The 57,671-nt window shown below is 68.1% G+C and carries 51 protein-coding genes (1 of these 51 running past the window's edge); 12 read left to right on the forward strand and 39 right to left on the reverse strand.

From position 1 onward, the window contains the following. Positions 1 to 518 precede the first annotated feature (518 nt). From AB4Z47_RS23735 to AB4Z47_RS23760, 6 genes are all read right to left on the reverse strand, one after another. On the reverse strand, positions 519 to 1,076 hold the full coding sequence (locus AB4Z47_RS23735; protein WP_441953651.1) for a hypothetical protein: 558 nt from the start codon (positions 1,074 to 1,076) through the stop codon (positions 519 to 521). Positions 1,077 to 1,124: 48 nt separating this feature from the next. Continuing rightward, the gene (locus tag AB4Z47_RS23740) at positions 1,125 to 3,026 is read right to left on the reverse strand and encodes an alkyl/aryl-sulfatase (protein WP_441953653.1); all 1,902 of its coding nucleotides are present in this window, start codon (positions 3,024 to 3,026) and stop codon (positions 1,125 to 1,127) included. 42 nt (positions 3,027 to 3,068) lie between these two features. Beyond that, the gene (locus AB4Z47_RS23745) at positions 3,069 to 3,377 is read right to left on the reverse strand and encodes a DUF202 domain-containing protein (protein WP_441953655.1); all 309 of its coding nucleotides are present in this window, start codon (positions 3,375 to 3,377) and stop codon (positions 3,069 to 3,071) included. Beyond that, positions 3,374 to 3,739, reverse strand: coding sequence for a YidH family protein (locus tag AB4Z47_RS23750; RefSeq protein ID WP_441953657.1), 366 nt, complete (start codon positions 3,737 to 3,739; stop codon positions 3,374 to 3,376). The genes AB4Z47_RS23745 and AB4Z47_RS23750 overlap by 4 nt, the downstream gene beginning before the upstream one ends. A 295-nt stretch (positions 3,740 to 4,034) precedes the next feature. Then, a complete protein-coding gene (locus AB4Z47_RS23755) occupies positions 4,035 to 4,766 on the reverse strand; it encodes an acetoacetate decarboxylase family protein (protein ID WP_441953659.1) in 732 nt (243 codons plus the stop codon). Positions 4,767 to 4,990: 224 nt separating this feature from the next. Beyond that, positions 4,991 to 5,704, reverse strand: coding sequence for a TetR/AcrR family transcriptional regulator (locus AB4Z47_RS23760; RefSeq protein ID WP_441953661.1), 714 nt, complete (start codon positions 5,702 to 5,704; stop codon positions 4,991 to 4,993). 54 nt (positions 5,705 to 5,758) lie between these two features. Between AB4Z47_RS23760 and AB4Z47_RS23765 the strand changes: the two genes are divergently transcribed. After that, positions 5,759 to 7,222: an MFS transporter gene (locus AB4Z47_RS23765; RefSeq protein ID WP_441953663.1), complete on the forward strand. Its 1,464-nt coding sequence runs from the start codon at positions 5,759 to 5,761 to the stop codon at positions 7,220 to 7,222. 218 nt (positions 7,223 to 7,440) lie between these two features. Here the strand turns inward: AB4Z47_RS23765 and AB4Z47_RS23770 are convergent, their stop codons facing one another. Beyond that, positions 7,441 to 7,974 (reverse strand): FHA domain-containing protein, encoded by a 534-nt coding sequence (locus AB4Z47_RS23770; protein WP_441953665.1) that lies wholly within the window; start codon positions 7,972 to 7,974, stop codon positions 7,441 to 7,443. Positions 7,975 to 8,358: 384 nt separating this feature from the next. Between AB4Z47_RS23770 and AB4Z47_RS23775 the strand changes: the two genes are divergently transcribed. Then, on the forward strand, positions 8,359 to 8,865 hold the full coding sequence (locus AB4Z47_RS23775; RefSeq protein ID WP_441953667.1) for a GNAT family N-acetyltransferase: 507 nt from the start codon (positions 8,359 to 8,361) through the stop codon (positions 8,863 to 8,865). 82 nt (positions 8,866 to 8,947) lie between these two features. On the opposite strand, the gene AB4Z47_RS23780 is transcribed toward AB4Z47_RS23775, so the two are convergent. The 12 genes from AB4Z47_RS23780 to AB4Z47_RS23835 form a co-directional block, all read right to left on the reverse strand. Then, positions 8,948 to 9,871 (reverse strand): tyrosine recombinase XerC, encoded by a 924-nt coding sequence (locus AB4Z47_RS23780; protein WP_441953741.1) that lies wholly within the window; start codon positions 9,869 to 9,871, stop codon positions 8,948 to 8,950. Between the two features lie 56 nt (positions 9,872 to 9,927). After that, positions 9,928 to 11,037 (reverse strand): DNA-processing protein DprA, encoded by a 1,110-nt coding sequence (gene dprA, locus AB4Z47_RS23785; RefSeq protein ID WP_441953669.1) that lies wholly within the window; start codon positions 11,035 to 11,037, stop codon positions 9,928 to 9,930. A gap of 119 nt (positions 11,038 to 11,156) precedes the next feature. Next, positions 11,157 to 12,665, reverse strand: coding sequence for a YifB family Mg chelatase-like AAA ATPase (locus tag AB4Z47_RS23790; RefSeq protein WP_441953671.1), 1,509 nt, complete (start codon positions 12,663 to 12,665; stop codon positions 11,157 to 11,159). Next, a complete protein-coding gene (locus tag AB4Z47_RS23795) occupies positions 12,666 to 13,022 on the reverse strand; it encodes a YraN family protein (protein ID WP_441953673.1) in 357 nt (118 codons plus the stop codon). It lies immediately after the preceding gene. Positions 13,023 to 13,121: 99 nt separating this feature from the next. Beyond that, entirely contained in the window at positions 13,122 to 13,427 is a 306-nt protein-coding gene (locus AB4Z47_RS23800; protein WP_011210678.1) for a DUF2469 domain-containing protein, read from the reverse strand. 46 nt (positions 13,428 to 13,473) lie between these two features. Further along, entirely contained in the window at positions 13,474 to 14,280 is an 807-nt protein-coding gene (locus tag AB4Z47_RS23805; protein ID WP_441953675.1) for a ribonuclease HII, read from the reverse strand. A gap of 29 nt (positions 14,281 to 14,309) precedes the next feature. Further along, positions 14,310 to 15,092 carry a signal peptidase I gene (gene lepB, locus AB4Z47_RS23810; RefSeq protein ID WP_441953677.1) on the reverse strand — a complete coding sequence of 261 codons (783 nt, stop codon included), beginning with the start codon at positions 15,090 to 15,092 and terminating at the stop codon, positions 14,310 to 14,312. A 77-nt stretch (positions 15,093 to 15,169) separates the two neighbouring features. Continuing rightward, complete coding sequence (rplS, locus tag AB4Z47_RS23815) at positions 15,170 to 15,511, reverse strand: 50S ribosomal protein L19 (protein WP_011210681.1); 342 nt, start codon at positions 15,509 to 15,511, stop codon at positions 15,170 to 15,172. 251 nt (positions 15,512 to 15,762) lie between these two features. Next, positions 15,763 to 16,686, reverse strand: coding sequence for a hypothetical protein (locus AB4Z47_RS23820; RefSeq protein WP_441953679.1), 924 nt, complete (start codon positions 16,684 to 16,686; stop codon positions 15,763 to 15,765). A 27-nt stretch (positions 16,687 to 16,713) separates the two neighbouring features. Then, entirely contained in the window at positions 16,714 to 19,083 is a 2,370-nt protein-coding gene (locus AB4Z47_RS23825) for a Tex family protein (RefSeq protein WP_441953743.1), read from the reverse strand. 229 nt (positions 19,084 to 19,312) lie between these two features. Continuing rightward, a complete protein-coding gene (locus tag AB4Z47_RS23830; RefSeq protein WP_441953681.1) occupies positions 19,313 to 20,962 on the reverse strand; it encodes an AMP-binding protein in 1,650 nt (549 codons plus the stop codon). Further along, positions 20,962 to 22,596, reverse strand: coding sequence for an AMP-binding protein (locus AB4Z47_RS23835; RefSeq protein WP_441953683.1), 1,635 nt, complete (start codon positions 22,594 to 22,596; stop codon positions 20,962 to 20,964). Before AB4Z47_RS23835 ends, AB4Z47_RS23830 begins: the two co-directional genes overlap by 1 nt. Positions 22,597 to 22,694: 98 nt before the next feature. Here AB4Z47_RS23835 and AB4Z47_RS23840 point away from each other — a divergent pair, with 98 nt between their 5' ends. After that, positions 22,695 to 23,546: a response regulator transcription factor gene (locus AB4Z47_RS23840; RefSeq protein ID WP_441953685.1), complete on the forward strand. Its 852-nt coding sequence runs from the start codon at positions 22,695 to 22,697 to the stop codon at positions 23,544 to 23,546. A gap of 141 nt (positions 23,547 to 23,687) precedes the next feature. On the opposite strand, the gene trmD is transcribed toward AB4Z47_RS23840, so the two are convergent. The 13 genes from trmD to ftsY form a co-directional block, all read right to left on the reverse strand. After that, entirely contained in the window at positions 23,688 to 24,389 is a 702-nt protein-coding gene (gene trmD, locus AB4Z47_RS23845; RefSeq protein ID WP_441953687.1) for a tRNA (guanosine(37)-N1)-methyltransferase TrmD, read from the reverse strand. Positions 24,390 to 24,459: 70 nt separating this feature from the next. Further along, on the reverse strand, positions 24,460 to 24,984 hold the full coding sequence (rimM, locus tag AB4Z47_RS23850; RefSeq protein WP_441953689.1) for a ribosome maturation factor RimM: 525 nt from the start codon (positions 24,982 to 24,984) through the stop codon (positions 24,460 to 24,462). Further along, on the reverse strand, positions 24,984 to 25,226 hold the full coding sequence (locus tag AB4Z47_RS23855; protein ID WP_067782143.1) for an RNA-binding protein: 243 nt from the start codon (positions 25,224 to 25,226) through the stop codon (positions 24,984 to 24,986). Before AB4Z47_RS23855 ends, rimM begins: the two co-directional genes overlap by 1 nt. A gap of 189 nt (positions 25,227 to 25,415) precedes the next feature. Then, positions 25,416 to 25,841 (reverse strand): 30S ribosomal protein S16, encoded by a 426-nt coding sequence (gene rpsP / locus AB4Z47_RS23860; RefSeq protein WP_441953691.1) that lies wholly within the window; start codon positions 25,839 to 25,841, stop codon positions 25,416 to 25,418. A gap of 531 nt (positions 25,842 to 26,372) precedes the next feature. Beyond that, a complete protein-coding gene (locus AB4Z47_RS23865; protein WP_441953693.1) occupies positions 26,373 to 27,356 on the reverse strand; it encodes an LLM class F420-dependent oxidoreductase in 984 nt (327 codons plus the stop codon). 58 nt (positions 27,357 to 27,414) lie between these two features. Further along, complete coding sequence (locus AB4Z47_RS23870) at positions 27,415 to 28,509, reverse strand: amidohydrolase family protein (protein ID WP_441953745.1); 1,095 nt, start codon at positions 28,507 to 28,509, stop codon at positions 27,415 to 27,417. Positions 28,510 to 28,611: 102 nt separating this feature from the next. After that, positions 28,612 to 30,174 (reverse strand): signal recognition particle protein, encoded by a 1,563-nt coding sequence (gene ffh, locus AB4Z47_RS23875; RefSeq protein WP_441953695.1) that lies wholly within the window; start codon positions 30,172 to 30,174, stop codon positions 28,612 to 28,614. 122 nt (positions 30,175 to 30,296) lie between these two features. Next, positions 30,297 to 30,752 (reverse strand): deaminase, encoded by a 456-nt coding sequence (locus AB4Z47_RS23880; RefSeq protein WP_441953697.1) that lies wholly within the window; start codon positions 30,750 to 30,752, stop codon positions 30,297 to 30,299. Positions 30,753 to 30,885: 133 nt separating this feature from the next. Then, entirely contained in the window at positions 30,886 to 31,203 is a 318-nt protein-coding gene (locus AB4Z47_RS23885; RefSeq protein WP_441953699.1) for a hypothetical protein, read from the reverse strand. A 121-nt stretch (positions 31,204 to 31,324) separates the two neighbouring features. Further along, entirely contained in the window at positions 31,325 to 33,763 is a 2,439-nt protein-coding gene (locus tag AB4Z47_RS23890) for a [protein-PII] uridylyltransferase (protein ID WP_441953701.1), read from the reverse strand. A gap of 118 nt (positions 33,764 to 33,881) precedes the next feature. Continuing rightward, positions 33,882 to 34,220 (reverse strand): P-II family nitrogen regulator, encoded by a 339-nt coding sequence (locus tag AB4Z47_RS23895; protein WP_040780799.1) that lies wholly within the window; start codon positions 34,218 to 34,220, stop codon positions 33,882 to 33,884. 5 nt (positions 34,221 to 34,225) lie between these two features. Continuing rightward, on the reverse strand, positions 34,226 to 35,605 hold the full coding sequence (locus AB4Z47_RS23900; RefSeq protein WP_441953703.1) for an ammonium transporter: 1,380 nt from the start codon (positions 35,603 to 35,605) through the stop codon (positions 34,226 to 34,228). Positions 35,606 to 35,962: 357 nt separating this feature from the next. Continuing rightward, the gene (gene ftsY, locus AB4Z47_RS23905; RefSeq protein WP_441953705.1) at positions 35,963 to 37,594 is read right to left on the reverse strand and encodes a signal recognition particle-docking protein FtsY; all 1,632 of its coding nucleotides are present in this window, start codon (positions 37,592 to 37,594) and stop codon (positions 35,963 to 35,965) included. 202 nt (positions 37,595 to 37,796) lie between these two features. Here ftsY and AB4Z47_RS23910 point away from each other — a divergent pair, with 202 nt between their 5' ends. Next, entirely contained in the window at positions 37,797 to 38,186 is a 390-nt protein-coding gene (locus AB4Z47_RS23910; RefSeq protein WP_019048221.1) for a DUF2237 family protein, read from the forward strand. 190 nt (positions 38,187 to 38,376) lie between these two features. Here the strand turns inward: AB4Z47_RS23910 and AB4Z47_RS23915 are convergent, their stop codons facing one another. Continuing rightward, positions 38,377 to 39,219 (reverse strand): TetR/AcrR family transcriptional regulator, encoded by an 843-nt coding sequence (locus AB4Z47_RS23915; protein WP_441953707.1) that lies wholly within the window; start codon positions 39,217 to 39,219, stop codon positions 38,377 to 38,379. Positions 39,220 to 39,324: 105 nt separating this feature from the next. On the opposite strand from AB4Z47_RS23915, the gene AB4Z47_RS23920 reads away from it, so the two are divergent. Both AB4Z47_RS23920 and AB4Z47_RS23925 read left to right on the forward strand, forming a co-directional pair. Next, complete coding sequence (locus AB4Z47_RS23920) at positions 39,325 to 40,242, forward strand: NmrA family NAD(P)-binding protein (protein WP_441953709.1); 918 nt, start codon at positions 39,325 to 39,327, stop codon at positions 40,240 to 40,242. Between the two features lie 120 nt (positions 40,243 to 40,362). Continuing rightward, positions 40,363 to 40,569 carry a transposase gene (locus AB4Z47_RS23925; protein WP_441953711.1) on the forward strand — a complete coding sequence of 69 codons (207 nt, stop codon included), beginning with the start codon at positions 40,363 to 40,365 and terminating at the stop codon, positions 40,567 to 40,569. 256 nt (positions 40,570 to 40,825) lie between these two features. On the opposite strand, the gene smc is transcribed toward AB4Z47_RS23925, so the two are convergent. Next, positions 40,826 to 44,446 (reverse strand): chromosome segregation protein SMC, encoded by a 3,621-nt coding sequence (gene smc, locus AB4Z47_RS23930; RefSeq protein WP_441953713.1) that lies wholly within the window; start codon positions 44,444 to 44,446, stop codon positions 40,826 to 40,828. A gap of 733 nt (positions 44,447 to 45,179) precedes the next feature. Between smc and AB4Z47_RS23935 the strand changes: the two genes are divergently transcribed. After that, on the forward strand, positions 45,180 to 46,703 hold the full coding sequence (locus AB4Z47_RS23935) for a hypothetical protein (RefSeq protein WP_441953715.1): 1,524 nt from the start codon (positions 45,180 to 45,182) through the stop codon (positions 46,701 to 46,703). Positions 46,704 to 46,766: 63 nt separating this feature from the next. Here the strand turns inward: AB4Z47_RS23935 and AB4Z47_RS23940 are convergent, their stop codons facing one another. After that, on the reverse strand, positions 46,767 to 47,186 hold the full coding sequence (locus tag AB4Z47_RS23940) for a DUF1707 SHOCT-like domain-containing protein (protein ID WP_441953717.1): 420 nt from the start codon (positions 47,184 to 47,186) through the stop codon (positions 46,767 to 46,769). A gap of 208 nt (positions 47,187 to 47,394) precedes the next feature. On the opposite strand from AB4Z47_RS23940, the gene AB4Z47_RS23945 reads away from it, so the two are divergent. Both AB4Z47_RS23945 and AB4Z47_RS23950 read left to right on the forward strand, forming a co-directional pair. After that, complete coding sequence (locus tag AB4Z47_RS23945) at positions 47,395 to 48,480, forward strand: S-(hydroxymethyl)mycothiol dehydrogenase (RefSeq protein ID WP_441953719.1); 1,086 nt, start codon at positions 47,395 to 47,397, stop codon at positions 48,478 to 48,480. Then, positions 48,474 to 49,103: an MBL fold metallo-hydrolase gene (locus tag AB4Z47_RS23950; RefSeq protein WP_441953748.1), complete on the forward strand. Its 630-nt coding sequence runs from the start codon at positions 48,474 to 48,476 to the stop codon at positions 49,101 to 49,103. Before AB4Z47_RS23945 ends, AB4Z47_RS23950 begins: the two co-directional genes overlap by 7 nt. Positions 49,104 to 49,157: 54 nt before the next feature. Here the strand turns inward: AB4Z47_RS23950 and AB4Z47_RS23955 are convergent, their stop codons facing one another. From AB4Z47_RS23955 to AB4Z47_RS23970, 4 genes are read right to left on the reverse strand one after another with little or no spacing between them, the layout of a single operon-like run. Further along, positions 49,158 to 50,042, reverse strand: coding sequence for a potassium-transporting ATPase subunit C (locus AB4Z47_RS23955; protein WP_441953721.1), 885 nt, complete (start codon positions 50,040 to 50,042; stop codon positions 49,158 to 49,160). 1 nt (position 50,043) lies between these two features. Next, positions 50,044 to 52,200, reverse strand: coding sequence for a potassium-transporting ATPase subunit KdpB (gene kdpB / locus AB4Z47_RS23960; RefSeq protein ID WP_441953723.1), 2,157 nt, complete (start codon positions 52,198 to 52,200; stop codon positions 50,044 to 50,046). Beyond that, on the reverse strand, positions 52,200 to 53,870 hold the full coding sequence (gene kdpA, locus AB4Z47_RS23965; protein ID WP_441953725.1) for a potassium-transporting ATPase subunit KdpA: 1,671 nt from the start codon (positions 53,868 to 53,870) through the stop codon (positions 52,200 to 52,202). The genes kdpB and kdpA overlap by 1 nt, the downstream gene beginning before the upstream one ends. Further along, the gene (locus AB4Z47_RS23970; RefSeq protein ID WP_441953727.1) at positions 53,871 to 54,065 is read right to left on the reverse strand and encodes a potassium-transporting ATPase subunit F; all 195 of its coding nucleotides are present in this window, start codon (positions 54,063 to 54,065) and stop codon (positions 53,871 to 53,873) included. It abuts the gene before it with no gap. Positions 54,066 to 54,579: 514 nt separating this feature from the next. On the opposite strand from AB4Z47_RS23970, the gene AB4Z47_RS23975 reads away from it, so the two are divergent. The 3 genes from AB4Z47_RS23975 to AB4Z47_RS23985 form a co-directional block, all read left to right on the forward strand. Continuing rightward, on the forward strand, positions 54,580 to 54,744 hold the full coding sequence (locus AB4Z47_RS23975) for a hypothetical protein (RefSeq protein ID WP_441953729.1): 165 nt from the start codon (positions 54,580 to 54,582) through the stop codon (positions 54,742 to 54,744). Between the two features lie 72 nt (positions 54,745 to 54,816). Then, positions 54,817 to 57,363 (forward strand): ATP-binding protein, encoded by a 2,547-nt coding sequence (locus tag AB4Z47_RS23980; RefSeq protein ID WP_441953731.1) that lies wholly within the window; start codon positions 54,817 to 54,819, stop codon positions 57,361 to 57,363. 1 nt (position 57,364) lies between these two features. Continuing rightward, positions 57,365 to 57,671, forward strand: partial view of a response regulator gene (locus AB4Z47_RS23985; RefSeq protein WP_441953750.1) — the 5' portion only. 425 nt of this gene lie beyond the right edge of the window; 307 of the gene's 732 nt are visible here — the first part of the coding sequence; its start codon is at positions 57,365 to 57,367; its stop codon lies beyond the right edge, outside the window.

A 57,671-nucleotide genomic window follows, 5' to 3' on the forward strand; every position in this document is an offset into this window, starting at 1 on the left:
GAGATGTGGGGCCAGGTTCAGGCTGGCCCCACACCAGCAATCGTAGGTGGTCACAGGAGCCGAGCTACTCAGACAACCAACCCGTCACCCACCAACACGGGCGACCGGCCCGCCATACACGCCAACCCCTTGGAATAACTCATCTAGGCGGACCTGCGGTCAAGCTCCTCCAGCGTTTCGTCGCGGGCCGGTACCTTGCGGCATTGCCGACGTCTGCCTGACCACAGAAGCCGGGGCGATCTCGCCTGGGATTCAAGAGTTTCCGGCCCGACGCGCCGAACGAAGTTCAGCGGTGCCGTGATGATGACACTGGATACTGATGGAACGGCTCGACACCGATGGGTTCTCGATCCGTCCGACGGGATGGCCGCCGGGGCTACTTGGCCCAGCAGCCTCGCTGCGGTCACGGCTGGGGCACCGCACACCGGGATGCCGAGACGGCACCGGAGCGCCCGGTGTCGACGACAGCGGCCAGAAAAGCAGGTCGCGCGACATAGCCCGACGCGATAACGCCCGACCTACAGCAGGTCGGTCAGTGCCTTCGCTTCGGCACGCAGGCTCGCGGCTCGGTCGGTCTGCTCGAGGGCGTGGTATTGCGCCGCGACCGACAGACGTTCGGCGATCTCGGCGCGGACGATCTGCTCGATGTCCTGTTCGGTCAGTTCACGTCGGGCGACCTCGGCGACGCCGAGTCCGGTCGCACTGTTCTCCAGCGCGCCCGCGCGATGCTCTGCGACGTCCACGGCCTCGGCATTGTCGACCGCGCCCAGTGCCGAGCGCAGCGCCGTAACAGCCACGCGGTCACGGGATTTCATTGCGGTGGACAACGCGGCGCGCATCCGCTCGCGCAGTGTGGGTCGGTCGGTCGAAGCCTCGGTGGACATGAGCACCACCGTAGGCAACGGCGCGTAACGGGTCGAGCGGATTTTCGCGATGGCACTACCCAGGTTGCCCGGCCCAGGTTGCCCGGCCGACGTGCCGTGATCCGGCTCGGCGATATCCGTCCCGGCACCGATCGCGATGGCTGGGCGCGCAAAGGTCTGACAGGCGATGACCGGCCCTGCACGGTCAGTCACCGACGTCGAGCAGGACGAGATTCGGCCCACCGACGACCGGCCTGGCTGTCACGGCGTGACGATGGCGAAATCGGGATCCGGCGCGTCGAAGATACCGACCAATTCGACCAGCTTGGTGACATCCCCCTCGATGGCAATGTCCCCCGCCGCGGCCGCGACACCGAAATCCTCTCCGGCCAAAAGGACTCGGATCAACGTGTCCTTGGTGAGCGTGAACGCGGCATCGGGTTTCGGAAGCCGCATTCTCTCGGCGACATCGAAGTGGGTCAGGCGTCCGTTGCGCAGCTCGAGCCGGTGTGTGCGGTCCTCGTCGGCGAGTATCCAGTCCGCCACCACCCGCTGGTCCCACGCCTTGGGACCGTCGACGCGCAACGCCATGGCGTCGAAGATCTGCTCGACGGTCAGCGCTGCGAGCATGGTCGGCGAGTCGCTCTTCGTCGGTGTGCCGAACAAGCCGTAGCGCAGCTCGTAGGCGCCGCTGAGGTAGAAATTGCGCCAGGTCGCGTTCTCGGCGCCGTAGCCGAGCTGCTCGAAAGTGCTGGCCTGCAATGCTTTCGCGGCATCATTGCCGGGTTCGGCGAAAATCAGGTAGTTGAGCACCTGCGCGACCCACCGGTAGTCCCCTGCGTCATAGGAGGTCTGCGCCTTGCGTAGCACCTCGTCCGCGCCGCCCATGAATTCCACGTGCCGTAGCGCGGATTCGACCGGCGGATGCTCCCACAGGTGCGCGGGATTTCCGTCGAACCAGCCCATGTAGCGCTGATAGACCGCCTTGACGTTGTGACTGACCGAGCCGTAGTACCCGCGCGCGTGCCAGGTGTCCGCGATCGCCGGTGGGAGCGTGAGCATTTCGGCGATCTCGGCGCCGACGTAGCCTTGGTTCAACAGCCGCAGCGTCTGATCGTTCAGGTACCCATATAGATCCCGTTGCAGCGCAAGGAATTCCACCAAGCGTGCGGTATCCCAGGTAGGCCAGTGGTGGGAGGCGAACACCACGTCGGATTCGCGAGCGAACAGGTTGATCGCCTCGGTCAAGTACTTCGCCCACACGTGCGGGTCGCGTACCAGCGCGCCGCGCAGCGTAAGCAGGTTGTGCAGGGTGTGGGTCGCGTTTTCCGCCATGCAGAGCGCGCGGTGGTCGGGGAAGTAGAAGTTCATCTCCGCAGGCGCTTCGGTACCGGGGGTGAGCTGAAAGACCATCCGTATACCGTCGATGGTCTCTTCCTGACCTGTCGTGGTGATGTCGACGGTCGGGGCGATCAGCGTGACCGTCCCGACCGACGTGGTCGGACCGAGTCCCGCGCCCACCGCGCCGAGCGGACCGCGCGGCAGCACCGCGCCGTACATGTAGCCGGCCCGTCGCGACATCGCGGTGCCCGCGTAGATGTTCTCGGCCACCGCGTGCTCGAGGAATCCGGCGGGCGCCAGCACCGGGCATCGGCCTGCCGTGACATCGTCGGTGGTGGTCACCCCGACCGCGCCACCGAAATGGTCGACGTGTGAATGGGTGTAGATGAGGCCGGTCACCGGACGGTCGCCGCGGTGCGCGCGGTAGAGCGCCAGACCCGCCGCCGCTGTCTCGGCGGAAATCAGCGGATCGATCACGACGACACCGGTTTCCCCCTCGATCAGCGTCATGTTGGACAGGTCCAGGCCACGGATCTGGTAGATCCCCTCGGTGACTTGAAACAGTCCCTGCCGGATTGCCAGCCCGGACTGCCGCCAGAGGCTCGGATGGACCGACGCCGGACAGGGTTCGTGCAGGAAAGCGTAGGAGTCGTTGTCCCACACGACGGTTCCGTCCTCGGAAGTCACCACGCCGGGCTCCAGGGCGGCGATGAACCCACGCTCGGCATCGGCCAGATCGTCGTCATCGGTGAACGGCAGCGCGGCGGCCGCACGCTGCTGCGCCGCGACGATGAACTCACTCGGCTCGCTTGCTGTGCTCATTGTCGTCCTCCTGTCGTGTCGACCAAAACCTTGCCGTGCCCGTCAGGGCAGTGGATCCGTGAAACCGATCGCGGCAGCCACGACCGCGATGGTGACCACCGCCGCAGTTGTCACTGCAACGATCCCGCCACCGTGGCTGTAGCGGCCCTCGCGCAGGCTGCGGTTGCGCAGGTAGGACACCCCCGCCAGCATCGCGCTCGCGATCGCAGCGCCGACGGGCGCGATCGCGGCCGGCCGCCAACCGCTGCTGACGGCGTGGTTGAGGAACAGCGCGCCGACCACCATCACCGCCACCGCGGTCCGCCGCCACGCCAGCGCGGTGCGTTCGGCGGACAGACCTGGGCTGTTCATCGCAGCAGCACCGCCAGACACGCCAGCAACGACACGATCGCGATACCCGCTGACAAGATCGGCACCAGAACCGTGTCCGGCAGGGGACTGCCACGGCGCATGGCCGCGCCGACCCGGCGCCAGTGCGCGTACGCGCCTATCGTGACGACCACTGCGAGCACCAGACAGCTCAACGCGATCGCACGCCGGAATCCGGCCATCCGGAAGGGCTGCACCAGAGTGTGCACCGCGACGCCACCGGCGAGCAGACCCAGCGAGGTCCGCATCCAGGCCAGGAAGGTGCGCTCGTTCGCGAGCGTGAAGCGATAGTCGAGTTCCTCTTCGCCCTCTTCCGATTCGGCCTCGGGATTCGGGAGCGTCACGCCGCCCCGGCTCGGGTCGCGGGGTGCTGAGTGCGCGCACGGACTCGGCGACGACGCATGGTCACGGGATTGCGCGGCTCGCACCGGATGGTGCAGCAGATCGAGTGCCGCGCCAGGCCACGGCACTGGTGCACGGCGCGGAGCCGGTCATCGAAGATCACGGGCACCTCTCCATCGCCGAGCTTGTTCCCGCTGGGCAAACGATCCGCTACGCCAGCCTAACCGGAGCAATGGGGGTCGTCCACGGCCCTCGCGCGACCGTGACCTGGTGGTGATGCGATGTCGAGCGCGGCGTTCAGACCACGGTCGCGTCCTCGAATGTCATTGCCAGCCGCGAGACGGCCGAGGCCGTCACCGCACGCCGCGGCAAGCCGATCGCGCGCAATTCCTCCGCGATGACGTGATCGCCGAGAGTGAGATCCGCACCGCCGAAGCGCGCTCGCAGGCCGGAGGGCTGCATCTGCCATCGGGTGCATCGGGTCACGCCGTCGATGTGTGAATAAGCGTCGAACGAGGACGCGGTGTTGCGCCTGCTCGGGGTCGGGAATCCGGGCCGAACGGTCAGGTCCGCGATGAGCTGCCCGTTCTGGTGCAGTGTTCCGCTGCGGGTTCCTTCGCCGTGGTCGACAACGAAGTCGGCGAGTTCCTTGGGGAATCCCCAAATGCCCCGGCCTGCGGCGAGAGTGAACTCGCCGTCGACCGGGAGCCGATGGATGAGCACACCTGCCTTCCTGTTCGCCAATGCCGCGAGGTCACCGAGTGCGGTGCCGTCGCCCGCCGTGTGGTGGCGGACCATGAACGAGACGCCGAACTCGTTGTAAGGGCCGAGGTCGCCGTCGACGTAGTCGACGAACACCAGCGTGCACATCGCCCGTCCGCCCGGCAGCCGCAGGAGGCGCAGGCCGGAGTAGTCGATGAGCTGTTGTGCCGCCGCGGCGGGCACCGAATAGGTGGCCATGAACGCGTGGGCGAGCCGGATACGCACCGGCATCCGCACTTCCCGGCCCAGGACGGTGTGCATGCTCACGTAGACGCCTTTCTGAGCACCGCGGTACTGGGGCGCCGAGTTGCCACGCGGAGCTGAGTCCGCCGAATAAAATCCATAGAACACGTATCAGATTATCTGTGCAATACCGTTCTCCGCTGGCTGATCAAATGTAGAGAACTCGTTACAGTTCATCCGCGTGATCAGCACTGCCCGACAACCCCTTCGCAGCACCCACCCCTGGACACAAAGGTTGCGGCGACCACCTATCCGAATCCCTGCGTGTTTCGCAGACGCGCCTCGAGACCGTCCATGACGCAGAGCAGGCCGAAATCGAAGGCCATGGCCCGGCCTACTTCGGGGTCGATCGGCGCCGTCACCCGATAGTCCTCGAGCATCTCGGGATAGTCACCCGCCAGCCCTTCCATGACCCGGATCATGCTGTCGCTGTCGATGCCGGAGCCGCCGTACGCCTTCTCCCATGCGGTCTCTGGAATCACCTGGCCGAGCACGAACGACATCACCGTTCCACTCGCGAGGTAGATGTCCACGCCCCGAAAACCCGCACGCACGAATGCCCGGCGCAGCCGGTCGCTGAGCCGCAATGAGTTCGGCCCGACGCTGGGCAGCTGCCCGACCAGCGACGCCATCCACGGGTGCGCCCGGATCGTCGCGCGGAGGCTGTAGGCGAAGGTGGTCAGCAGCTCCCGCCAGGACGCCTGCTCCGGCTCCGGCGTCTGCACCATGCCCCAGAACTCGTCGAGCACCAGTTCCAGCAGCTCGTCCTTGTTCGCGACGTACCAGTACAGGCTGGTCGCGCCCGCGCGGAGCTTCGCGCCGAGCTTGCGCATGCTCAGCGATTCCAGACCCTCGGCGTCGAGGATCTCGACCGCTGCGGCGATGATCTGCTCGCGGCGCAGCCCGGAGGCCTTGGGCTGACGAGGTTCCCTGGTCCATACCGAGGCGAACTGCTTGGTCACACTCCGATCATATATTCGCTCGCACACCGTTCGAGTTTCTCGTACGCTGTGCGAGTGGAATCGAACGTTGTACGAGACCCTCGCCGCTGGTGGATTCTAGGGGTCCTCTGTCTGTCTTTGCTGGTGCTGATGATCGACGGCACCGTGCTCAATCTCGCGATCCCCTCGCTGATTCGAGAGCTGGACGCCACTCCGTCGGACATCCAGTGGATTCTGGACGCCTACGTGTTGGTCTTCGCCGGGCTCCTGCTCACCGCGGGCAGCCTGTCCGACCGCTTCGGCAGGCGGCGGATGCTGATCACGGGCCTGGCCGTATTCGGTGTGGCATCCCTGGCCGCCGTGCTGGCGACCGAACCGTGGCAGATCGTCGCCGCCCGCGCCGCGATGGGTGTCGGCGGGTCGCTGCTGATGCCCTCGACCCTGTCGATCCTGATGACCACCTTCGCCGAGGACGAGCGGCGTACGGCGATGGCCGCGTGGTCCACCGTCTCGATAGTCGGCATCGTCGCCGGGCCCACGCTGGGTGGCTTTCTGCTACAGCACTACTGGTGGGGTTCGGTGTTTCTGCTCAACATCCCGGTCGCGGCGCTAGCCATCATCGCGGCCTCGGTGCTGATGCCGGAGACCACCGGAGAACAGCGACCAGTAGACCTCGTCGGAGCCGGACTGTCCATCGTGGCGCTCGGCTCGACGGTCTACGTGATCATCGAGCGCGAATGGAACATCGGCATGATCGTGGTGGCGGCCGCGGCGGCGATCGCCTTCATCGGGTGGGAGCGCCGGTCACAGCATCCGATGCTGCCGCTGGCGGTGTTCCGCAGCCGAGACTTCACCGGCACCTGCTTCACCCTGCTGTTGATGGTATTCGGCATGGGCGCGATCATGCTGATGCTCACCCAGTACCTTCAGTTCGTGCTCGGCTACGGCCCGATGAAGGCGGGTTTGGCGCTGCTGCCGTACGCCGTGGCCGCAGCCGTCTGCAATGGACTCGGCGCGACACTCGGCAAGGCGCTCAGCAACAAGACGCTCATCGTTTCCGGACTGCTCGTCATGAGCGCGGCCTTCGCCATCCTCGCCATGGGCAGCGGGTACCTGTGGGTGTTGATCAGCATGCTGGTCATGGGTGTAGGCGGCGGTCTGGCTGGTCCGGCCGCGTACGCCGCGATCATGAGCGCCATCCCGCTCGAACACGCCGGCGTCGGCTCGGCGATGAACGACACACTGCAACAAGTCGGCATGGCGATCAGCATCGCGATCCTCGGCAGTGTGCTCGCCGGTGTGTTCACCTCCAACATGCCCGGGGACGCCCCCGACGCGGCGCGCGAATCCATCGGCGCCGCCTTCCAACTCGGATATGTCGAACCAGCCAAGGACGCCTTCACCGCCGCCATGTCCACCGGTGCGTGGATCAGCGCGGGCTTCAGCGTCGCCGCGGCACTGCTCGGTGCGGCACTGCTGCGCACCCGTCGGCCTTCGTCGACCGAAAAACCGGTAACTACCGCGATCGTGAACGGGTGAATCGAGGCGGCGGCGGATCACGGTGAACGGATACGCGTGACGATCCGACCACGAACCGCCGCTGCCCTCGACGGAACCGGCACCACTCGAGGTCTGAGCAATTCCGCGCGGTGGCGTCGGAGCAGGCTTCCACCCCATCCAGCTGCCCGGCGAGGGGAGTCGCCCGACACCGCTGCGCTGGGCTGCGAATCGACCTCGCCGCACTCCAGACGGAGTCCCTACCGCTCGTGATCGGCAATGACGCCGCTTTGGAGGGCGCGTTCGACCAAAAACATGCGTTTCTGGTTCGGCGGCAAGGTTTCGACCTGGAATATTTGGAACAATGCACGCATATGCGTCTTGACGGTGGAAACGCTCAGGCACAGATCGTGGGCAATCTGGCAGTTCGACGCGGGGTAGGAGTAGGGAGTGCGCGCGTCGTACGGGCGACACAGTGCCTCGAGAATCGAATACTGCGCGTCGGTCAGTGAATTTCGGGTGGGGAGGGGGGCCTGGCTAGTCGTTATTTCATCTTCGGATGGGTGGTCGTCCCGGAAAATGAACACCGATTGCCCGACGCGGATCGTATCGCCGGAGCGGAGTTTACGCCGCCCGCCGATGCGTTCGCCGTTGACGAAGGTCCCATTCTTCGACAGCCCGTCGTCGATAATGACCCAGCAGCCGCACACCCGCTCGACGATGGCGTGCAGACGCGACGCCGTCGCGTCGGCGGTCACGATTATGTCGGCGGCGCCCGACCGCCCGATGGTCACACTGGGCACGTCGCGATCGAGTGGAATCTCACGCCACGTTCCATGGCCGGTCTGCTGGGCCAGCGTGGAACCAGCGGCTGACTGCTGCCACGCGGGCTGGCCTGCCAGGGAGTACAGTCCGCGATGCAGGGTCTGTGATCCTATTGACGTAGCCATCGCTTTTCTCTCCACATCGGAGTACGTCGTGAATTGCGGGAACTGATTCGCATCTCTCAGGGTGCGCCTTCCCGGCGCTGATCACATGCGAAATCGACTACTTCGGCGCGCGAGCGGGTCTGCTCGTCCCCGCGGCACTGCTGCGGACCCGGCAGTCGAAGTCGACCGGACAACCGGAAAACAACGCGATCGTAAACGGGCAAATGAGCCGACCGCCACGATGGACGGATGAGCGTGACCATCCGACCACGAACCACCGCCGGCCTCGACGGCTGCGCCACGGCCTTGCGGAAGGTACACGAGGTCGACGGGTACCCGGCACAGTGGCCAGCGGACCCGGTGGGCTGGTTGTCTCCGTCGAAGCTCATCGCGGCGCTCGTCGCCGAGCAGGACGGAGCGGTAGTCGGGCACGTCGGAATCGGCGGTAGCGGGGAAATGCCGCCAGCCGTGCGGGACATGGCGGGCGCAGGGGAAATCGCCTCGGTCATTCGTCTCTATGTCGTACCGGACGCTCGCCGCGCGGGAGTCGGCTCACGTCTGCTCTCGGCGGGCGTGCGCAGGGCCGAAATGCGCGGGCTGCGCTCACGGTGGAATCCGACGGTGCGGCGGCGATCGCTTTGTACGAACGATACGGGTGGCGGCGAGTGCACAGTGGGCCGAGCGGGTGGCGCACCGCCGATGGACGAGAAGCCTGGGTGCATTACTACGTCAGCATGTGAATGTCCAGTTCGGTAGCGGCATTTTCTGACCGAGCACCTATTCGACCGGGACCATCTCGCTGTCTCCGTAAAACCCCATGCGAGCTGGTACTGCCACATCAGGCGCGTGGGTGAGCTCGGTCGTGCACCTTCTTGAGGCGCTCGATGGAGACGTGGGTGTAGAGCTGGGTGGTGGCCATGCTGGCGTGGCCGAGGAGTTCCTGGACTACGCGGAGGTCGGCACCACCCTCGAGCAGGTGGGTGGCGGCGGTGTGCCGCAGGCCGTGCGGGCCCATGTCGGGGGCGCCGGGAATGGCCGAGAGCACCTCGTGCACAACGCTTCTGGCCTGACGCTGATCGAGGCGCCTGCCGCGACGGCCGAGCAAGAGCGCGCGGCCCGACTCTGCGGTGACGAAGGCGGGACGCCCATGCTGAAGCCAGTTTCCGACAGCCTCGTCGGCAGGTAGGCCGAACGGCGCCGATCGCTCTTTGTTGCCTTTGCCGAGCACGCGGACCACGTGTCGCTCGCGGTCGACGTCATCGATATCCAGCCCGCACAGCTCGCTGACCCGGATGCCGGTGGCGTACAGCAGTTCGACGATCAGCCGATCCCGCAGTGCCATCGGATCACGTTGGGCAGCACCGGATTCTGCGGCGTCCATGGCGCCGATGGCCTGCTGGCGACCGAGCACGGCGGGAAGAACGCGGTGGGCTTTCGGCGAACCCAGTCGCAGGCCGGGATCGACGGACAATCGCCCGGTCCGGGTGAGCCAGGCGGTAAAGGTGCGCGCCGAGGATGCCCGCCGCGCCATCGTCGTCCGCGCCGCATTCGCCGCAGCCAGCTGCGCCAACCACGATCGCAGCAGCAGCAAATCGAGCTCGCGAATCGCCGAATCCGCTGACCGCGTATACAAGTGGCCCAGCAGCGACCGCGCATCCCCTAGATACGCCCGCACCGTATGCTCCGAGCGATTCTGCCCGAGTCGCAGATGTCTGCCGTACTCCACAACGAGGGCTTCCAAATCGTCGGGCAGTTGCTCCATCTTTCCACCGTCCCGACGACCGCCCGGCTTGGCAAGCCACCGCGCCGAATTGCGAGTCATCTTCGGTGCCCTGCTCGGCGCCAACCTCTTTCGTCGGCGGTGACCAGGCCGGCCAATTCGAGGGCGGGCAGGGCTGCACGGACTGCCGGAAGGGGCAACCCGCAATGCTGGGCCAGCTCGAGCGGCACCCGAGAGCCGACCTTGGGGAGTGCGGCGAAGACCAGGGCTTCGTCGCCGGTGAGACCGTCCTCCGGGCTATCGGTCGGCCCCGCAGCGCCGGCGAGGGATAGTCGGAGCGGACCCGCCTCGTCGACGACCTCCTCCGCGCGGGTGACCAGGAGGGCTTCGCCGTCGCGGATCATGCGGTGACAGCCCACGGAGGCGACGGAAGTGACCGGGCCGGGCACCGCCAAAGCCGGGCGGCTCAGGCGGCGCGCCCATTTGACGGTGTTGCGGGCGCCGCTGCGCAGGCCCGCCTCGACAACCAGCACGCCGTCGGCGAGGGCGGCGATCAGGCGGTTCCGAGCCAGGAATTGATGCTTGTGCGCGGTGACACCGGGCGGATACTCGCTGACCACCAGGCCGGATTCCGCGATATCAGCCAGAAGCCGGTCGTGCTGGGCGGGGTAGGGACGGTCGATACCGCACGCCAGCACCGCAATCGTCGAGCCATCGACCGCGAGCGCCGCCCGATGTGCCATGCTGTCGATTCCGAAGGCCGCCCCCGACACGATGGTCCACCCCTGTGCGGCGAGATCGCCCGCGATTTCCCCCGCGACCCGGTTGCCGTAGCCGGTGCTGCACCGCGCGCCGACGACCGCCAGAGCGCGTTCGCTCGACTCCAACAGTGAGCGTGGGCCACGCGCCCACAGCACGAGCGGCACGGCCCCGTCACGATCCCGGCCCGGTTCGAGCTGCCCGAGACCGAGCATGCGCCACGCCGGCCACTCCGGGTCGTCCGGCGTGACCACTCGTCCACCGATACGCTCGATCGACTCCAGATCCCGCGCGGCGACATCGATCTCACGCCGCTGCGCCGTCGGCCCGCGCAGCGACTCGGGCAACGAACACTCCCGCACCGCGCGTGCCGCCTCGACCACCCCGGCCGACTCGATCAACGCAGACAGCGGCGCAGACGGCCCCTGCACCACCCGCGACAGATACACCCACGCCAACCTCCGGGCATCCGCTTCGCCAGAGGCCGGGCGGGAAGGGCTTCCTGACCTTTGAACCCATCCGGCCGTCGTGTCGCCCGCACTGTCCTTCCCCGCCAACGGCGCCGCACTCATTGCGCACCCCGCTGTCGGAAGTTCAATGCCGCCAGCACATCCTGCACCGACGGACGCTCACCGCCACGCAGGTCACAGATGGTCCATGCGACACGGATCGCGCGGTCGGCGCCGCGAGCGGACATCCGACCGAGACGCAAGGCGCCCTCGACGGGAACGAGCGATTCCCGCGGCAGCCGGAACCGTTGACGAAGGATATGGCCCGGGACTTCGGCGTTCGTGAGCCACCCGCAATCGCGCCAGCGCTCGGCGGCGGCGCGGCGGGCGACCGCTACCCGGCCGCGGACCATCTCGCTGCTCTCGGCCTCGTCGGTGCTGAACGCGGCGCCGGACTGCCCGTGCATCTGCACCCAGATGTCGATCCGGTCCATCAGCGGGCCGGACAGCTTGCCGAGGTAGCGGCGGCGGGCGAGCGGCGCGCAGATGCAGTCGACCTCGCGGGCAGGGGCGCACGGGCACGGATTCGCGGCGAGGACGAGCTGGAATCGGGCCGGGTACCGTGCCACGCCGTCGCGCCGAGCGATCCGCACTTCCCCTTCCTCCAACGGCGTTCGCATGGCCTCGAGCACCTTCGCGCCGATCTCTGCGCATTCATCGAGGAACAGCACACCTCGGTGGGCTCGGCTCACCGCGCCGGGCCGGGCGGTCCCCGAGCCGCCGCCGATCATCGCGGTCACCGACGTCGAGTGGTGCGGAGCGACGAACGGTGGCGCCGTGACCAGCGGGTGCTCGCCGGAGAGCGCGCCAGCCATCGAATGGATCGCGGTCACCTCCAGCGCCTCGGTCTCCGTGAGCGGCGGCAGCAGGCCGGGGAGACGTTGTGCCAACATGGTTTTCCCGATTCCGGGTGGGCCGGTCAGCAACAGGTGGTGCCCGCCCGCCGCGGCCACCTCCAGCGCCCAGCGCGCTTCGTCCTGCCCCACCACCTCGCTGAGGTCGCCACCCCGGCGAACGGTGTCGGGCGGGGCGCCGTTCGGTTCGGCGAGCATCGCTTCGCCGCGCAGCCAGGCCACCACAGCGCGCAGACTGCTCGCCCCGAAGACCTCGATGCCGGCGACCAGCCCGGCCTCGGCCATGGCCGGTTCCGGGACCACGGCGGCCGACCAGCCCGCCCGCCGCGCGGCGATCACGGCGGGAAGAATGCCGCGCACCCGCCGCACCCGTCCGTCCAGCGCGAGTTCCCCGAGCAGCACTGTCTTCGCGAGCCGCTCGGCGGGGACGGCGCCGGACGCGTCGAGCACCGCGACCGCGAGGGCCAAGTCGTACACGCTGCCCAGCTTCGGCAAGGTGGCCGGAGACAGCGCGAGGATCACCCTGCCGTCCGGCCACTTCTCTCCCGAGTTCGCCACCGCGGACCGCACCCGGTCGCGGGATTCTTGCAATGCGGTGTCCGGCAGACCGACCAGGTGTACGGACGGCAGACCCTGCCCGATGTCGGCCTCGATCTCGACCAGCAGACCGTCGACGCCGGTGACCGCGACCGAATGCGCCCGACCGAGCGCCATTCAGAACACCGCCTCTAGGTGGTCGATCACCGGCTGGTGCCCGCGCGCCACCAGCACGGACACCACGTCGAACCGGATGCGCCGCCAGGGACCGTCCTGCTCGGCCAGCCACAGCAAGGCGAGCCGTCGGATGCGCTGTCGCTTGGTGAAGGTGACCGACTCCGCCGGGGTACCGAAGCCGAGGCCGGAACGGGTCTTGACCTCCACGAACGCCGTCACGTCCCGGTCGCGTGCGATCAGGTCCAGCTCGCCGTACCGGCACCGCCAGTTCCTGGCGACGATCTCCATCCCCGCGGCGCGGAGAAACTCCGCCGCCAGCTCTTCCCCGTGCGCGCCGAGCGCCTGTTTGTCTGTCACCCGGCCAGACTGCTCCGGGAAGAAATCAGGTCAGGGTGGCCGACCTTGGAAAAGACAAAACCTGTTGATAACCGCCCGCCTGTGCGGAACTACCGGTGGTCACTCCGGCAGCCGCAGGTCCGGTTTCTCCAGCTCCTCGATGTTGACGTCCTTGAAGGTGATCACCCGGACGTGCTTGACGAAACGGGCCGGGCGATACATGTCCCACACCCACGCGTCGCTCATCCGCACCTCGAAATACACCTCGCCGTCCGCGTTCTGTGGCCGCAGCTCCACGGAATTGGCCAGGTAGAAGCGGCGCTCGGTCTCCACCACGTACGAAAACTGACCGACGATGTCCTTGTACTCGCGATACAGCGAGAGTTCCATCTCGGTTTCGTACTTCTCGAGGTCCTCGGCACTCATCGGGTGGGACGTCCTCCTTCTCGCCGCACTGCGTCGTGTGTTGACATCATCGCGCATGGGCGGCGTCGGTAGCCACTCGGCTGCCGGTACGCCCGTTCCGGAACCCCTCGGACAGCACCTCGTCGAGGCCACCCGCGAGCACCGCATCGGCGTCGTCGGCGGCCGCCGCGACCGGCCGCAACCCCGCTGCCTCGCGTACGTTGCGCCAGGACCGGCGATGTTCGCTGCACGGTCCCAGGCGGTTCAGCGCGGCGATGTGCTCGGGCGTGTTGTACCCCTTGTGCAGCGCGAACCCATAGCCGGGCAACCGCTCGTCGAGCTCGACCATCATACGGTCCCTGGCGACCTTCGCCAGGATGCTGGCCGCCGCGATACAGGCCGCGGTCGCGTCGCCCCCGATCACCGGCAGCGAGGGTACCGGGAGGCCGGGCACCCGGAACCCGTCGGTGAGCACGTAGCCCGGCGGCCTGCCGAGTCCGGCGACGGCGCGGCGCATGCCCTCGATATTGGCGACGTGGATGCCGATCGAGTCGATCTCCCAGGCCGGGACGACAACGACCTTGTAGGCCAGCGCCAGCCGGGTGATCACCGGGTACAACTCCTCGCGAGCGGCCTCGGTGAGCTTCTTGGAGTCGTCGAGCCCGGCCAGCTTGTCATAAGCCTTCGGGGCGAGCAGGCACGCGGCCACCACCAGCGGTCCCGCGCAGGGGCCACGGCCCGCCTCGTCCACCCCTGCGACGGGCCCGAGACCGCTGCGAATCAACGCCGCCTCGAGCGTGCGCAAGCCGCCTGCCCTGCGCATCACCACGCGCGGCGGCCACCCGTTACCTATCGGCACTCGAACTTGCCCCACCGTCCAATTATGCTGCGCCCGCAGGCGCATCAATTCGCCTGGGGATCCTGCGACCGCACCGGTCCGATCCGGCCTGGCGGCCAGATCTTGAACACTGCCTTGCCCCGGACGTTGTCGACGGGGACGGTGCCCTGCAGTTCGTCGGTGATGTGGGCGCGGGAGTCGGCGGACTGGTTGCGGTTGTCGCCCATCACCCACAGATGCCCCTCGGGTACCTTCACGGGCTTGAACTCGCGTCCGCCGCCCGAGCTGTAGGGCTGGCCCGGCACGTACGGGTAGATGTAGCGGGCGTACGGCTCGTCCAGCGGCTTGCCGTCGACCATGACCCGCCCCTGCGCGTCACAGCACTGCACAGTCTGGCCTCCGACCGCGATCACACGCTTGACCAGATCGTTCTCGTCCGGCGGCACCAGGCCGAAGAAGGAGAAGAAGTTCTGCACACCGCGGATGGCCGGGTTGTCCGAACGGATCGACTTGTAGAGGTTGTTCCACGAGGACGGGCCGACGAACACGACCACATCGCCCGGCTTCGGGTCGCCCCAGTAGTAGCTCAGTTTTTGCACATAGATACGGTCACCGGTGCATCCGGCGCACCCGTGCAGGGTGGTTTCCATCGACTCCGACGGAATCACGTACGGCCTGCCGACGAAGGTGACCATCAGCGCGGCGATCACCGCGGCGATCACGATCAGGATCGGCAATTCCTGCCAGAACGGCCGCTGCTTCTTCTTCGCTCGCCGCTTGGTGCGGCGTCCCCCTGCTCCCTCGTCGCCCGATTCGGACACCGATACCGACCCACTTTCGTCTGCCACGCCGAACAGATTAGCCCGGCATCCTGACTGCGGTCCGGTGCCGGGCTAAGGAAGATCTGATGTGCCGAAAAGCTGGCTCAGCGCTTTTCTTTGATCTTGGCGGCCTTGCCACGCAGGTCGCGCAGGTAGTACAGCTTGGCACGGCGGACGTCACCGCGGGTCACGACATCGATGTGGTCGATGTTCGGGCTGTGCACCGGGAAGGTGCGCTCCACTCCGACACCGAACGACACCTTACGGACCGTGAAGGTCTCGCGGATGCCGCCACCCTGGCGGCGGATCACGACGCCCTTGAAGACCTGGATGCGCTCCTTCGAGCCTTCGATGACCTTCACGTGCACATTCAGCGTATCGCCCGGCCGGAAGTCGGGGACGTCGCTGCGCAGCGACTTCTCGTCGACGAAGTCAAGGGTGTTCATTTCCATCCTTCTGGTTTCGCGCGAACAGAGGAACCTGGCGGCGCTGGGTGTGCTCGGCCGGTTCATGCTCCGATTAAGGGGGTGCGCCAGGCCGACAAACGCCCAGGGCAACCTGCTCATTGTGCCAGATCGGTCCGGATACGGAGAAATTGGCCCGCCTGACGTAGGCCTCACCTACGTCAGGCTACGCCCCACGCTGCGCGGTATACGGCCGCGGCGAGTCGGTTCTCACTCGGCCGTACCTGATCCGGTCAGCGGTGCGGTTCACCGGAAAACGCGTCCTGCGCGTGCGGTGCGGACGACGAGTTCAGCGTGTCGTGGTCGGCGTGCCAGAGCGAGTGGTGGCGATGATGTGGAGCCGGTGGCGCCGACACCACCGTGCGCGTGAGCTCCGCCTCTGCCGCCGTGCGGACGTGCTCGACGTCCGGTTTGCCCGCGATCAGGTCCTGCACGAAGATCTTGGCGCGGATCACCGGACGGCGGTAGCGGCGTTCCCGGACGATGGACCGGTACATCAGGCGTCTGCGGTCGGTGTAGCGCCAGCGCGCCCACGGTGCGCCGGGACGGCTCAGCCGCAGCGCGCCGACGAACAGCAACGGCAGGAAGAACATGCCGAACAGGCCGGTCCAGATCTTGCCTTTGACGATGACGATGGCGGCCAGCGCCAGGTTCACCACCGCGAAGACGACGATGAAGGTCCGGGCCTCGATGCCGGAATCGTGCCGGAAGTCGTTGATGTCGAGCAACCAGAGCGGGTGAAAACCCAGCAACAGCAACCCCGTCACCGCGAGCGCGACGAACACCGCGTCCACTGAGGTGCGCCCCTGCTTCTCCCAGTACACGTCGCGCAGGTAGAAGATCAGCGCGAACTCGTCGAGGACCAGCGCGGCGCCGACGCCGAAGGCGGCGGCGAGCCACCCTGCCGTCGCCGTGTCCGCACTCTGGTACACCGTGACCATGCCGATGCCGGACGCCAGCACCAGGATCACCCCGAACACCATGTGGTGGATGTGGGTGTCACCCGCTCGCAGGTTGCCCGGCCACCAGCGCACCCGCGCGCGGATCATCCGCACGCTGAGGCGGATGAACAGGAAGCCGACGATGAACCCGAGGAGCAAGCACAGCAGGGGCAGCCGGCCTTGGTCGATCACATCCTCGTCGAGCCACCGTCGCATCGTCGCCTCCTTCCTCCCGATCACCGACTACTGGCCGAAACCTGCCCTACGCAACGCGTCCGCCATCGCACCGCTCGGCGCGGGAGCACTGCGACGCTGGTTGCCGCCGCGTCCCTGCCCTTGATTGCGACCTTGGCCCTGCTGCTTGTTCTGACCATTCTGCCGCTGCCGCGGCTCACTGCCGCCCGGTCGGCCGCCCTGGCCGCGCTGACGGTTGTCACCGCCCTTCGCGGGCGCGCCGGGCTCGTCGTCCAAGCGCAGCGACAGGCCGATTCGCTGCCGCGCGACATCGACCTCGAGCACCTTCACCTTGACCACGTCGCCGGACTTGACCACCTCGCGCGGGTCCTTCACGAAATTGTGCGACATCGCGGAGACGTGCACGAGCCCGTCCTGGTGCACGCCGATGTCGACGAACGCGCCGAACGCGGCCACGTTCGTGACCACGCCCTCGAGCACCATGCCCGGCTTCAGGTCGGCCACCTTCTCCACACCGGCGGCGAACTCCGCGGTCTTGAATTCCGGACGAGGGTCGCGGCCCGGCTTCTCCAGCTCGGCGATGATATCGGTGACGGTGGGCACACCGAAGCGTTCGTCGGTGAAGTCGTCGGCGCGCAGCGAGCGCAGCACAGTGGTATTGCCGATGACCTCCGCGACACCGCGGCCGGTCGACTCGAGGATGCGCCGCACCACCGGGTACGCCTCGGGATGCACCGCGGAGGTGTCCAGCGGGTCGGCACCACCGCGGATGCGAAGAAAGCCCGCGCACTGCTCGAACGCCTTGGGACCGAGGCGGGGCACGTCCAGCAGTGCGGTCCTGCTGTGGAAGGGGCCGTTCTGATCCCGATGCGCCACAATGCTTTCCGCCACCGAACCGGCGATACCGGACACCCGGGACAGCAGCGGCACCGAGGCCGTGTTCACGTCGACGCCGACCGCGTTCACCGCGTCCTCGACCACCGCGCCCAGCGAGCGGGCCAGCAGGGTCTCGGACACGTCGTGCTGGTACTGGCCGACACCGATGGACTTCGGGTCGATCTTCACCAGCTCGGCCAGCGGGTCCTGCAGGCGCCGTGCGATCGACACCGCACCGCGCAGGGACACGTCCAGGTCGGGCAGCTCCTGCGAGGCGTAGGCCGAGGCAGAGTACACCGAGGCGCCCGCCTCGGACACCACGATCTTGGTCGGCTTGTTCTCCGGAATACGGGAGATCAGTTCGACGGCAAGGGCATCCGTTTCGCGCGAGGCGGTGCCGTTGCCGATGGCGATGAGTTCGACACCGAACCTGGCGACCAGCGCGCCGAGCACCGCGAGCGACTTCTCGGTCTGGCCCTGCGGCTTGTGCGGGTAGATCACCTCGGTGGCGACCACCTTGCCGGTGGCGTCGACCACCGCGACCTTCACGCCCGTGCGGTAGCCGGGATCGAGGCCCATGGTCGTGCGGGTGCCCGCGGGTGCGGCGAGCAGCAGGTCGCGCAGGTTCGCGGCGAACACGTCGACCGCATCCTTCTCCGCCGCCTGCCGCAGCCGCATCCTGGTGTCGATACCAAGACTCACTTGGAGTTTCGTGCGCCAGGCCCAGCGCACCGTGTCCAGCAGCCAGGAGTCGGCAGGGCGGCCCCTGTCCGCGATGCCGAAGCGTACCGCGATGCGGCCTTCATAGACGGTGCGCTCGCCCGGCTCGGGCTCCTCGGTGTCCGGCTCGAGGTGCAGGGTGAGCACCTCCTCTTTCTCACCGCGCAGCAGCGCGAGGATGCGGTGCGAGGGCAGCTTGGTGAACGGCTCGTTGAACTCGAAGTAGTCGGCGAACTTCGCACCCGCCTCCTCCTTACCGGCGCGCACGGTCGAGGTGACCTGGCCGCGGTTCCACATCAGCTCGCGCAGCTCGCCGACCAGGTCGGCGTCCTCGGCGAAACGCTCGACCAGGATCGCGCGCGCGCCATCGAGCTGCTCGGCGGTGTACTGCGCCGGATCGGTTGCCGGGTCGTCGATCAGAGTGTCGGCCACCGGCTCGTGCCCCGCCTCGCGCGCGATCTGAGCCTTGGTGCGGCGCTTCGGCTTGTACGGCAGATAGATGTCCTCGAGCCGGGCCTTGGTCTCGGCGAGCATGATCTGCCGGTGCAGCGTGTCGTCGAGTTTGCCCTGGCCGCGAATCGATTCGAGGATGGCGGCCCTGCGCTCGCCGAGCTCGCGCAGGTAATGCAGGCGCTCATCGAGCAGGCGCAGCTGCGCGTCGTCGAGACCGCCGGTGACCTCTTTCCGGTACCGCGCGATGAACGGCACGGTCGAGCCGCCGTCGAGCAGCTCTACGGCGGCACGCACCTGAGTCTCGCGCACCGCCAATTCGTCGGCGATGCGGCGGTTCACGCTGGCTGTGCTCGCGGTTTCGGAGCCCAGCGTCGCGGGAGGAGGCGAGGCGGGGTTGGACGAGGGAGGGAGCAGGGCGGGGTTCGACACTGCACTGGCGGTCTCTGGCGCTGTCGTCACGCCCGAGACACTACCGCTCCCCCGCCTCTTCGCGTCGTTTGCCAGTCCTGGGTACCGCAACCATCCAGCTGCGGGCCCGCGGTAGCGTGACCGGCTGACTTCTGGACATACCCGATGAGTTACCCATGTGCTCCGGAAATCAGTTGCCGCTTGGCGAATCCGACGTGCGCTCCTCCGATGACGCGAGGATCGCCTGGGCGATTTCTCGCATCTCGGCCTTGCGGATCTTGCCGGTGACCGTCATCGGGAACTCCTCGACCACGTGCACGTAGCGCGGGATCTTGAAGTGCGCCAGCTTGCCGGTGCAGAACGCGCGCACCGCCGCCGCGTCCAACGGCGCCGCGCCCGCGCGCATCCGGACCCAGGCCATCAGTTCCTCACCGTATTTCGGATCCGGCACACCGATCACCTGGGCATCCAAGATGTCGGGATGGGTGTAGAGGAACTCCTCGATCTCGCGTGGGTAGACGTTCTCGCCACCTCGGATGACCATGTCCTTGATCCGGCCGGTGATGGCCAGGTAGCCGTCGTCGTCCAGCACGCCGATGTCGCCGGTGTGCATCCAGCGGGCGGCATCGATGGATTCGGTGGTCTTGTCCGGGTCGCCCCAGTAGCCGAGCATCACCGAGTAGCCGCGGGTGCACAGCTCGCCCGGCTCGCCGCGTGGCACCGTGAGACCCGTTGCGGGGTCGACGACCTTGACCTCCAGGTGCGGCCCGACCCGGCCGACCGTGGCGGTGCGCCGGTCGATGCCGTCGTCGCGGCGGGTCTGGGTACTGACCGGTGACGTCTCCGTCATGCCGTAGCAGATGCACACCTCGCGCATGCCCATCCGGTCGATCACCCGCTTCATGACCTCGACCGGGCAGGGCGAGCCGGCCATGATGCCGGTGCGCAGGGTGGACAGATCCGTTGTGGCCGAATCCAGTTCGGTGAGCAGATCGATGAACATCGTCGGCACACCGTAGAGCGAGGTGCAGCGCTCGGCCGCGACGGCGGCGAGTGTCGCCGTCGGGTCGAACGAGGGCGCCGGAATCACGATCGCCGCACCGTGACTCGTGCTCGCGAGATTTCCCATCACCATGCCGAAGCAGTGGTAGAAGGGCACCGGGACGCAGATCCGGTCCTGCTCGGTGTAGCCGCACAGCTCGCCGACGAAATAACCGTTGTTCAAGATGTTGTGGTGGCTGAGCGTGGCGCCCTTGGGAAAGCCGGTTGTGCCGGAGGTGTACTGGATATTGATCGGGTCGTCAGCCGACAGCTTCGCCCCGAGTGCGGCCAGCCGATCGGCGTCGATCTCGGTGCGGGTCAGCTCTTCCCATCCCTGGGTGCCGAGCACGAGTACCTGTTCGAGGGCCGGGCAGTTCGGCCGAACCTGCTCGATCATCGCGACGTAGTTCGAGGACTTGAACTCCGCGGCCGAGGCGAGCATCCGCACGCCTGCCTGGCGCAGCACGTACTCCAATTCGCTGGCGCGGTAGGCGGGGTTGATGTTGACCAGGATCGCGCCGATTTTCGCCGTCGCGTACTGCACGAGAAACCATTCCGCACAGTTCGGCGCCCAGATGCCGACCCGATCCCCCTTGCCGATGCCTTTGCCGGCCAGGCCGCAGGCCAGGGCATCGATCGCGGCGCCGAGTTCGCGGTAGGTCCATCGGCGTCCGGACGGGCTGTCCACCAGCGCTTCTCGCTCGGGGAACAGCGCCACCGTGCGATCGAGATTGCCGCCGATGGTGTCCCCGAGCAGCGGGGTGTCCGAGATACCGGAGGAATAGCTCGGCAGCGACATCACTTGACTCCCCCCTGCCGTAGTACGAACCTCTGCACCTTGCCGCTGGGCGTCTTCGGCAGGCTCTGGACGAAGTGGATCTTGCGCGGGTAGGCGTGCGCGGCGAACTTCTTCTTCACCAGGCTCTGCAGCTCGGCTTCCAGCTCGGCGCCCCCCGCGGCGCCGGCGCGCAGCACCACGAACGCCTCCAGCACCTCACCGCGCAGCTCGTCCGGCATGCCGACCACGGCCGCTTCGGCCACTTGCTCGTGCAGCACGAGCACGCTCTCCACCTCGAACGGGCCGATGCGATAACCCGCCATGATGATCACGTCGTCGTCGCGGGCGGAGAATCGGAAGAACCCGTCCGTGTCCTGTGAACCCGCATCACCGGTCAGGTACCAGCGACCGTCGGCGGTGTAGCGCTGTGCGGTGCGTTCCGGGGCGTCGAGGTAGCCGAGGAACCACAGCAGCGGGCTGTGCTGCGTGTCGATCGCGACCCGACCCAGCTCACCGGTGGGGGCGATGGTGTCGGCGTCGTCGGCGAGCACCGCGCAGGACCAGCCCGGCAGCGAGCGGCCCATCGAGCCCGCGGGTGCGCCGGTGTCGAGGGCTTCGTGCCAGGCGTCGCAGATGACCATGCCGTGCTCGGTCTGGCCGTAGTGGTCGCGCACCGCGACGCCCAGGTACTCCGCCGACCAGGCGACGACCTCAGGTGTCAGCGGCTCGCCCGCCGACGACGCGCGGCGCAGCTTCGTGTGCACCGGCGGCGTGGTGCCGGCGGCGCGCAGCGCGCGGTACACCGTCGGAGCGGCAGCGAAATTGGTGACTCCGAACCTCTCCAGCACCTGCCAGGTCAGCGCGGCGGAGAAGCCCGCGTGCAGCAGGATGCTGCGGATACCGGTGGCCAGCGGGCCGAGGATCGCGTAGTAGAGGCCGTAGGCCCAGCCCGGGTCCGCGGCATTCCAGAACACGTCGTCGGCCCGGACATCGAGCGCGAACTCCTGGTACGCGTGGAAGGACGCGAGCGCGCGCAGCGGAATCGGGACACCCTTGGGCGTGCCGGTGGTGCCACTGGTGAAGAGCTGGACGAGTAGTCCGTCACCGCCTATCGCGACGGGCGTAGCGTCCGGGAGGGTGGCCGAATAGGTGTCGAGAAGGTCTGCCATGCGCAGTGCGCCCTCCGGGGCGTCCGCGCCGGTAACGATCAGCCGCCACGGCGGGTCGGCGGGCAGATCCGGGCCGGGGGCCAGCTTCGGCGCCTGGTCGGCGTCGGCGATGACGATCGAGGCGCCGGCAGCCGAAAGCCGCAACGCGATGGCGGGTGGCGCGAACGCGGTGAACAGCGGGACGTGCACCGCGCCGCTGCGCCAGATGCCGAGCAGCGCGACCACCAGGTTCGCCGACTTCGCCATCAGCGTGGCGACCCGGTCGCCCGGCCGCACGCCGAGCTCGCCGAGTGCGGCGGCGAACCGGGCCGACCGTTCGCGCAGCTCACGGTAGGTGAGGTCGGTCGAGGACAAGTCGGCCTCGATGATGGTGAAGGCGACCCGGCCAGCCGGGTGCCGATCACACAGCAGATCCGCCGCCGCCGCGTCGCTCCGGTCGTAACAATCCAGCAGCTCGCGCACCCGCAGATTCAGATCGGTGCCCATCTCGCTTCTCCTCTTTCCGTGATCCGGCACAACCCGGGTGTGCAATAGGATGTGGGTCACATCGAGTTCGCCACTACCCCCGAAAAGGGGTGAGCCCCGTGACCCACACCGCACTGCTGCGTCCGCGCGACGGCGACGCGTTGCGCGCCGAGATCCGCTGGATGGCGAGCCGGGCCGGAGTGCCGGTGGTGTTCGGCGGCGAAGTGCACGGCGACGCGCTGCTGCTCTCGGAATTCGTCGGCACGATGACCAACGGGCTGCGCGGATTGTCCGTGTTGCGCACGTCGGGACTGGGCGGGCGCGTGATGGATTCGGGGCGTCCCGCCTCGGTCGCGGATTACCGCAACGCCTCCTCGATCACCCACCACTACGACGGCCCGGTCGCCGGCGAGGGCATCCGCTCCGTACTCGCTGTCCCGGTAGTCGTGGACAGGCGATCCCGCGTGGTGCTCTACGCTGCGACCAGGGGGAGCAGTCCGTTGGGTGACCGCACCGCGGACCTCGTCGTCCGAGCCGGTCGGCGCCTGGCCACCGAGATCACCCTCCGCGACGAGGTCGACCGACGCTTGCGGCTGCTGGAGGTGACCCCCCCTTCGGCAGGTACGGCATCCGCGGTCACCGAGGAACTCCGCGACATCCACGCCGAACTTCGTGGCATGGCGCGCTCCGTCGAGGACGACCGATTGCGCGGGCGCCTGCACGCGGTCTGCGAACGACTCACCCGCGTCCTGGTCGGCGAACCGGCACCGGACAGCCCGAAACTGTCCCGCCGCGAACTCGACGTGCTGTCACAGGTCGCGCTCGGCTGCACAAACCAGGAAGCGGCACAACGTCTCTCGCTCGGGCCGGAGACCGTCAAGAGCTACTTGCGTAATGCGATGGTCAAGCTCGACGCACACTCCCGCCATGAGGCGGTCGTGGCGGCCCGTCGCCACGGACTTCTGCCTTGACCAGCGGATAGTCAGCGACCTCGCCCACACCACCGACACCGCACGCCGCGACCGACTCTGGGAGGGGTACTCAGGCCTGGTGCCCTCGGGGTCGACGCCCACCCGGCGACCTGACATCGACCTGCTGGTCGCGCCGACGGTCTACCGTTCGGACGTCGCGTCCTGGTCCGGGAGCAGGTCCGCGCGGCGTTCGCGGGTACGAGCGAGGGATTGCTCGCGGCGCCATGCGGCCACCTTCGCGTGGTCTCCGGAGAGCAGGATCGGCGGAACCTCCAGGCCGCGCCACGAGACCGGACGGGTGTAGCTCGGGCCTTCGAGCAGGCCGTCGGAGAACGAATCTTCTTGGTGGGACTGCTGATTGCCGAGTACGCCGGGCAGCAGCCGGACCACGGCCTCGGTCATCACGAGCACCGCCGCCTCGCCACCGATCAGCACGTAGTCGCCGATACTGACCTCTTCCACCCGGACCCGGCGGGCCGCGTCATCGAAGACGCGCTGGTCGATCCCTTCGTAGCGGCCGCAAGCGAAGACCAGGTGTGATTCGGCGGACCAGCGCCGCGCGGTGGCCTGGGTGAACGACACGCCCGCGGGCGTCGGGACGACCAGCAGCGCGTCGTCCGGACAGACCTCGTCGAGGGCCGCGCCCCACACGGTCGGCTTCATGACCATGCCGGGTCCGCCGCCGTACGGGGAGTCGTCGACCGATTTGTGCACGTCATGGGTCCAGCGGCGCAGGTCGTGCACCGCGAGGGAGATCAGCCCCTTGTCGATCGCCTTACCGAGCAGCGCCGTGCGCAAAGGCTCCAGGTACTCCGGGAAGATCGTGACGACATCGAGTTTCATGCCTACCTCCTGTCACCGCGGAGTCGACTGTCGGTCCGGTGAGCGATGCGCGATCGGGTCTCACACCGCCTCATTCCGGGTCGAGCAGACCCTCGGGCGGATCGATGACGACGAGGCGATCCGCGAGCGACACCGTCGGCACGATCGCGGTGACGAACGGGATCAGGATCTCCCGGCCGTCGTCGGCGGCGCGCACCGACAGCAGTTCACCCGCCGCGGAATGCAGCACCTCGCGCACCGAGCCGACCACGGTGCCGTCGGTGAGCTGGACTTCCAGCCCTTCCAGCTCGTAATCGTAGAACTCCTCCGGATCGTCGGACGGCGGAAGATCCGCGCTGTCGATCAGGAACAGCATGCCGCGCAGCGCGTCGGCCGCGGTGCGGTCGGCGACGCCGGCCAGGAACACGAGAAGCCGGCCCGAGTGCTCTCGGGCCGACTCCACGGTGAAATCACGGACTGCCCCGGATCGTGCCAGCCGACCGCGCAGCGTGGAACCGGGCGCGAAACGCGCCTCGGGCTCGTCGGTCCGTACCTCGACGACAAGCTCGCCGCGCACGCCGTGCGACTTGGCGACCCGCCCAACGACGAGTTCCACTACTGGTCGGTGTCGACCACGTCGACCCGGATGCCCCGGCCGCCGATACCTGCGACGAGGGTGCGCAGCGCGGTCGCGGTGCGTCCGCCGCGGCCGATCACCTTGCCCAAGTCTTCAGGGTGCACATGCACCTCGACGGTGCGCCCTCGGCGACCGGTGATCAGCTCGACACGGACGTCATCGGGATTGGCGACGATCCCGCGAACCAGGTGTTCGACGGCATCAGCGACGACGGCACTCACTGCTCCATCACCTCGAGACGCAACTTCCCCATCGTCGGGGCCGGTCTATCGACGGCTCGAGACGGGTACCGTGTGGACGGGTAGAGCCCACTCATTACACCATCACCTCGAGACGCAACTCCCCCATCGTCGGGGCCGGTCTATCGACGGCTCGAGACGGGTACGGTGTGGACGGGTAGAGCCCACTCATTACTCGGCGGCCTCGGTCTCGGCGGCCTCGTCCTTCTTGGCGGCCTTCTTCTTCGGGGTGACGGCCTCGGCGACCGGCTCGCTATCGGCGGCGGCCAGCGCGGCGTTGAACAGGTCCAGCTTGGATGGCTTGGCCGGCTTGACCTTCAGAGTGCCCTCGGCGCCGTCGATGCCCTTGAACTTCTGCCAGTCACCGGTGATCTTCAACAGCTGGAGGACCGGCTCGGTCGGCTGTGCGCCGACACCCAGCCAGTACTGAGCGCGCTCGGAATCGATCTCGATGAGCGACGGCTCTTCCTTCGGGTGGTACTTGCCGATGGATTCGATGGCCCGGCCGTCCCGGCGAGTGCGAGCGTCCGCGACCACGACACGGTACTGCGGGTTGCGGATCTTGCCCATGCGGGTGAGTTTGATGCGAACAGCCACTGCTGATCTGCCTTTCGTTGGTTGGTCACGGCGCGATTCAGCGACCCGCACGGTCTGCGAGCCCGGTTTTGCGCTTGGAGTGTGTGACCGCCGCGCGGTACGTAACCGGAGACGGGCTGACACTTGTCCGGAAGGACGGTGGTCCATTGTGCCAGACGGGGCGGTCTCGCCAGAAATCGCGCCTCGGTGATTACGCATCGACGCCCACTCCCGTAAGCACGCATGAGATTTTTCGTCGCAATCGCAGAACGGCATCACTCGCGAGATCGCGGTTGAACTAGGCGAGGAGGGCGTGGTGGAGTGTGTCGCGCCGGGGGTCTTCCGCGTACTGCGCGCCATCGTGTCGGGCATCGCGCGCGCCATCAACTGACTATCGGCGGCGATGCCGAGGAAGCAGTGCCCCGTCTCGGTGCTGCGGCAGTACATCGAGCAGCAGAACCGCCGAGACCAGGGCACACTCGGCCCCGGAGGTCGGCGCACGGGCCCACACTCCGGCAGCGAGCGCACCGATCTTCGCGGTCTGCCCAACGGTCAGCTCACCAGCGGCGCAAGGGTGCGCCCCGCGAGTTCGACCGCGCCGGGCTCGTGTCCATTGAAGACCATGTTGACGATCAAGCCATCGATGCCGTGGGCGAGGACGCGGGTCCGCAACTGCTCGGCAACCTCGTCCGGCGTGCCGACGAACTGACGGTCGGCGGGGCTCTGCTTGCGCTCCTCCTCCGACAGTGCCGACAGGTCGATGCCCATGCTGCTCAGGTAATCCTGCTGCTGCTTACGGACGCGGTCACCGTCCTCGTCGACCATCAGGAAGCAAAGGTAGCTGGTCTCCAGCGTCTTCGGGTCGCGGCCGACCTCGGTGCAGCGCTCGTGCAGGGCCGCGACCTTGCGCGGAAGCTCGGAAGCGTTGCAGATGATGTTGAGGTGATCGGCGAAACGGGCGGCCAGGCCGAAGGTCTTCTTCTCGCCACTGCCGCCGAGCAGGATCGGCAGGTCGTCGCGCAGGCGGGGCTCGTTCATCGCTTTCTCGGTGTGGTACCACCTGCCGTCGAAGCTGGGGCGCTGCCCGCGCAGCATCGGCTGGATGATCTGCAATGCCTCGTCGAGGCGTTCGAAGCGGTCGGTGAACGTGCCGAAGTCGAACCCATAGGACTGGTGCTCGAGCTCGAACCAGCCCGCGCCGATGCCGAGCACCGCGCGGCCGCCGCTGACCACGTCCAGGGTGGTGACAGTCTTGGCGAGCAAGGCCGGATTGCGGTAGGTGTTGCCGGTTACCAACGCCGACAACTGGATTCGTTCGGTCGACGCGGCCAGACCGGAGAGCGCCGTGTAGGCCTCTAGCATCGGCTCGTCCGGCGTGCCGATCCCGGGCAGTTGATAGAAATGGTCCATCACGAAGACTGTGTCGAAGCCGGCGGCTTCGGCCTCCCTTGCCTGCGTGACGACGGTGGGAAACAGCGCGCGCACCGATCGGCCGTAGCTGAAGTTGGGCATCTGATAACCGAGGCGAATGGTCACGAGAACCGACCTTACTCGCCGGTCGGAAACATGCGCGCGAACTGCGCTGACCGAGGTTTCAGCGATGGCCGGTGACGGGACCGCGTTTGCCGAACACCCGCCCGCGCAGAACGACGGCGTACGGCGTGGTGAGCACCTCCGGGTGAGCGAACGGGTCCTCCTGGTAAACGACGAAATCCGCGGGCGCGCCGTGCTCGATGCTCGGCCTGCCGAGCCAGGCGCGGGCATTCCAGGAGGCCGCGCCGAGCGCATCGCGCCGGGACAGACCTGCGGCACCGAGCGCGGCGATCTCGTCGGCGATGCGCCCGTGGCGGATTGAGCCGCCCGCGTCGGTGCCCGCGAAGATCGGCACACCCGCTTCGTGTGCCGCGGCGACGGTGCCGCGCACCCGGCGATGCAGTTCGCGCATGTGGGCGGCGTAGACGGGGAATTTGCCCGCGCTGTCGGCGATTTCGGGGAAGGTGTCGATGTTGATCAGGGTGGGCACCAAGGCGGTGCCGTGTTCGACCATCATCTCGATGGTCTCGTCGGTGAGGCCGGTGCCGTGTTCCAGGCAGTCGATGCCGGCGCCGATCAAACCGGGCAGCGCGTCCTCGCCGAAGACATGCGCGGTGACGCGCGCACCGCTGGCGTGCGCGGCGTCGATCGCCTCCTTCAGGATCGCGTCGCTCCACAGTGGACGCAGGTCAGCGACGGAGCGGTCGATCCAGTCGCCGACGATCTTCACCCAGCCGTCGCCGAAGCGGGCCTGCTCGGCGACGATCTCCGGCAGATCGCGTTCGTCGTCGAGTGCGATGCCCAGCTCGCGGATGTAGCGCTTGGGACGGGCGATGTGGCGGCCCGCCCGGATGATCCGCGGCAGCTCGTCGTGGTCGTCGATGAATCGGGTGTCGATCGGCGAGCCCGCGTCGCGCAGCAGCAGCACACCGGCCGCGCGTTCGATCTCGGCCTGCGCGATGGCGCCCTCGCGGTCCTCGCCGCCCCCGCCGTATCGGATGCCGACGTGGCAGTGCGCGTCGACCAGGCCAGGCACGATCCACCCTGCCGCACAGAGTGTTTCGGCGCCCGGCACGGGTTCGAAGGACACCAGCCCGTCCCGCACCCACAAATCGCGCACCTCGCCACCAGGCAGGACAGCACCTCGCAGATGCACAGCAACCTCCCGGACGTCGTCGGCTGCCACCAACCTACTGTCCATGCCACGTAACAGCTATCCGCGCGGAAACCGCGCCCCTGTCGGCGTCGCCGACGCGGTCTACTTCTTCGGGAAATTCAGTTTGGAGAGGTCGAGGCCCTCCAGGCCGGGCGGCAGCTGGTCGAGACCGGCGGGCATGTTGGAGAGGTCGGGCATACCCGCGGGCAGTCCGGGCATGCCGGGCATGCCGGGGAACCCACCGCGCACCTTCGGCGGTGTCGGGCCACGGCCGCCCTTCTTCCCCTTCTTGCCCTTCTTGGTGTTGCCGCGACGGGAGCCGGGCAGCCCCATCTGGCGACCCATCATCGCCATCATCTTCTTGGCATCGAAGAAACGGTCGACGAGCTGGTTGACCTCGGAAACCTGGACACCGGAGCCGTTGGCGATGCGCAGCCGACGAGATGCGTTGATGATCTTGGGGTTGTCGCGCTCGGCCGGGGTCATGCCGCGGATGATCGCCTGCACGCGGTCGAGCTGCTTGTCGTCGACCTGAGCCAACACGTCCTTCATCTGGCCCGCGCCGGGCAGCATGCCCAGGAGGTTGCCGATCGGGCCCATCTTGCGGATGGCCAGCATCTGGTCGAGGAAGTCCTCGAGGGTGAGCTCGCCGCTGCCGATCTTGCGGGCGGCCTCCTCGGCCTGTTGCGCGTCGTAGACCTGCTCGGCCTGCTCGATCAGGGTGAGCACGTCGCCCATACCGAGGATGCGGCTGGCCATGCGGTCCGGGTGGAAGACGTCGAAGTCCTCGAGTTTCTCACCGGTGGAGGCGAACAGGATCGGGGCGCCGGTGACCTCACGGACGCTCAGCGCGGCACCACCGCGGGCGTCGCCGTCGAGCTTGGTGAGCACGACACCGGTGAAGCCGACGCCGTCGCGGAACGCCTCGGCTGTGGTGACCGCGTCCTGACCGATCATGGCGTCGAGCACGAACAGGGTCTCGTCCGGCCGCACTGCGTCCCGGATCCCCACCGCCTGCCGCATGAGTTCGGCGTCGATACCGAGACGGCCCGCTGTGTCGACGATGACGACGTCGTGCTGCTTCTGCTCGGCTTCCGCGATACCGCCGCGCGCCACGCTCACCGGATCGGCGGCCGTGATGCCGAGCGGGTTCTCGCCGCCACCGACGGAAGTACCGGGGTGCGGCGCGTAGACGGGCACGCCCGCGCGCTCGCCCACCACCTGCAGCTGGGTGACGGCGCCCGGGCGCTGCAGGTCACAGGCGACCAACAGCGGCTGATGCCCCTGCCCCTTCAGCCATTTCGCCAGTTTGCCTGCGAGCGTCGTCTTACCGGAACCCTGCAGACCGGCGAGCATGATCACCGTCGGCGGGTTCTTGGCCAGATTCAGTCGCCTGGTCTCGCCGCCGAGGATGCCGACGAGCTCCTCGTTGACGATCTTCACGACCTGCTGGGCCGGATTCAGCGCCCCGGAAACCTCCGCGCCCTTGGCGCGCTCCTTGATCCGCCCGATGAAACCGCGCACCACGGGCAGTGCGACGTCGGCCTCGAGCAGGGCGAGACGGATCTCCCGACAGGTGACGTCGATGTCGGCCGGTGACAGACGCCCCTTACCACGCAGATCCTTGAGGGCACCGGTAAGCCGGTCGGACAGGGATTCGAACACCGATCGCGCTCCTGATCTCGGGGGACGTCACATTCTCTCCCAGGGTAATGGGATCACCCATGTGATCGTGCAGGCGGTGCGCCCTTTCGGTGGGAAGGGGGCGCAACAGCCAGAGACGATGCTCAGGAGAGGTCGAGGTGGCGGTTCATCGACATCGCCGCGGCGGCCAGCTCCGAGAGTTCGATCACGGTGATGCCCTGCTGTCGCAACTTCTCCACACCGACGCAGTCCGCGACGAATGTCGACGGTTCACGCCACGCGATCACGACGACCGGAATACCCGCCTGCAGGATGCGGTCGGTGCAGGGCAAACGGGTCTTCGTCGCGCGTTCCGAGCACGGTTCCAGGGTGCTGTAGATCGTGGCGCGCGCCAGCCGGGGATCGTTCGCGCCCAGCTTGTCGAGCGCGGATTCCTCGGCGTGCACCTTCGGGTCGGTCTCGCGCGAGTAGCCGGTGGAGATCTCCTGGCCGTCGGCGACGATCACCGCGCCCACCGAGAACGCACCCTCGACCACCGGGCACCGGCGGGCGAGATCAATGGCCCTGTTCATCCAGTGGTGGTGGTCGTGCTCGGTCACCGTTCGTTCTCCTTACGCACCCTGGCAGCGCGAACGGTCACGTGAGGCCCCCAACCGTTCGGCCGCCTGGAATTCGACCACGTCGCGGTCGACGAGACTCGGCCGCGGATGTCGGTCGCCAAGCGTAACCGATCTAGGGGTCCAGCACGCGGCGGCGTGGTTTGGCGGTTTTGCGATAGTCGTGGTTTTCCCTGGCCACCATGAAGACCGCTTCGCGGGCGGTCAGGCCCAGTTCGAGGGCCAAGTCGTCGAGGACGGCCCATTCCGTGGTGGTGGGGATCGCGGAGGAGGCGACCGTCGATGCGATGGTCATCGCACTCACGGCCTGTTGTCCGGTCAAGGTGCGACCCGGCAGCCAGGAGACCACCCAGCGATCACCGCCCACACACCGCGCGATATGCGTGGTCTCGTCACTGGTCATCATCGACGCCGAAACGACTTCAATTGCCACCGACCTGCTCCCCTCGTGCTCGCGATAGCTAGACGCTCTGATCGTAGGGCCCGACAGCCCCACCAGAGCTCAGTTCCAGCAAATCTTCTGCAACAGATCTGTCAACAAGCAAAATAGCAGCTCAAGACCCAATTTCCGGGCCCGTAACCTCACCTTCCGGCTTCTTTGGCGCAGATCTGGGAACCACCGCGAGAATGGCTTTCTCGATCGTTTCCCGGCGCACCGGGCCGTCGTCGGTGCCCATGTCGAGGCAGAAAATGTCGACCACCGCCGACCCCATCGTGACCACCTTGGCCCACCGGACATCGGCGCCACAGCCCGCCAGCGCGGCGGCCAGGCGGCTGAGCAAACCGATGCGGTCCTCGGCACGCAACTCCAGGATCATCTGACCTGGCACCGAGGTACCGAACCAGATCACCCGGGGCTGGGCCCGCGCGTACCGACTCGGGCCGATGCCGCTCGCCTCGCGCTCGCGTTTGACCAAAGCCGCCGAAACGTCGAGATCCCCCGCCATCGCACGGATCAGCTCCTGGCGTAGGAGCCCGGCGTCGGGCGGGTCGCCGAACTTCGGCGAGACCACGAAGGTGTCGATCGCCGAATCACCTTCGACGCCGAGCGCGGCGGACAACACCCGCAGCGAATGCAGCGCGAGCACGCCCGCAGCATCGGAGAGCAGACCAGCGCTGTCGGGCGCGATGACGGTGACGAGATAGGTGTACTTGCTCGCGCCGCGCTTCAGGTCGACGTGCACGCCGCCCGCCGTCGCCTTGGCGATCAGCTCAGGCGCGATCGGCTCTTGCGTCGGCAGCTGATCACCGGCCATGACCAATCGGCAGCGGCGGACCAACTCGCCGATCAGCGAGGCCTTCCAGTCTCCCCACACCCCCGGCCCGGTGGCCAGCGAATCCGCTTCGGCCAACGTATGCAGCAGGTCCAGCAGCTGCGCGTCACCCGAGAGCGCGTCCACTACGTACTGCACCGTGTCGGTGTCGGAGAGATCGCGCCGGGTGGCCGTGTCCGGCAGCAGCAGGTGGTGGCGTACCACAGCGCTGAGCGTGCGCACGTCCGACGGCCATAGGCCGAGACGCCGGCCGATGTGGGTGGCGAGCTCTGCGCCGACGACGCTGTGGTCGCCCGCGCGGCCCTTGCCGATATCGTGCAGCAGTGCGCCGAGGGCGAGCAGATCGGGGCGGGCCACCCGGGTGCTCATCGCACTGGCGTAGGCGACGGTCTCCGTGAGGTGGCGGTCGACGGTCCAGGTGTGCACGGCGTCCCGCGGCGGCAGGTCACGCACCGCGCCCCATTCCGGAAACAGCCTGCCCCACAAGCCCGTTCGATCCAACGCCTCGATCGCGTCGATCGCGCCCCGGCCCGCACCCAACAGGACGAGCAGGTCGTTGAGGGCGTCCTTGGGCCATGGCTCGCGCAGCTCCGGCGCGTCCTCGGAGAGCCGGTTCAGCGTGGTGGCGGACATCGGCAGCCCGGTCTGGGCCGACGCCGCCGCCACCCGAAGGACGAGCCCGGGTTCGCGCTGCGGACGCGCATCCCGCGCGAGCACGACTTCGCCCGCGTGCTCGACCACCCCCTCATCGAGCGGACGCCGCACCGGCATACGGCGAAGTCGTGCCAGTCCCCGTCGTGGCAGCGCATTGGCCGCGGTGCGCAGTCCGACGTCCACGGAGTAGCTGACGGTCCGGGCGGAATCGCTCAGTGTGCGAGCGAGGTCGAACCGGTCACCGAGGCGCAGGGCCCCGCCGATCTCATCGGCGTCCTGCGCGCGCAGCTGGTCGCGGGACCGCCCCGCCACGCGGTGCAGCTCCGTGCGCACGTCCAGCAGACGCCGGCGGGCCTGTTTCAAGCCGCCGCCGGGCACGTCCGGACCGAGTCCGGGCATGGCATCGGTCAACTGGGCGATGGCCAGGGCGTCGAGCAGTTGGATGTCGCGCAGGCCGCCTCGTCCGCTCTTCAGATCGGGCTCGGCGCGGTGCGCGATCTCGCCGCTGCGCTCCCACCTGGCCTCGGCCTGGGTGATCAGCTCGTCGAACCGGGTCCGGATCCCGGTCCGCCATTCCCGGCGCACCCCACCGATCAGCAGGTTGCTCAGATCCTCGTCACCGACGATGTGCCTGGCCTCCAGCATGCCGAGGGCGGCGACGAGATCGCCGGCGGCCACCCGCAGCGCCTGCGGCACGGTCCGCACGCTGTGGTCGAGCTTGATGTGCGCGTCCCACAGCGGGTACCAGAGCTGGTCGGCAACCTCGGCCACCCGGGCGGGATCGACGTCGTCGTGCAGCAGCACCAGATCCAGATCCGAGTACGGCAGCATCTCCCCCCGTCCGAGACCGCCGACTGCCACCACCGCGAGGCCACTGTCGGCGGCGATGCCAAGTTCGCCACCCTTGCTGGTGAGCCAGAGTTCGAACAGGTCGACCAAGGCGTGGCGCAAGGATTCGGCGTCGAGCCGGGGATTGCGGGGCAGGCCGCCTTCGAGCAGTTGGTTTCGTGCGCGGACCAGATCGGCCGCGGCATTGGATACCTTGCCGTTGACTTCTTCGGTCACCTTCGGCTCACCGTGACGCTCGTACTGACTATCCACAACCCACCGCCATTTCACACGCGCGGCCCCGCCCCGACCGAGAGCTCCGGTGGGAGCGGGGCCGCCGCTCGACTCGATATCGCTACAGCGCGTCGGTACCGCGTTCGCCGGTCCGAACCCGGATGATCGACTCCACCGGAGTGACCCAGACCTTGCCGTCACCGATCTTGCCGGTGCGGGAGGCTTCCACGATCACCTCGACGACCTTGTCGACGGACGCGTCGTCCACGACGACCTCGACGCGGACCTTCGGCACGAAATCGACCGAGTATTCGGCACCGCGGTAAACCTCGGTGTGTCCCTTCTGCCGTCCGTACCCCTGCACCTCGCTGACGGTCATGCCCAACACACCCGCCTGCTCCAGCCCGGTCTTGACGTCCTCGAGCGTAAACGGTTTGACGATTGCGGTGATCAGTTTCATGTTCGTCATGCCTCCTTGACGGCCGAACGAGCCGTGCTACCGAGAGCGGCGAAGTCGTAGGCGGTTTCCGCGTGCTCGGACTCGTCCAAGCCCACCGACTCTGCTTCTTCGCTCACGCGCAGCCCAATGGTGAACTTCACGATATAGGCAATGATCAGGGTCGCGATGAAGGAGAAGGCAAGTACCACACCGGCACCCACCGCCTGCCGCCACAGCTGATCGGTCCCGCCGCCGTAGAGCAGACCGGTCTTGGCCGCACCCGCCTCGGGCGCCGCGACGAGACCGACCATCAAAGTGCCGACGATGCCGCCGACCAGGTGCACGCCGACCACGTCGAGCGAGTCGTCGAAGCCGAACTTGAACTTCAGCCCGACCGCCAGGGCGCACAGCACACCCGCGACGGCACCGATGGCGAGCGCGCCGACCACGTTCACCGAGGAGCAGGACGGGGTGATGGCGACCAGACCGGCCACGACGCCCGAAGCCGCGCCGAGGGAGGTGGGCCTGCCGTCGCGGATCTTCTCGACCAGCAGCCAGGCCAGCATCCCGGCACAGGTCGCGATGGTGGTGGTAACGAAGGTCGAGCCGGCGAGGCCACCGGAGGTCACCGCGGAACCGGCGTTGAAGCCGAACCAGCCGAACCACAGCAGGCCGGCGCCGAGCATGACGAACGGCAGGTTGTGCGGACGGAACGGCGTGGTCGGCCAGCCCTTACGCTTGCCGAGCACCAGCACCAGCGCCAGCCCGGCCGCACCCGCGTTGATGTGCACGGCCGTACCACCGGCGAAGTCGACCGCGAGCAGCTTGTTGGCGATCCAGCCGCCCTCGTGCACGATATTGCCGTCGGCGTCCTTGACATCGAAGTCGAACACCCAGTGCGCGACCGGGAAGTAGACGACCGTCGACCAGATGCCCGCGAACAGCAACCACGCGCCGAACTTCAGGCGGTCGGCGACCGCGCCCGAGATCAGGGCAACCGTGATGATGGCGAACATCAGCTGGAACGCGACGAAGACGGTCGCCGGAATGGTGCCCGCAAGCGGAATGTTCACTGCCTCCGTGGTGACGACGCCCGCCGCGTCCTTGACCTCGGCAACGGAGTTGCCACCGATCAAGCCTTTGAGGCCGAAGAATTGCGAAGGATCGCCGATCACGCCGAACTTGTTGTCACCGAATGCCGTCGAGTATCCGTACAGCGACCACAGCACACCGACCAGGCCCATGGCGCTGATGCTCATCATGATCATGTTGAGCACGTTCTTCGACCGAACCATGCCGCCGTAGAAGAATGCCAGGCCCGGCGTCATCAACAGCACGAGTGCCGAACTCGCCAGCATCCATGCGGTGTCACCGGTGTCCGGTGCACCGGTAAGGGGAAATGCCACCTTAATGTCCTCCTCATCTCGGGCCCCGCCGATTCCGGCGAATGGACCTGCACAGAAGGGTCCTCATTCGGTGTTTCATCCGTAGAGCTGCCGTGTTTCGCCTAGGTGAACGGATGGCGCAGCTGTGTTGCTACCAGATTTCGTGACGTGCACCGGAGGTTTCCGGGCGGCGTGAGACGCGTGTCGGTGAAGTCGAGCATCTGTTACCGACAAGCAGGAGCTGGCAGACGTTCGGTTGTCGGCTCGATCGAGCTCGAGCACCGGCCGCGGTCATTCCGCATATGCCGAGGGAGGCAGCCCGCGGCGGCAGGAACCTCGCGCGGACTGCCGCCGTTGCCCCGGTTTCGGGATGGCCGATCAGCCCAGCAGCGCATCCACGAACGCGCCGGGCTCGAACGGGGCCAGGTCGTCGGCGCCCTCGCCGAGGCCGACCAGCTTCACCGGCACACCCAGCTCGTGCTGGACCTGGAAGACGATGCCGCCCTTGGCCGTGCCGTCCAGCTTGGTGAGCACGACGCCGCTGATGTCTACCACCTCGGCGAACACCCGGGCCTGGGTGAGGCCGTTCTGTCCGACGGTGGCGTCCAGTACCAGCAGCACCTCGTCGACGTCGGCCTTCTTCTCCACGACGCGCTTGACCTTGCCCAGCTCGTCCATCAGACCGGTCTTGGTGTGCAGCCGGCCCGCGGTATCGATGAGCACGGCGTCGACACCGCCCTCGATACCCGCGGCCACCGCGTCGAACGCGACGGCGGCCGGATCGGCGCCCTCACGTCCACGAACGGTCTCCGCGCCGACCCGTTCACCCCAGGTCTGCAGCTGGTCGGCGGCCGCGGCACGGAAGGTGTCGGCCGCGCCGAGCAGCACGCGGCGACCGTCGGCGACCAGCACGCGCGCGAGTTTGCCGGTGGTGGTGGTCTTTCCCGTGCCGTTCACGCCTACGACCAGCAGGATCGACGGATGATCGGCGTGCGGCAGCGCGCGCACCGACCGGTCCAGCTCCGGTCGCAACTGCTCGATCAGCACGTCGCGCAGCACCGCGCGCGCCTCGTCGGTGGTGCGTACGCTGCGGGCCGCCATCTCCTCGCGCAGACGGGAGACGACGGCGGCGGTGCTGGCGGTACCGAGGTCGGCCAGCACGAGCGTGTCCTCGACCTCCTCCCAGGAGTCGTCGTCGAGGTCGCCGCCGCCGAGCAGGCCGAGCAGGCTCTTGCCGACCGCGTTCTGTGACCGGGACAGGCGTCCGCGCAGGCGGACCAGACGCCCCTCGGTGGGCTCGATCTCCTCGAGCGGAGCGATGATCTCGGCGCCCGCGGGGGTGTCCGGTGCGGGCAACACAGTGACGTCGGCCGCGCTGCTCGTGTCCGATTCGGCAGGAACCGTGCCGGCCTCGACCGCATCGGTGCCCGGCTCGGCGGTCGTGCCCGACTCGACAGTCGCACTCTCCGCCGTGGTCGCCGTCGATTCGTCCGGCGCGGCTGTTTCCGTTGCGGCCGTGTCCGCGCTGTCGGTCGTCGTGGGTGCGCTGTCGGTTGTCGTGGGCGCGCTGTCCGCTGTCGTCGGCGCGGCCGTATCGGCGGTGGGAGCGTCCGCTGCGGTATCGGGCGCGGCGGGTGCCGTCGCGGACCCGTCGGAGGTGTCGACCGGGGCAGGGGGCGCCTCGGCGACGTCCGCCTCCGGAAGCGGCACGTTGGTGATGCCGCGCCTGGGCGCGTCGCGCGGGATCGCGGCGTCGTCACCGACGTGCGGTTGCCCTTCGGTGTCGGTGCGTTCGACCGCCGGCGGCTCGATCGTGGTCGCCGTGCCACCGCGACTGAAGTTGAATCCGCCGGACGCCGTGTAACCACCTGACCGGTCGGTTACCTCCTTGTCCTGCGTCGGCGGGGTCAGCGACACGCGACCGCGCTTGTACCGGACGAAACCGGCGACAAGCACCACGAGCAGCAGGGCGGCGACCGCGGCGATCAGGATCCAAGCTTCGGGACTCACACGGACCATCCTTGCAGAAGGACATCTCCGGCTCGGCCGCCGTGCCGGACGGAGGAACCAGCGGCGACCCCGACGGCGAGGGCTCGAGCTCGGCAAACGCCGGACATGCCGGGCCAACGGCGCGACCGCTCGGGCACCGACACAGCCCCCGAGATTTCTTGTCCTGCGGAACTTCTCGCGAAGTGACAATAGGATCGGCGACGTGACCGATCGAAACGTGCTTGGGGGGCCGCTGGAAGAGTGCGGCACCGATCCTCTCACCGGCTTCTACCGGGACGGCTGCTGCAGCACCGGTCCGGAGGATCTCGGCAGCCATACCGTGTGCACCGTCGTGACGGCAGAGTTTCTGGAGCATCAGGCGTCCATCGGCAACGATCTCAGCACGCCGCGGCCGGAGAACAATTTTCCGGGCTTGCAACCAGGCGACCGGTGGTGTGTCGTAGCCGTGCGGTGGCTGCACGCGCACGAGGACGGCGTCGCCGCGCCTGTCGTGCTGGCCGCCACACACGAGAACGCCCTGGAAGTGATCTCGATGGACATTTTGCGCAAGTACGCCGTCGACGTGCCGGACGACGTCAGCGACCTGCTCTGAGGAGCCCGGCAACGCTACGTCGCCCACGGCTTCCCAGGAAGACGGGCGCCCCGTAGGTGCGTCAGGCACACTCCGCACCCGCGAGCAGCCGAAGCGATCGCGTTGCCCAGTCCGTGCCGATCCCGGCGGCTCCGACGGCTGCCGGTCGGCCCCTTCCCGCGGCCGGCAGGCGGCTGGCAGGCGGCCGGCGTCAGTCTCCGACCGGCCTACGGCGGGTCGGCGACCGACCTGTCACATCTGACACAGATGCGTCATCCAGGCACCCCGTGGTGGCGGCGCGCCGCCGATGTGCCTTCTGACGGCACGCCGCCGAGCAGTATCTGGCGCGGCGGCCGATCCCGGTCTGCGTCACCAGCGCGTGACACATCGGGCAGTGCTCGTCGACGCCGCTACTTTCGTTACGATCTGCGGATTCGTTACGGATTTCGTCGATTTGTTTCGTTACGATCGCGCCGCCCGCCCGCGCCCGCAGCGCGTCCAGCACGATCGCGGCGGTACGGTCCACGCCGACCTCGGTCTTCCGAAGCCGTTGGATCGCAACACATCCGGTGAAGATGGCCAGCACGTCGTCGACCTCGATGTCGGCGCGGACCGCGCCCTGCTGCTTGGCGGCCGCCAGCAGCGCGGCCAGCGCGCGATGAAAGCGCACACCAGCACCTTCCAAAAGCGTCCGCGGCCAGCCGTCGTCGGACTGGACAACGTCGCATAACGCCTGGTTGCCCGGGGTTGTGGCGATCACCGCACGACAGAAGGCGAAGAAGGCGGCTCCCGCGTCCCGCGCGCCGAGGTGATCGGCGGCCAGTTTCGCCAACCGGTCGATGCGCTGCTGCATAACCACTTCCAGCAGATCGGATTTCGTCGGGAAGTGTCGGTAGACCGTGCCCGCGCCGACGCCGGCCCGCCGGGCGACCTCGGCGAGCGACACCGAGACGCCCTGCTCGGCGAAGGCACGCTGCGCGGCGGCGAGCACGAGTGCACGGTTGCGCCGGGCATCGGCGCGCGCCACCGTGCCCGCGTCGACGGATGCGGTCATTTCGTTACGGCCTTCCACGGTAAGACCTGGCCAACCGGGTCAGGCCACCCGTATCGTTCGAATCGGGTTATCCGACCCGATTCTATCCAACAGAGAAGGCGAAGCATGTCCCCTCAGCAGAACCTCATCCTGGTCACCGGCGCCACCGGCAAGCAGGGCGGAGCCACTGCCCGAAGGCTGTTGGCGGACGGCAGGGCGGTGCGCGTGCTGGTTCGTGACGCGCAGGCGCCCGCCGCACGGGAATTGGCCGCGGCGGGCGCAGAACTCGTCGTCGGTGACTTCGACTCGCCCGACACCCTGCCCACCGCGTTGGACGGTGCCTCCGGACTCTTCGTGGTTCCGCCCGCCGCGTTCGGCCCGCGGGGCTGGGACGTCGAACTCGAAGCCGCGCGCGGCGAGGCGCTCGTGCGCGCGGCCCGCCGGGCCGGTGTCGAACAGATCGTGTTCACCGGCATCGCGTCGATGGGCGAGAACATCTCATGGGGCGCGAATGGCAAGAAGCGCATCGAAGACGCGATAGCTGCCAGCGGCGCCCGCTATACGCTGCTGCACCCGGTGCGCTTCATGGAGAACTATCTGCTGCGCACGTCACCGGTCGACGGGATCATCGACGGGGTGCACCGGCACCTCTTCCCCGCCGACCAGCCGATGAAGGTGATCGCCCTGGCGGATATCGCCGACATCGCTGCCCTCGCGTTCGCCGACCCGGACGGCTTCGACGGTCGCGTCCTCGAACTCGCGGGCGACGCGATCACCCCGCGTGCGGCGGCAGACGCGATCACCCGTACCACCGGCCACCCGGTCCGATACCACGAGGTCACCGAAGCCGACGCAGAGGCGCTCGGCACGGAAATCGGCAATACCTGGCGCCTGCTCCGCCACACTGGCGGCTGGATCGCCGACGTCGAGCAGATCCGCGAGATCCACCCCGGCCTGCGGACGTTCGACACCTGGCTGGCCGAAACCGGTGCGGCCCAGATCAAAGCGATGCTGGACAGCGATAAAGTGAGCACGTCGCGATGACCCGGGCCGGTCGGTAACGTACGGGCTCGCGTCTGGACTGGTCCACGAGACGCCCCGAGGTCTGGGCGCTTAGCTATCGCTCACCGAGCACAGCGTGCATCCGACCGCCAAGCCGGTCGGATGCACGCCGGACAAGGTATTCCTCTGGTCACAGCGGGATTCGACCCAGTGTCGTCGAGGCGGCTGCGCCAGGAATTCCCCGAACTCGCGCGCCATGACTGGCGTGCACAACCGTTGTGGTCAGCGTCCTACCTTGCCGGATGGGTTGGCGGTGCCCCGATCTCGGTGCTGCGCCAGAACATCGAACAACAGGACCGTCCCGTCTAGAGCACGCTCGCCCCCGCAGCTCCCGCGTCCGGCACCACCACCTTGAAGGGCGGCACACTGGCGGGCCATCGGTAGCAAGTCCGGGCGCCCCGGCAGATTCCGATGAAGCCGACAAGGTGTTCGGCCCGCGCGCAAACACGCCATGCGCGTAAGGAGGGGTGGCGGTTGCGAAGCTCGACACTTCGATCGCTGGTGACGACCCGCTGTTCTATCTGGACTCCGGCGCCGTCACATTCACCGCCGACCGCGCGTCGGCTCAGCCCGCCGCGCCGGCGGAGGCAAGGTTCTGCCCACGCATTCGCTGGGAGATCACCTGGGTGATGCCGTCGCCGCGCATGCTGACGCCGTAGAGAGCGTCGGCGATCTCCATCGTCGGCTTCTGGTGGGTGATGACGATCAGCTGACTCTTCTCGCGCAACTGCTCGAACAGACCGATCAGACGGCGCAGGTTGGTGTCGTCCAGCGCGGCCTCCACCTCGTCCATCACGTAGAACGGCGAGGGCCTCGCGCGGAAGATGGCCACCAGCAGAGCGACCGCGGTGAGCGACTTCTCTCCGCCGGACAGCAGCGACAGCCGCTTGACCTTCTTGCCCGGTGGTCTGGCCTCCACCTCGATGCCGGTGGTGAGCATGTCGGCGGGGTCGGTGAGCAGCAACCTGCCCTCCCCGCCGGGGAACAGTTTCGCGAACACCCCGACGAACTCGCGCTCGACGTCGGCGTAGGCCTCGGTGAACACCTGCAGGATGCGGGCGTCGACGTCGGCGACCACGTCCATCAGGTCCTTGCGTGCGCTCTTGACGTCCTCCAGCTGGGTGGCCAGGAAGTTGTAGCGTTCCTCCAGGGCCGCGAACTCTTCCAGCGCAAGGGGATTCACCTTGCCGAGGGTGGCGAGGTCCTTCTCCGCGCGCTTGGCGCGCCGCTCCTGGGTCTGCCGGTCGTAGGGCATCGGTGCGGGGACGCTGACCTGCTCGCCGCGCGACTTGGCCTGTTCGTACTCCTGCATCTCCAGCTCCGACGGCGGCAGCGGCACGTCCGGACCGTACTCGGCGATCAGGTCGGTCAGCGCTATGCCGAACTGCTCGGCGATGGTCGCCTCCAGCTGTTCGATGCGCAGCGCCGCTTGGGCTTTGGCGACCTCGTCGCGGTGCACCGCGTCGGTGAGCTGGGTCAGCTGCGCGGTCAGCGCGCGCGCACGCTCTTTGACCTGCTCGACCTGGGCGGCGCATTCGGCGCGCCTGCGCACCAGCTCGTCGCGTCGGGTACCCGCCTCGCCGACCACCTTCTCCAGTTCGGCGGCGATCTTCGCACCGGATTGCGCCACAGCGCCGGCCACTTCGGCCGCCCGCTTGCGCGCGGCCTGGGCGCGTTCGGCGCGAGCGCGGGTCTCCCGTTCGGCGCGAGCGGCCCTGCGCAGCGAATCCGCCTTGCCGCGCACCGATTCCGCGCGTTCCTCGGCGGTGCGCACCGTGAGGCGGGCCTCGACCTCCATCGAACGCGCCTCCGCGAGTGCCGCCGCCGCCTCCTCGCGCTCGCGGCCCGCGGATTCGGTGCCCGCGGCGCCGATGCCGTCGGCGTCGACCCCGGACTGTTCGAGTTCCGCGTGCCGCAGGCGGTCCTCGAGGTCGGCGAGCGCGGCGAGCGCTTCCTCCCGGCTCGCCTCGGTTTCGGCGCGCTGTACCAGCAGCCGTTCGCTGTCGGCGTGCGCGGTACGTGCGGTCTGGCCGAGCCTGCCGAGCCGGTCGTAGATCGCGACCAGTGCCTGGTCGGATTCGTGCAGCGCCAGCAACGCATGGTCGACGGCGTCCTTACGGTCGGCCTGCTCGGCGAGCGCGCCGGACAGCGCCGCCTCCAGTTCCTCGGCGCGCCGCTGCGAGGCGACCAGATCTGTCTCGGCGGCGTCGATGTCGGCCTGGATCTCCAGCTGGCTCGGCGCACGATCGGAGCCCCCCAGCAGCCAACCATTTCCGGCGAGATCGCCGTCGCGGGTGACTACACGGACCTCGGGCGCTGCGGCCACGACCGCCTGAGCCGCAGCCAAGTCGTCGGCGACGGCGATTCCCGCGGTCAGCGCCGTGATCGCGCCGCGCACGCTGTCCGGGCAGTCCACCACGTCGATCAACCACCGGGCAGAGCCGGGTAACGCGCCGAGCTGCGCGCGATGCTCCCCGTCCACTCCGAACACCAGTGCGGCACGCCCTCCGTCACCGTCCTTGAGCGCGCGGATCGCGACATGGGCGGATTCGCCGGTGTCGGCCGCGACGGCATCGGCGAGCGGGCCGAGGGCGGCGGCGACCGCCGCCTCGAAACCGCCGTGCACACGCAGCAGCGCCGACAGCGGGCCGAGCAGCCCCTGCGCACGGTTCTCCACCAGCCAGGCCACGCCATCGCGGCGTGCCAGGTTCATGCCGAGCGCCTCGATCCGCGCGGTCAGCGACGCCACCCGCTTGCTCGCTTCACGGTCCTGCTCGCGCAGCTCGGTGACGCGCTGATCGGCCAGCGTCAGCGCCTGCACCGCGTGCTCGTGCTGCGCGTCCAGCCCTGCCTCACCCGCGTCCAGTTCGCCGAGTTCGACCTGCACGGCGTCGAATTCGGCCTGCGCGGCCTCGCCGCGGTGCCTGGCGTCGGCGATGGCGGCCGAGAGCCTGGCGATCTCCGCGTCCACCGACTGGGCCCTGGTGCGCAGCGTGTCGACCCTGCCGGACAGCCGGGCCAGACCCTCACGCCGATCGGCGATCGCCCGCACGGCGGCCAGATGCGCCTGCTCGGCGGCCTTCGCGGACTGTTCACGTTCGGCCAGCTGCTCCCTGGCCGCCTCGAGGGTCTCGACGGCGATCTCGACGGCTTCGCGCAGTTCGGCTTCCTCGGCCTCGACGCGTTCGGCCTCGGCCTCCAGCTGTTCGGGGTCGCGGCCGGTGCCGACCGGGGTTTCGGTGTCCAGGTGACGCGCACGGTCACCCGCGATCCGGATGGTCGCGTTGACCCGCTCGGCCAGGGCGGAGAGCTGGAACCAGATCTGCGCGGCAGCCTCGGCGCTCGGGGCCAGGCGGGACAGCTGGAACTCCTGCTGGGCCAGCGCGGCGTTGGCGGCGTCCAGCTCGGACTGCACGGTGATCTGCTGCTCGCGGGCGTAGGCCTCTTTGCTCTGCTGGCTTGCCAGCTCCTGGCGGCGGGTGACCAGATCGTCGGCGGCGAGGCGTAGGCGGGCATCGCGCAGATCGGCCTGCACGGTCTGTGCCCTTCGGGCCACCTCGGCCTGCCTGCCCAGTGGCTTGAGCTGGCGGCGCAGTTCGGTAGTGAGGTCGGTGAGGCGGGCCAGGTTGGCCTGCATGGCCTCGAGTTTGCGCACCGCCTTTTCCTTGCGCTTGCGGTGTTTGAGCACACCGGCAGCCTCTTCGACGAACGCGCGGCGGTCCTCCGGGCGCGATTCCAGGATGGCCGACAGCTGTCCCTGTCCCACGATGACGTGCATTTCACGGCCGATGCCGGAGTCGCTGAGCAGTTCCTGCACGTCCATCAGCCGGCAGGAGCTGCCGTTGATCTCGTATTCGCCCGCGCCGTCGCGGAACATGCGCCGGGTGATGGACACCTCGGCGTAGTCGATCGGCAGCGCGCCGTCGGAGTTGTCGATGGTCAGTGTGACCTCGGCGCGGCCGAGTGGTGCGCGGCCCGACGTGCCAGCGAAGATGACGTCCTGCATCTTGCCGCCACGCAGCGCCTTCGCACCCTGCTCGCCCATGACCCAGGTGAGCGCGTCGACGACGTTCGATTTGCCCGACCCGTTCGGACCGACCACGCACGTGATGCCGGGCTCCAACCGCAGCGTCGTCGCGGACGCGAAGGACTTGAAGCCCTTCAACGTCAGACTCTTCAGGTGCAAAGTCGACGACCTTTCCGTGTTCTGCCTGGTTATCAGAGGATCCGGCGACCAGTCATGGTATCCGTCGAGTGCCGGGCACTCCCGACGCGGGGCTGTGCCGGCTCTCCGGGTCTTCAGGCCGTACCAGTGGGGTGTCACGGGAGCTGCGTTCAGGTCCGGCGTCGGGTGCCGCTCGAGTTCTGGGCGTCCCCGACGAGTTACTCCCCCGCCTCTCCGGGTCTTCAGGCCGTACCAGTCAGGTGTCACAGGAGTTGCGTTCAGGTCCTACGTCGGGTGCCGCTCGAGTTCTGGGCGTCCCCGACGAGTTACTCCCCCGCCTCTCCGGGTCTTCAGGCCGTACCAGTCAGGTGTCACAGGAGCTGCGTTCAGGTCCTACGTCGGGTGCCGCTCGAGTTCTGGGCGTCCCCGACGAGTTACCCATGTGCTCCTGAAATCAGTTGTCGCGTGGGGAAACGCTTTGTTTTGTTGGGCGGCGAGCATTCGCTTCGTAGCGCGATCGGCTTGCCGAAATGGTCCGCATCGCCGTCTGCGGCACCGAATCGTCTTGCGCGACGCGGGCGCAAACGGTTGCCAGCTCATTGCGGCGGCTCGCAGGACAGACCTGCTTTCATTCGCACACCCGAAGGGACGGGTCCACCGATTCCGAGAGGTCTCGACCATGCACTGACATCGGGCCGTCCGGGCACATACGATCCCTCTGATTCACCAGCGGAATGTTCGGGAGCGCAACAGGATGCCTGCCCCCTCACCAGGGACCAGCACAGCGTTCCGCCTTGCCCGCATCACGGCGCTGGTGCTCGGCTGCCTGGTGTTTCTCTACGCGTGTGAGCGCAGCAAAAGTGTGGTGCTCAGCGATGTGTGGGTGGAGGTGGCCGTCGCGGGTGGGTTCGGTGTGGCCGGACTGGTCGCGGCATGGTTCGAGATCACACTGAACGCGCGGAACCGGCAAGGCGACGTGGCCCGGCGACGGGCCGACATCACATGGGACGACGCCGAGGAACCGGACGAGGCTCCCATTCATGGGAATCTTGCCGCCCGGTCCGGTGAGCTGGGCGACGAGGACGCACGGAGCGACCGCGCCGGGCGAACCGGCTGGCCGGCGCGACCGGACTCGGTGCCGTCGCTCGAGGACGACGACCGGCTCGAGACCTCCGCGCGCACCAACCTCACCGCGTGGATTCCGCGGGCATTGCGCAGCGGCCGGGCCGACACAGGCGACGCCGACGAGCCGCCATTGCTCGCCAAGTGGAGTGCCCTGACGAAATGGGTGCGCAACGCCGAGCCGGACGTCGATCTCGTCGACGGCGAGATCGACCACATCGAACGCACCGAAACCAGGGAGCTGGTCATCGAATCCAGCGGATGGACCATGCGTGCCAGAATCGTCCGCTCCGGCGACCTCGTCTTCCACCGACGCGAGCGCGGGGGCGCACACCCGCAGTCCGAATGGAAGTGGACCTTCCACCCGAACGCCTTCCCCGCGATCCGCGCCGTACTCGGCGCCACGACCGGCGATCTGCTCGACCTGCTCGAACAGACCATTCCAGGGCTGGAGCCGGGTGCCCGCCACGATCCGGGCGCTTGGCTGCGCGCCCACGATATTCCGGCGATCTACCGCGAGAAGGGCGTCAGCGCCGCCGAGGTGACCCGGGAACTTCCCGTGCTCCGGCCCGGCCTGGCCGAGCCTGCTTCCAGTCCCGACCGACGATCACGGGGCCACGAGTGGCCCACCACCGCGCAGCCGAACACGCGGTCCGACGACGCCGACCCGCTGCCCGCCGAACGTTCCGCGCGCCGCCGCACCGATTCCGAAAGGGCTCGGTCGAACGGTCCATCGCCGCAGACCGGCGCGGAAGAGCCGAATCGTTCGCGACATCGTCCACCCGCTCGTTCCGATCAGCCAGACCGTCGACGCCACAACCGCACCGACTACGACGAGTTCGCCACAACCGACGACCAGCCGGACACGCGCGATGAGCGAGCACGCCGATCCAGGCAGGCCGCGGCGTACCGCCGGTCGCCCACAGATCGCCAACCCGTTCGGCAGCGAGATCCGTACCCGCCCATGGACTTCGAGCCCGCGCGACGCCGCACGACGCCGTCGGCTCCGGACGAGCACACATCCCGGCCTCCCGCTCGGTCGGCGCCGTCCGACCACCATGCCGAGCCGTCGTACGACCGACCCGCACCCGGACGCCGCAACGGGCGCGACCAGCCGTCCCCGTCGCATGAGCCGAATCCCCGGCGCACGTGGTAGCGGGGCCCGGGACGCGAATCGGCGCTGCGGCCGGGCAATCCGAGCAACAGCGCCGAGATCGGTTCAGCTCGTACGGCGGCCGCCGCCCTCGAAGCCGGCCACCATACGGAACGCGAGGACCGCGCCCCACGGGCCGATCACCCACACCGGCCAGAAATAGGTGAACTCGCCGACACCGAGCGAGATCGCTGCCCAGATAGCCAGCACGAGAAGGCTCACACCGAGCCAGGTGGTGCCCTCGATCCGCTGCCAGAGCGGGAGGCGGGGCCACACGTCGGCCGGTTCGGCGGCCTCCTTGGCGAGCTTGGGTAGATCGGACAGCACCAGGTTCAGGTCGTCGCGGGTGGTGGTGGCGTACACCTGGGCGACCCGCTGGTCGTATTCCGCGAGATCGATCCGCCCGTCCGACATATGCCTGCCGAGCAGCCGCACCACCTTGTCGCGTTCGGCGTTCGAGGCGCGGGTACCAGTCGAGATGTCCATGTCGTTCCTATCGACGGTTCCACACTCCATAGTGGAATATGCCCTCTAGCATAACCCTCTAATGTGGAATGTCAACATCGCGTCCTTCGGTAACCGACCGCCCAGCGGTAGTGTCAGAACTTCGAGTACAGAAGTATGGACAGGTGTACAGATTTCGGGCCCGGCGAACGGCCGGATCCGCTCATCGGTCGATCCGCTAGGAGGCACAGTGTCGCAAACCGTGCGCGGGGTCGTGGCCCGCAGCAAAGGCGCGCCGGTCGAGATCGTCGACGTGGTGATTCCCGAGCCAGGACCGCACGACGTGGTGGTCCGGGTGCAGGCGTGCGGTGTGTGCCACACCGACTTGCATTACCGCGAAGGCGGGATCAACGACGAATTCCCTTTCCTGCTCGGCCATGAAGCGGCGGGCGTGGTGGAGATCGTCGGCGACGCGGTGACCCATGTCGAGGTCGGCGACTACGTGATCCTCAACTGGCGCGCGGTCTGCGGTGAATGCCGGGCCTGTCAGCGCGGCCGCCCCTGGTACTGCTTCGCCAGCCACAACGCGAGCAGGAAAATGACGCTCACCGACGGCACCGAGCTCAGCCCCGCGCTCGGCATCGGCGCGTTCGTCGACAAGACCCTCGTGCACGAAGGCCAGTGCACCAAAGTCGATCCGGAAGCCGATCCCGCGGTGGCGGGCCTGCTCGGCTGCGGCGTGATGGCCGGCATCGGCGCGGCGATGAACACCGGCACCGTGACCCGCGGCGACACGGTCGCGGTGATCGGCTGCGGCGGAGTCGGCGACGCGGCGATCGCGGGCGCGCGCCTGGCCGGGGCGAGGACCATCATCGCGATCGACCGGGACGCCCAGAAGCTGCGCTGGGCCAGCGAATTCGGTGCCACCCACACCATCGACGCGACCGCCGAAGACGTGGTCGAGAAAATCCAGGAGTACACCGATGGCTGGGGCGCCGACGTCGTCATCGACGCGGTCGGCCGTCCGGAGACCTGGAAGCAGGCGTTCTACGGGCGCGACCTGGCGGGCACGGTCGTCCTCGTCGGCGTCCCGACACCCGACATGACCATCGAGATGCCGCTGATCGACCTGTTCTCCCGCGGCGGCGCGCTGAAGTCCTCCTGGTACGGCGACTGTCTGCCGGAACGCGACTTCCCCACCCTGATCGACCTGTACCGCCAGGGCCGCCTGCCGCTGGAGCGCTTCGTCACCGAACGCATCGCGCTCGACCAGGTGGAGCACGCCTTCGGCAAGATGCACACCGGCGACGTGCTGCGCTCGGTGGTGGTCTGGTGACCGCCCGCATCGACCGCGTCGTCACCTCGGGCACCTTCTCCCTCGACGGCGGCACCTGGGACGTGGACAACAACATCTGGCTGGTCGGCGATGACGCCGAGGTCGTCGTCATCGATGCCGCGCACGATGCCGACCCCATCATCGCGGCCGTGGCGGGCCGGACCGTCCGCGCGATCGTCTGCACCCACGGACACAACGACCACGTCACCGTCGCCCCCGAACTGGCCGAGCGTCTCGACGCGCCGATCCTGCTGCATCCCGGCGACGACCCGCTGTGGCGCATGACCCATCCGGACGTCGCCTACCGGTCCCTCGCCGACACCGAGCGGATTCCGGTGGCGGGCACGGAGTTCGAAGTCCTGCACACGCCCGGCCACTCCCCTGGCTCGGTCTCGCTCCATCTCCCGGAGGCGAAGGCCCTGTTCACCGGCGACACACTGTTCTCAGGCGGACCTGGGGCGACCGGCCGCTCGTTCTCCGACTTCGGCACGATCATCGGCTCGATCCGCGACCGGCTGCTCACCCTCCCGGAGGAGACCACGGTGCACACCGGCCACGGCGATTCCACCATCATCGGCGCCGAGAAACCCGCACTGGCCGACTGGATCGCCCGCGGCCACTGACAGCAACGCGAACGCGGTCGGCAACCGTAGCTGACGACCGCGTTCGTGCGCCGGTCAGCCGCGATACGGGTAGCTGCGGTCCAGATCCAGGTTCAGTGGCAAAACATCGACCCGCGGCTCACCGAGGAAGTCCATGGTTCGACCGCTGGTATGCGCGTCCACCACCGCACGAACCTGCTCCTCGGAAATCCCGCGCGCCTTCGCGATTCGGGACACCTGGATTGCCGCGTACGCCGGGGAGATGTTCGGATCCAGCCCGCTACCGCTCGCGGTAACGGCGTCCGCAGGTACCGCCGGGTCGGCCGGGGCATCGCCCGGGATCGGAACGATGCGGCCGCGGGAGTAGTCCCGGCCCGGCCCGGCGCATTCGACCCGAACCCCGCGGTAGTCGGCCAGGAACGGCTGCGCCGGGCACGCCTCGTTGAGGCTGACCACCTGCAGCGGATGCGGTACGTCACCGTAGGCGTCGCGCGGGCCGATCACCGAGAGCACCGCGCCCACACCGCTTTTCGTGCAGTACGGCCGGCTGCCATCGACCCCCTCACGGTCGCCGACCTCCTTGCTGCGCGCGCACACCGTGGTGAGCAGACTGGTGTGCGAGGCGGTGTCGACCATGTCCTCCGGACCCAGATTGCTCGCGGCCGTGGACATCGGGTCGTACCCGTCTGGGTGGGTGGGTGATATTCCGGCGGAAGGACGGCTCTGGAAGTACTGCACCAGCGCGGCGCCGCCGGAGTCGGTGAACGACTGCCCGATCAAGCTGGAGCCCACCGTCCTTCCGTTCTCCTCGAGCAGCGACCCGTCCGCCTTGTCGTGCAGTCCCGGCAGCTGTGCGACGGCGAAAACCGCCAGCGGATAGACGATTCCGGTGATCGCGGTGAGCGCCAGCAACGCGCGCAACGCGGCGAGATGCTGCCGGATCAAGGTTGAAAGGCGCATGTCAGGACATCCCGGGGAGGAGTTGGACGACGAGGTCGATGAGTTTGATGCCGATGAACGGCGCGACAATGCCGCCCAGCCCGTAGACGGTCAGGTTGCGGCTCAACAGTGCCGACGCGTTCGACGGTCGGTAGCGCACGCCGCGCAGCGCCAGCGGGATCAGCGCGACGATGACGATCGCGTTGAAGATCACCGCTGACAGGATCGCCGACTGCGGGCTGGCCAAGCGCATGACATTGAGCAGGTCCAAGCCGGGGAACAGCGGGACGAACAGCGCGGGAATGATCGCGAAGTACTTGGCGATGTCGTTGGCGATGGAGAATGTGGTGAGCGCGCCGCGGGTGATGAGCAACTGCTTGCCGATCTCCACGATCTCGATGAGCTTGGTCGGATCGGAATCCAGGTCCACCATGTTGCCGGCTTCCTTGGCCGCCGAGGTGCCGGTGTTCATCGCGACGCCCACGTCGGCCTGAGCCAGTGCGGGCGCGTCGTTGGTGCCGTCTCCGGTCATCGCGACCAGCCGCCCGCCGTCCTGTTCCTGCTTGATCAGCGCCAGCTTGTCCTCCGGTGTCGCCTCGGCGAGGAAGTCGTCCACCCCGGCCTCATCGGCGATCGCCTTGGCGGTCAACGGGTTGTCGCCGGTGATCATCACCGTGCGGATGCCCATCCTGCGCATCTCGTCGAACCGCTCCCGCATGCCCTGCTTCACCACGTCCTTGAGGTGGATTACGCCGAGCACCCTGGCCGCTCCGTCTGTGACCTGTCCGACGACCAACGGAGTTCCGCCTGCGGCGGAGATGCCGTCGACCGTCGCGCCGAGTTCGTCGGGCACCGAACCGCCGCGCGCGCGTACCCATTCGGTGACCGCACTGGCCGCGCCCTTGCGCAGCAGGCGCCCGTCGACGTCGACGCCGGACATCCGGGTCTGGGCGGTGAATTCCACCCACTGCGCGTGCGTCAGCTCGCCCGGCGTCCGCTCCCGCAGCCCGTATGCCTGCTTGGCGTACACCACGATGGAACGGCCTTCGGGTGTCTCGTCGGCCAGGCTGGAAAGCTGTGCGGCGTCGGCCAATTCGTCCTTGCCGACGCCGGGCACCGGGACGAACTCCGACGCCTGGCGGTTGCCGAGGGTGATGGTGCCGGTCTTGTCCAGCAGCAGCGTGTTCACGTCGCCCGCGGCCTCGACCGCGCGGCCCGACATGGCCAGGACGTTGCGCTGCACCAGCCGGTCCATGCCCGCGATGCCGATGGCCGACAGCAGCGCGCCGATGGTCGTCGGGATCAGGCACACCAACAGCGAGACCAGCACGATCCCGGTGACGCCGTGCACATCCAGCGCCGACGTGTCCGCCACCCCAGGGTTGTTCGCCTTGCTGAACATCGCCAGCGGCTGCAGCGTGACGACCGCGAAGACGAAGATGATCGTCAGCGCCGCGAGCAGGATGTTCAGCGCGATCTCGTTCGGAGTCTTCTGCCTGCTCGCGCCCTCCACCAACGCGATCATCTTGTCTATGAAGCTTTGGCCCGGCTCCTGGGTGATGCGCACGACGATCCGGTCCGACAGCACAGTGGTTCCGCCGGTCACCGCCGAACGGTCCCCACCGGACTCCCGGATCACGGGCGCGGATTCGCCGGTGATCGCCGACTCGTCCACGGATGCGATGCCCTCCGCGACGTCGCCGTCGCCGGGAATGACCTCGCCCGCCTCGACGACCACGTGATCGCCGCGGCGCAGATCCGGCGCGGCGACCCGCTCTTCGACCACCCGGGCACCCGGCGACCAGTCGGGCAGCCGCCGCGCGACCGTGTCGGTCTTGGCCTTGCGCAGCGCGTCCGCCTGAGCCTTGCCGCGGCCCTCGGCGACCGCCTCGGCCAGGTTCGCGAAAATCACGGTGAGCCACAGCCATACGACGATGGCCCACGCGAAGAAGCTCGGATCGCTCAGAGCGAGGATGGTCGACCAGACCGCGCCCAGTTCGACGATGAGCATCACCGGGTTGCGCCACAGGGTGCGCGGATCGAGTTTGCGCACCGCGTCCGGCAGCGAGGTCACCAGCATCGTGGGGTCGAGCACACCCTTCGGGACGCCCTTGTCCCGCCGCTGCCTTTCGGGCTCAGGCTCGGCGGAGCTGTTCTTTTCGATTGCGGGACTGGTCATCAGTGGATTCCTTCGGCGAGTGGCCCTAGCGCGAGTGCGGGCAGGAAGGTGAGAGCTACTAGGATCACCGTCACACCGACCACCATGCCGACGAACTGCGGCCGGTGCGTCGGCAGGGTTCCGATCGACTCGGGAGTGGTGCCCTGCTGGGCCAGCGACCCCGCCAGCGCGAGCACGAAGATGATCGGCAGGAAGCGGCCGAACAGCATGGCGAGGCCGAGCGCCGTGTTGTACCAGTCGGTGTTTCCGCTCAGGCCCGCGAACGCCGAACCGTTGTTGTTGGCCGCGGAGGTGAAGGCGTACAGCACCTCGGACAGGCCGTGTGGCCCGGAGTTCAGCATGCCAGCCCGTTGCCCCGGCGATGCCATCGCCAGCGCCGTGCCCACGAGCACGATCAACGGGCTGATCAGAAAATACGAGGCAGCGAGCTTGATTTCGCGCGGCGTGATCTTCTTGCCGAGATATTCCGGTGTGCGGCCGACCATCAGGCCTGCGACGAACACCGTGATCACCGCGAGAATCAGCATGCCGTAGAGCCCGGAGCCCGTCCCACCCGGCGCGACCTCGCCTAGCTGCATGTTGAACATCGTCATCAGGCCGCCGAGACTGGTGTAGGAGTCGTGGAACGAGTCGACGGCGCCGGTCGAGGTCAGTGTCGTCGCGGATGCGAAGGTGGCCGAGTTCGCCACCCCGAAGCGCTGTTCCACGCCCTCCATCGACGCGCCGATCGCGGTCGGCACGGTCCCGTGGTGTCGGAGCTGGACCAGGTTGGTCAGCGTCACGCTGATCAGCGCGATCGTCCCCATCACCGCGACGATCGCGTAGCCCTGCTTACGGCTGCCGATCAGCCTGCCGAACGTACGCGGCAGCGAGAAGCTGATCACCAGCAGCAGGAAGATCTCCACCCAGTTGGTCCAGGTACGTGGGTTCTCGAACGGGTGCGCCGAGTTTGCGTTGTAGAAGCCGCCGCCATTGGTGCCCAGTTCTTTGATCGCCTCCTGGCTGGCCACCGGACCGCCGGTGAGGGTCTGCTGGGTGCCGTTCAGCATCTGCGCGACCTGGTCGTGCAGGTGGAAGTTCTGGATCGCGCCGCCCGCGACCAGCACGATCGCAAAGACGAACGCGAGCGGCAGCAGGATGCGGAGCGTGCCGCGCACCAGATCCACCCAGAAATTGCCGAGGTCGCCGGTGTGCCTGCCCGCGAACCCGCGCACCAGCGCGATCGCCACCGCCATCCCGACCGCCGCGGAGACGAAGTTCTGCACCGCGAGCCCGGCCATCTGCACCAGGTGCCCCTGGGTCGATTCACCGGAGTAGTTCTGCCAGTTCGTGTTCGTCACGAAGCTGACCGCGGTGTTCCAGGCCAGCGCGGGCGTCATCTCGGTACCGGGATCGTTCAGGTGCAGCGGAAGTCTGCCTTGGACCAGCTGGAAGAAGAACAAGAAGAGGATGCCGACCGCCGAGAAAGCCAGCACACTGCGGGCGTACACCGACCAGGTCTGCTCGACATCGGGCTGGGCGCCGATAGCGCGGTAGACGACGCGTTCCACGCGGGAATGCTCGCGACCGCGGTACACCCGGTACATGTAGTCGCCGAGCGGCACGTGGACCAGCGCGAGCGCGAGGACCAGGGACGCCACGAAGGCGATCCCCGCGGTTGTCGTGTTCACCTAGAACCTCTCGGGAAACAGCAGCGCGGCGACCAGGTAAATGGCGACGCAGACGGCGAGAACCAGACCGGCCAGGTTCGCGATCACAGCTTCTCCACCCCGCGCTGGATCAGTCCCAGCAGCGCGAACGCCGCCACGGTGAGCGCCGTGAACAGCACGACAGACATGACTCGACAACCTCCATCCGCGCGCCATGGTGGAGCACGCCAGAGCGAGTCAAGCGCCCGGGCGACCGTAGGAAGCGATTCCTTACAACTCCTTAGCGCCCCGGGATTCCGCATTTGCGATTCGTTAACGGCATAGCTGCACACACGCAGTGCTGTGGTGACGAGCCGGAACTGCGCCGATCCCGGGATTGATCAGGATGTCCGCGCCGGCTGGCACGATCTCGGGCAGTCGGCTGCCCCACCACCAGCAACCAGCGATCGGCCGTCAGCCGCAGCCGGTGCACCTTCGCCGTCGCCACCCGCACACACGGCACATTGTCCGGCGCAGAGCGATCACCGGTTCCTTGTCACGAACTGCACGACCGGGTCCCATCAGAGCGGTCGGTCGGAACCGCCGAAAGGAAGCTGTCAAAGAAGAGCGCTGGACCGTTAACAGACCGTAAAGATCGGGGTCGGTGGGTACCCCGGCGGTAGAAGTGGAGAGCCGGTCAGGCGGACGACTCCAGCGCGACCGGCGGTGTCTCATCGGAAGAAGGGTCGTCATGTCGGCAGTCACCATTGCCGTTCTCGTCGGGTTCGTGTGCTGTGCACTGGTCATCCGGGCGCTGGGCAGCCGCGCGCAGCCGCACCCGCCGCAGGCCGTGGTCGTAGCGGACGACCGCGGCGGGCGGTGGCGGACGAACGAGCCGGGGGCGTTCGATGTCTGAGCGCTGGGCCCAGCACGCCGGTTCGATCGAGGGTTGCTCGGCCCGGGACTCGCGGCGCGCGATGATGAAGGCGTGAAACGCGGCCAGCTGCGCATCTACCTGGGCGCCGCGCCCGGAGTCGGCAAGACCTACGCCATGCTCGGCGAGGCGCACCGGCGGCTGGAGCGCGGCCGCGACGTGGTGGCCGCGGTGGTCGAGACGCACGGCAGGGAGAAGACCGCACGGCTGCTCGAGGGCATCGAGCGCATTCCGCCGAAGCTGATCGAGTACCGCGGCACCACGCTCCCCGAACTCGACGTCGAGGCGGTGCTGCGGCGCGCGCCCACGGTGGTGCTGGTCGACGAGCTGGCGCACACGAACGCACCGGGCAGCACGCACGAGAAGCGCTGGCAAGATGTGGCGGACTTGCTCGACGCCGGCATCGACGTGATCTCCACGGTCAACGTGCAGCACCTGGAGAGCCTCAACGACGTCGTCGAGCAGATCACCGGCATCCAGCAGCGCGAAACCGTGCCGGACGCCGTGGTGCGCGGGGCGGACCAGGTAGAGCTGGTCGATATCACGCCGGAAGCGTTGCGGCGCAGACTCTCCCACGGCAACGTGTACGCCGCCGAGAAGATCGATGCGGCAATGCGCAACTATTTCCGGCCGGGAAACCTCACTGCGCTGCGCGAATTGGCGCTGCTGTGGCTGGCCGACCAGGTCGACGCCGCGCTGGCCAAATACCGCTCCGACCACAAGATCACCGAGCTGTGGGAGGCGCGTGAGCGCGTCGTAGTCGCGGTGACCGGTGGCCCGGAGTCGGAGACAATCGTGCGCAGGGCCAGCCGGATCGCCACGAAATCCAGCGCAGACCTCGTGGTCGTGCACGTCGTGCGTGGCGACGGGCTGGCTGGGGTCTCCACCGAGCGCCTCGCCCGACTGCGCGAGCTCGCGGCCAGTTTGGACGCCTCGCTGCACACCGTCACCGGCGACGATGTGCCCTCGGCCCTGTTGGAATTCGCGCGTGAGGCCAACGCCACGCAACTGGTGCTGGGCACCTCGCGGCGGTCGCGCTGGGCCCGGATCTTCGACGAGGGCATCGGGTCCACTGTCGTGCAGCGCTCCGAAAAGATCGACGTGCACATGGTGACGCACGAGGAAGCCCACCGCGGGTTTCGCCGCTCCGCGCTGCGCACGCGCAGGCCCGTAACCGCATGGCTCGCCGCGGTTCTCGTGCCCGCGCTGGTGTGCGCGGTCAGCGCCGCCTACTTGGACGACGTGCTGGATCTCGGCGGGATCAGTGCGGTGTTCGTGGTTGGCGTCGTCGCGGTGGCATTGTTGGGCGGCATCGTGCCCGCGTCGGTTTCGGCGCTGCTGTCCGGCCTGCTGTTGAACTGGTTCTTCGCACCGCCGCGCTACAGCCTGACCATCGCCGAACCGGACAGCTTCGTCACAGTGGTGGTGCTGCTCATCGTCGCCGTCGCGGTGGCGGCGCTGGTCGATGTGGCCGCGAAGCGGACAAGGCAGGCGCGCAAGGCCTCTCGGCAGGCCGAGTTGCTGACCATGTTCTCCGGCGCCGTCCTGCACGGCGCGGATCTGCCCAAGCTGCTCGAGCAGATCAGGGAGACCTTCGCCCAACGCGCGGTCAGCCTGGTGGCGGGCGACCGGGTGCTGGCCGAAGTAGGCGTCGACCCGCCGCGCCTGCCGGCCGACGCGAGCACCGTGGTCGAGGCGGGCGACGCGCACCACTGGCTGCTGCTCGCGGGCCGACCGCTGCCGACGGCCGACCGTACTGTTCTCAACGCGGTGGCCAACCAGGCCGTCGGACTGGTGCGGCAGGCCCGCCTCGCCGAGGAGGCCGGCGCCGCGGCGGCGCTGCTGGAGGCCGACCGGCTGCGCCGGGCGCTGCTCTCGGCGGTCAGCCACGACCTGCGCACGCCCCTGGCCGGAGCCAAGGCCGCCGTCTCCAGCCTGCGCAGCGACGACATCGAATTCTCCCCGGAGGACACCGCCGAGCTCCTGGAGACAATCGAGGAGTCGGTGGATCAGCTCACCGCGCTGGTCGGCAACCTGCTCGACTCGTCGCGGCTCGCGGTCGGCGTGGTGACGCCACAGCTGCGGCGGGTGTACCTGGACGAGGTGGCGCACCGCGCGCTGGTGAGCGTCGGAATGGGCGCGCGTGGGCTGCGCCGCGCCGCAATGGACCGGGTCGGGGTCGACGTCGGCGACGTCTCGGTGCGGGCCGATGGCGGCCTGCTGGAACGGGTGCTGGCCAACCTGATCGACAACGCGCTGCGTCACGCGCCACGCGATACCCCGGTCCGGATCACCGCCGAGCGCACCGGCGACCGCGTCTCGATCGCCGTCGTCGACACCGGTCCCGGCGTCCCGCACGGTGCGGAGGAGCAGCTCTTCGAGCCGTTTCAGCGCCTCGGCGACCGGGACAACACCACGGGTGTCGGGCTCGGACTGTCGGTGGTGCGCGGTTTCGTCGAAGCGATGGGCGGGACGGTGCACGCCGATCCGACGCCAGGGGGAGGATTGACCATGCTGGTCGATCTGCCCGCAGACGAGGTACCTACTCCCGACAACGCGGGCGCGGATGTCTCGCGTGAGACGACAAGCGCAGGTGAGTGAGGTGTCCCTGACGGCACAGGAGGCGGTGGTGACGAAAACGCCCGAGGCGGTGGCGACCAAAGTGCTCGTAGTCGACGACGAACCGCAGATCGTGCGCGCGCTGCGGATCAACCTGTCGGTCCGCGGCTACGAGGTGATCACCGCGGCGACCGGTGGTGCCGCCTTGCGGGCGGCCGCCGACAAGCATCCGGACGTGGTGATCCTCGACCTCGGCCTACCCGACATGGACGGCATCGAGGTGCTCGCCGGGCTGCGCGGCTGGACGTCGGCGCCGGTGATCGTGCTGTCCGCGCGGACCGACTCGGCCG

The organism is Nocardia sp. 2TAF39, from assembly GCF_052114905.1.
Lineage (GTDB): Bacteria > Actinomycetota > Actinomycetes > Mycobacteriales > Mycobacteriaceae > Nocardia.

Excerpts from the sequence above, each read along its gene's own strand:
- AB4Z47_RS23740 (WP_441953653.1), bottom strand. The coding sequence starts at position 3,026 with ATGAGCACAGCAAGCGAGCCGAGTGAGTTCATCGTCGCGGCGCAGCAG.
- AB4Z47_RS23745 (WP_441953655.1), bottom strand. The coding sequence starts at position 3,377 with ATGAACAGCCCAGGTCTGTCCGCCGAACGCACCGCGCTGGCGTGGCGG.
- AB4Z47_RS23775 (WP_441953667.1), top strand. The coding sequence starts at position 8,359 with ATGAGCGTGACCATCCGACCACGAACCACCGCCGGCCTCGACGGCTGC.
- AB4Z47_RS23780 (WP_441953741.1), bottom strand. The coding sequence starts at position 9,871 with ATGGAGCAACTGCCCGACGATTTGGAAGCCCTCGTTGTGGAGTACGGC.
- AB4Z47_RS23790 (WP_441953671.1), bottom strand. The coding sequence starts at position 12,665 with ATGGCGCTCGGTCGGGCGCATTCGGTCGCGGTCACCGGCGTCGACGGT.
- AB4Z47_RS23800 (WP_011210678.1), bottom strand. The coding sequence starts at position 13,427 with ATGAGTGCCGAGGACCTCGAGAAGTACGAAACCGAGATGGAACTCTCG.
- rplS (WP_011210681.1), bottom strand. The coding sequence starts at position 15,511 with ATGAACACCCTTGACTTCGTCGACGAGAAGTCGCTGCGCAGCGACGTC.
- AB4Z47_RS23820 (WP_441953679.1), bottom strand. The coding sequence starts at position 16,686 with ATGCGACGGTGGCTCGACGAGGATGTGATCGACCAAGGCCGGCTGCCC.
- AB4Z47_RS23830 (WP_441953681.1), bottom strand. The coding sequence starts at position 20,962 with ATGTCGCTGCCGAGCTATTCCTCCGGTATCTCGGACACCCCGCTGCTC.
- AB4Z47_RS23835 (WP_441953683.1), bottom strand. The coding sequence starts at position 22,596 with ATGGGCACCGATCTGAATCTGCGGGTGCGCGAGCTGCTGGATTGTTAC.
- trmD (WP_441953687.1), bottom strand. The coding sequence starts at position 24,389 with ATGAAACTCGATGTCGTCACGATCTTCCCGGAGTACCTGGAGCCTTTG.
- AB4Z47_RS23895 (WP_040780799.1), bottom strand. The coding sequence starts at position 34,220 with ATGAAACTGATCACCGCAATCGTCAAACCGTTTACGCTCGAGGACGTC.
- AB4Z47_RS23915 (WP_441953707.1), bottom strand. The coding sequence starts at position 39,219 with ATGACCGCATCCGTCGACGCGGGCACGGTGGCGCGCGCCGATGCCCGG.
- AB4Z47_RS23920 (WP_441953709.1), top strand. The coding sequence starts at position 39,325 with ATGTCCCCTCAGCAGAACCTCATCCTGGTCACCGGCGCCACCGGCAAG.
- AB4Z47_RS23925 (WP_441953711.1), top strand. The coding sequence starts at position 40,363 with ATGCACGCCGGACAAGGTATTCCTCTGGTCACAGCGGGATTCGACCCA.
- AB4Z47_RS23935 (WP_441953715.1), top strand. The coding sequence starts at position 45,180 with ATGCCTGCCCCCTCACCAGGGACCAGCACAGCGTTCCGCCTTGCCCGC.
- AB4Z47_RS23940 (WP_441953717.1), bottom strand. The coding sequence starts at position 47,186 with ATGGACATCTCGACTGGTACCCGCGCCTCGAACGCCGAACGCGACAAG.
- AB4Z47_RS23955 (WP_441953721.1), bottom strand. The coding sequence starts at position 50,042 with ATGCGCCTTTCAACCTTGATCCGGCAGCATCTCGCCGCGTTGCGCGCG.
- kdpB (WP_441953723.1), bottom strand. The coding sequence starts at position 52,200 with ATGACCAGTCCCGCAATCGAAAAGAACAGCTCCGCCGAGCCTGAGCCC.
- AB4Z47_RS23970 (WP_441953727.1), bottom strand. The coding sequence starts at position 54,065 with ATGGCGCGCGGATGGAGGTTGTCGAGTCATGTCTGTCGTGCTGTTCAC.
- AB4Z47_RS23975 (WP_441953729.1), top strand. The coding sequence starts at position 54,580 with ATGTCGGCAGTCACCATTGCCGTTCTCGTCGGGTTCGTGTGCTGTGCA.